This window comes from Paenibacillus sp. MAHUQ-45 (assembly GCF_058133325.1).
Genome location: NZ_JBYUPV010000009.1, coordinates 115,344 through 173,014, shown reverse-complemented (window position 1 = coordinate 173,014; position 57,671 = coordinate 115,344). Strand labels below are relative to the sequence as shown.

Here is a 57,671-nt window from a genome sequence, read left to right as displayed (position 1 = left end):
ATATTAATTTGCTGTGCTGGCAGTGTGTACGTCGCTTGCCCAGTTTTAAGCTCCAGCACCGCCTGTTTTTGTTCCATGTCCTTGATCATTTGACCTGTCAATTGACCAATGGCCACATCCGTATTTGTGACCACAGGGATCGTAATCACAACCCCTTGTCGCTCACCAGCCAATTTCTCTTCCAGCTTGGGCTGATCAACTGAAATTGTGGTAACCGTCTGGTTGTTCACTTGCGTGGTTTCAGCCGTACCAATCTTCTCAACCTTACCGTTAACAATAATATCCACACCTGTGCTGCCCGGATTAGGGGTGCTCGGAGTGCTTGGTGTGCCCGGGGTTGGTGTTGGTGTTGGCGTTGGTGTAGGAGTTGGATTGTCTCCCCCGCCAGTCGCAGGTGCGCTTGGCGTTACGGTGTTAGAGCTTGCCGAAGCTACGCTGCTACCCTCGCTGTTGACCGCTTTTACTGTGAAGCTGTACGTTGTTCCGTTGCTCAGACCTGTAATTGTGATCGGGCTGGCAGTTCCAGTGCCAACGATTTTACCCGCTGCATCCAGAACGTCATACCTCGTAATCTCACTTCCCCCATTGTCGACTGGAGAATTAAAGAACACTGTTACTTGACCGTCCCCTGCGCTTGCAGTTACATTCGTTGGTGCTCCCGGTGCACCTTTCGGCGTTGCACTAAGTTCATTGGATAATGAGCCTTCTCCATCCAGAAGACTGGACCGTACTGCAAAATAATAAGTTGCGCCATTAATCAGACCTTTTACATCATAGCTGTATACGGAGCTGCTGACAGTCGCCGCCTCAGTTCCGAAATTGCCTGAAACGAGACTATAGTAGATTTTATAACCGTTAGCGCCTTTTACAGGCGTCCATATGAGGTTAACCTCCGCATTGCCTGCAATCGCGGATTGCAGCACCGGTGGACCCTCTACGATTGGCGTGGAATCAGTAATTGTAACCGCCAATACTTGTGGCGAGCCTGCGCTGAATTGGAATGCCAAGTTGGTTGTACCGACTGGCTGAATGGCCAGGTACTCTTTTTTAATCGAAACTGTGCTGCCACTCAAAGTGTAATCCGTACCTTCAGTCAGTACGTTGTCACCGTTCTTAATGCCTGTGAACGTGTTGCCGTTCAGCGTCAAGGTGACCGTTATATCGCCTTGCGCTGAAGTCTTCTTATCAAAGTTCGCGCTTGTCGGGCCGATGCCACTATTGTTTGGTGTGCTGTCGGTGACGGTAATCGTTAGTGTCTGCGTTGCACCTGCACTAAACTCAAAGGTTAACGTTGTCGTGCCTACCGCTTGCCCAGCTAAGTACGATTTCTTAATCGCTACTGTGTTGCCTGTAACTGTGTAATCCGTTCCAGCCACTAGTGTTGCTGTTCCGTTCTTAATACTGGACAACGTGTTGCCATCCAACGTCAGAATGGTTGTTACATCCGCTTGCGCTGAAACTTTTTTATCAAAGTTCCCGGTCGTCGGTGTGATCACGCTGTTCTTCGGCGTGCTGTCGCTCACTGTAATGGCCAGCGTCTGCGGGTTTCCTCCGCTGAACGTGAACTCCAGACTCGTTACTCCCACTGGCTGAAGCGCCAGGTATGATTTCTTGATCGCTACTGTCGCTCCTGTAACTGTATAATCCGTTCCAGCTACCAGTGTTGCTGTTCCGTTCTTAATGCTGGACAACGTGTTGCCATCCAACGTCAGAACTGTTGTTACATCTCCTTGCGCTGAAACTTTTTTATCAAAGCTTCCGGTTGTCGGTGTAATTACGCTGTTCTTCGGCGTGCTGTCGCTCACGGTGATGACCAGTGTTTGCGGGTTTCCTGCGCTAAACTCGAAGGTTAGCGTTGTCGTACCTACCGCTTGCCCAGCTAAGTACGATTTCTTAATCGCTACCGTGGTGCCTGTAACCGTGTAATCCGTTCCAGCCACCAGTGTTACTGCACCGTCCTTAATGCTAGACAACGTGTTACCGTCCAACGTCAGTACGGTTGTTACATCCGCTTGCGCTGAAGTCTTCTTATCGAAGCTTCCGGTTGTCGGTGTAATTACGCTGTTCTTCGGCGTGCTGTCGCTCACGGTGATGACCAGTGTTTGCGGGTTTCCTGCGCTGAACGTGAACTCCAGGCTCGTTACTCCTACTGGCTGAAGCGCCAGGTACGATTTCTTGATCGTCACTATGGTTCCATTCACATCGTAATCCGTTCCAGCCACCAATGTTGCCGCGCCGTTCTTAATGCTGGACAGCGTGTTGCCATCCAACGTCAGAACTGTTGTTACGTCCGCTTGCGCTGAAGTCTTCTTATCGAAGCTTCCGGTTGTCGGCGTAATCACGCTGTTCTTCGGCGTGCTGTCGCTCACTGTAATTGTCAGGGTCTGTGGGTTACCTCCGCTAAACGTAAATTCCAGGTTAGTTACTCCCACTGGCTGAAGCGCCAAGTACGATTTCTTAATCGCTACTGTGGTACCTGTAACCGTGTAATCCGTTCCAGCTACCAGCGTTGCTGTTCCGTTCTTGATGCTGGACAACGTGTTTCCATCCAACGCCAGAACAGTTGTTACATCCGCTTGCGCTGAAGTCTTCTTATCGAAGCTTCCGGTTGTCGGCGTAATTACGCTGTTCTTCGGTGTGCTGTCGCTCACTGTGATAGTCAGCGTCTGCGGGTTTCCTGCGCTGAACTCAAAGGTTAGCGTTGTCGTGCCTACCGCTTGCCCAGCTAAGTACGATTTCTGAATTGCTACCGTGTTGCCTGTAACTGTGTAATCCGTTCCAGCCACCAATGTTGCTGCGCCGTTCTTAATACTGGACAACGTGTTGCCATCCAACGTCAGAACAGTTGTTACATCTGCTTGTGCTGATGCTTTCTTATCGAAGCTTCCGGTTGTCGGCGTAATCACGCTGTTCTTCGGCGTGCTGTCGTTCACTGTGATTGCCAGTGTCTGCGGGTTTCCTGCGCTAAACGTGAACTCCAGGTTCGTTACCCCTACCGCTTGCGCCGCCAGATACGATTTCTTGATCGCTACTGTGGTTCCATTCACATCGTAATCTGTTCCAGCCACCAATGTTGCCGCGCCATTCTTAATGCTGGACAGCGTGTTGCCATCCAACGTCAGAACTGTCGTTACATCCGCTTGCGCTGAAGTCTTCTTATCGAAGCTTCCAGTTGTCGGTGTAATCACGCTGTTCTTCGGCGTGCTGTCGCTCACTGTGATAGTCAGCGTCTGTGGGTTTCCTGCGCTAAACTCGAAGGTTAGCGTTGTCGTGCCTACCGCTTGTCCAGCTAAGTACAATTTCTTAATCGCTACCGTGGTGCCTGTTACCGTGTAATCCGTGCCTGCCACCAGTGTTGCTGCACCGTTCTTAATACTGGATAACGTGTTGCCATCCAACGTCAGAACTGTCGTCACATCCGCTTGCGCGGAAACTTTCTTATCAAAGCTTCCGGTTGTCGGCGTAATCACGCTGTTCTTCGGCGTGCTATCGCTCACCGTGATTGCCAGTGTCTGCGGGTTCCCTGCGCTGAATGTAAACTCCAAGCTGGTTATCCCTACTGGCTGATTTGCCAAATATGATTTTTTAATCGTCACAGTGTTGCCTGTAACCGTATAGTCCGTTCCATCCACTAATGCTGCTGCGCCGTTCTTGATGCTAGTCAACGTGTTACCATTCAACGTCAGCGCAGTTGTTACATCCGCTTGTACCGCAACGTTCTTATCAAAGCTGGCAGTGTCCGGGCTGATTGTTGATGATACAGGTGAGGTCGTGGTCATCACGAGCTGTGAATTACCTGAGATGATCACCTGACCATTCACAGACATCAAAGAATACGCTTGTGCATCTGTTAAATCAACGTTGGCATTCTGCCAAGTCGTACCCTGATCATTGGAATAATAGACTACCGGTGTATAGGTACCGGAAACTGCACCAAGTGCATAGATATTATTCCCTTTTGCCCCCAATACCGGTGTCAAACCGAATAATGAATCATTCCCTATTACCGTTGGCGCAGACCAGGTGGCCAGATCCGTGCTGGTACGAGAGAACATTTTATATGAGGGATCATAGCCTAACAGAATATATTTAGTGCCATCATAGAGAATATCACTGATTGCATCCGTCTGGTTCGGATAGCCACTGGAGCGATTGGCCCAGTTGATGCCGTCCGGGGATGTCCAAATGCTCAATCCATTCACATTAGCGGAGTTATCGTAGGAGTAACCCAGCGCAATAAATTGTTGATTGGTAAAGGTCACAGAGAACAACGCCTGAATGTTCTGATTTGGCAGAACAGGATCACTCCATGTGACACCGTCTGCTGACGTTTTAAGAGAAGGACTAGAATACCCCTTCGTGCCTACCGCTACGAACTTGCCATTTCCAAAAGCGATATCTGAAAAAAGAGTAGAGTCCGTAACACTCGTCTGTACTGTCCAGGCGGAACCGTTCGCAGAAGTTGCAACAGTGGTTTTATCCTGGTTCCAGTCGCCTACAGCAACGTATTTACCATTACCGTAAGCTACGGCATTAAAACTGTTAGCTCTTGCCGACACGCTTGCCGGGTTCCAGGAAGTCAGATCATTAGAGGTCCATATGCCCCCGTCGCTTCCTTGTTTACCCACTGCGATATACTTCGAGCCGTCATGAATGATTTCATTATAGGTTCCGCCCCACTTGTAGCTCCAATCGGAGCCATTGGAAGAAACCATAAGTCCTTCGTTACCAAGACGGAAATACTTCCCGTTAAGGAAGGCTGAGCTTTGTGTCACGAAAAAATTGCTATAGGGCTGCATAGTCCAAGAGGTACCGTTTGTAGACGTGTAAACCGCCCCATATCCATAAGGGGCCTGAAAGCCAAACAAATAGTATTTACTGCCATCGTAGAATCCATTGAACATTTGATTATTTACTTGTGAGGAGTTTTGTTTAAACGGAGCACCCGCCAGTGTAAATGTAGACAAATCTGTAGACGTCCACACATAGGCCCAAGGGTCAGAGATGTAATACCGGTCTTTCATCCAAACCAGCATATTGGTACCGATAGAGGGGTTGCCCTCTGGATTCAGCGGACGTGCTGACGTCCATGTCGTACCATTCGTTGTAGAATAAATGAATCCTGAAGTATCACCAACTGCAAGGCGTGTACCATTATTGCCCACGGTGATTTGTGTTAGCGCTGTCGTAGCATTCAAACCAGTTGGCACAACTGCGGTCCATGTGATCCCATCAGCGGACTTCAGCAGCTTGCCTTCCGTTAGTGCATAAAATGCAGAGACTCCATTATGATCCAGATACTTCACATTCGTGATTGTTTTGGTCACACCTGAAGTCTGTTGTGTCCAGTTCGTACCATCCGTTGAGGTCAGTATCACACCATCATTTCCGGTAACAACGAATTTACCACTTCCGTAAGCTGCTCCATAAAAGACAAAAGAGCTGGGATTGCCCACGCCGGTGTAATTAACATCCGCCTGCGTTTTTACGTTACTCCAATTTTCGGCGTCCGTCGATTTGATAATTGCACCATAGTAGCCAACTGCAATATACAGATTATTGCCGTAAGCAATATTGGTCATCGCGGAACTAGGTAAATCTGATTTGCTCTTGGTAATAAAGGTGTCTGGCGCAGCACCTGCTGCGAATGAACCGGAGGGATGAATGCTGAAAAGAATGAATATGCTGAATAACAACAGGCCTATTTTCGCCAACCTTGATGCCGTGAAGCCTTCTCCCATAAGGTAACCCCCAATATTTTTTTCAATAAAATATAATTAGTAAAGAAGCCGTTTACTCCTTCCTCTCTTGAATGAAAATCAAAACAAACTAGACTTTGTTAAATCAATCCTATATTTCGACAAAAAAACTGGAATTCCTTCACGAATTCGACCTATAAACGCGAATATTTATGATTATTTTCATAGCAAAAGCAAGTTGACCTAATCAAAAGCAAATAACCCGTAAGAAGGTCACTTTTGTTCAAAGCGATCACTCCTTACAGGTTACTGTTCCAAATAGGCTTATCCCGTTCGATTCTTGACTCCCTCTAGTGTGTATGGGTACCATAGGATTAATATTGCTTATATATGGATTAAGCTTTTTAGATAACAGCAGCTGGAGCAAAAAACAATGGAATCCTATAAGATTTTGCGAATTCATAACCAGCTTAGACATAGGAGAGTGAGAATTTGAGTAGTTTGCAGCATTCATTCCAAGAGGTCTTTACCATTATGGAGGCTTCATTTCCCATCTCAGAATTCAGAACGCGTGAAGCACAGGAGGCGCTACTGAATCATCCACGTTACCGCCTCATTACAGACAAGAACGACGAGGGGAACGTTATAGCCTTTATGGCTGTGTGGGAATTTCCCGAATTCCGCTTTGTGGAGCATATTGCCGTCGATCCGGCTGCTCGGGGCAAAGGTGCAGGGGACAAGCTCATGCGCGCCTACATCGCAGAGTCGGAAACACCAGTTCTGCTGGAGGTAGAACCACCTGCAGATGAATGGTCCCGTAGAAGAATCGGTTTTTATGAACGTTTGGGCTTTTGTCTAAATACGTATGACTATATGCAGCCACCACTCCGAGAGGGTCAGGATGACCTACCTTTGAAGATTATGAGTCATGGCCGTCCTATAGATGAAGATGAATTTAATCACTTCAAGGACACCGTGTATAAACATGTATATAAGGTCCTGCCAATTGTGTAATATGCGTCAAAGAAGCCAAAAAAAGCCGGCAAGTCCTCGTGTAAACGAAGGCTCCCGGCTTTTTGTTTTATAAAACGTATGGTCAGTACTTTACAGGCTCAAATGGAGAATCGGGAACGGTTTACCGGAAGGATCCAGCTCTGAACGTCCCTGCTGCACAAATCCGAATTTAATGTAAAAGGCACAGGCACCGGGATTCTGCTCATTAACGTCTACCTCAAGCTTGTCACCCTTCAGGCTGATCGCCTGATTTAACAATCCCTTGCCAATCCCCTGACCATGAACCTTAGGGTCCACGAACAGCATCTCCACCTTGGCTCCATCCAGACCGATAAAGCCTGTCGGTTGCCCCGCCTCGTCTACTGCCATCCACACTTCCACGCTAGTTAACGCTTCATCACGCACCATCCCATGGAAGAACTGAATGTCCTCCTCTGTCAAAAAATGGTGTGTGGCGCGGACGGCCTGCAGCCAAATTTCCACCAGTTGTTCATGTGCTTGTGCTTCATAAGGAATAATCTTCATCGTCAATTGATCCTGCTTTCAAAGTAGTAAATTTATAATAAAAAATGAGTTCGTTATTATTTCAATAGCGTTACCGACTGCTGTTGCGGGTTCCATTTCACATCTATCCCAAACAGTGCAGGCACGCTACTTAATGGAATCAACAGACGGTCATTCACATTCCGGGAGGGAAGTATGGTAACAGTCGTACCATTAACTACAGCCCTATCAGACAATGGTTTATGAGTTACCGAGCGGTTCCCGATCGCTATAGTCAGCTCACCCGTTCCGGCGTTACGATTCATAGTCCCTCCGCTCAGAGTCACCAATTCTTTTAACGGAACGTAGACCCGGGATTGTTCAACAACAAACGGTTCTTGCAATTTCGTGGAAACCCCGCCCACGATGAATGTTCCGGGAACAATGCTTTTCCCCACAGCGTATCCATGATTGACCGCAATGCTCTCCATATCGGCAGAAGTTGAAATAATAACAACCGTCGTATTCTTGGAGATCCGTGGATACAACCAGCGAATATCTTCATTATGCATGCGGATGCATCCGGCGCTTACGTATTTTCCGATAGATGATTCGTTATTATTGCCATGAATCGCATAAGTAGTGCCTTTCGTCCCGTTCACTTCCAGCCCTAGCCAGCGATCACCCAGCGGATTTGAAGGATCTCCTCCAGGAATCTTATCTTTATAATAGGGTCTGTTCTGGATTTTGACAACAATCTTGAAGCTGCCTTCCGGGGTTAAAGCTTTGGTCTTGCCTGTAGCTACCGGGAAAGTCTTCTCCAGCTTCCCACCGCTGAAATACGCCAGCTTGTTGGTTTTCTTGTTCACAATCAGCAGATCCGAGCTGGCAGATGCTTCCGCCACGCCCCCTATGCAGGCTGTGAACAGCAGCCCGAGCACAAGCATAAGCCCAAGGGTCCGCTGCAAGGAAAGCCGCAACCGGCCTTCCGTCAAACAAAAATTCATGTACGCACCTCCGACAAGTCTTTGAGTGTTCCCTGGTGAAACACTTTTATTTACATACGAAAATCAGCCGCAATTGTTGCACCCCTACCTGTACCTATTTCGTTATCCCTGTCCACGACTTGGATCTACTGTTTCTTTCTCGAACCAAATACGATAACATGACCACCCAGCACTCCATCACCATGCCACTGGTAAATAATAGGACTACAGAATAATCCAAATTCCTGCAAGTCATAATAAAAGCGCATTATAAACCGAAACCGCCAAGGAGGCTACCCATTTGAATTCAAATCTTTCCAGCCAAATCAACCAATGTGAGCAAATTATTCAGCAACTTGTGAACCAAACGCAACAAGCGAGCCAAAACTATCAGCAGTTGCTTCAGCAGGAGCAACAAAATGCAGTGAGACTCGAAGAAATTGCCCAGCGTGAACATAAAGCTGCACAAATGATTCAAAGTACACTGCAAGGCCATCAAACAGCCATCCAGCAAATGCAACAGATCTCCCAGATCTGTAGACAGCTCGAGAACAGTGCACAGACTAGCAATTACAACACTTCAATGCCAAACTTCAATCCAGCCTTCAACCCGTCCTACAATCCGTCGTTTAACCAGCAGCAACCTATGCATTCAGCACAGCATTCCCCGATGCATTCAAGCAGCAGCATGGGGAACAACTCAGGTTATTCGAGTCTTCCCGGGTACAACGCAGGTTCCGGCATGAACCATTCCATGCAGAGTAATTCCATGCAGAACCATTCCATGCAGAACAACAACAGAAGCTATCAATAAACAGCATACGTTGTAAAAAAGGGCGAACGGGTCTCCGTCCGCCTTTTTTCAGCTGCTGACCAAACGATCTTTATCTCGCCTTCTACTATACAACCAGTCGACCTCTCTTCTCGGCCAGACTAATCGTTGCCTCCACGCCCGAGTTGAACTCCAGAAAGTCACTCTCTACACCGTCACTGAAGATTACTCCGTTCTCTGGCATCTGCGAAGTAATGCGTAGCGACTCCTCCTCGGCAATTTGTCCAAAGACCAGCTCAGCAGAAGTAGCTCTGCTGGGAAAAGGCTCTCTTACTGTGAAGTACAGCTTGGCATGATCCCAGGGCAGCCGGACCTCCGGCAGCTTCTGAGTTCCTGAGGCTGAAGTTACTCTACTGCTATCCGTTTCTTCCGACCAAGGCATTCCCTTCAGCTGTGCGGCCTTCTTCGTTATACCGGCAGCTCCGGCCAGTACGCTTTTGAGCCAGCCAGTCGAGCCAAGTCCAGTCGAAACGATGATTCCGCTGGAAGATTGCTGCTCTGTTCTTCCGTTAACCTGCAATTGGTAACGGGCGGACACGTGTGTATTCCGGCCAATGAACAGATCGTTGACGCCATAGAGACTTTGCCCATCGTTAAGCTGCACCTTGGCTAGGGTTATCTCTGTCAGTTGGCGCTTACCACGAAATACGTCGGGAATGATCAATCTCAGATCTTTGACCGTAAAAGGCAGGAGCACCCCGTCCCAGCGGCCCGGGTCGGGATTGACCCCGATCAGTGGCTGGCCGTTCAAATATTTAAGAATATTGGCGACTAGTCCATCCTGCCCGACGGCCACCACTGTATCCGCTTCGCCAAAGATAAAATTCGGGACATGCTGGCGATCCAGCACCTGCACCCGCCCCAGTGCACCAAGCTCCATTACAGCTTGTTCTACGGCTGCCCGATAATTGAAATCTTCTGACACATAGTCGCTGAAGTCTGCCCCCAGCCGCTCGATATAGAACTGGGCTTGCTGAATCGTATTATAGCGGACGACCAATTCCTCCAGTCGGGTCTTGCGCTTAACCAGAACAATCTTGTTCTCCGCTCTGGCTCCACTCATCGGCCGCCCGCCCCTCTGCCCGCCGCCGCAGCGACGCGATCAGGCTTCGCGATCAGTCCTTGCAGCAAATCAGGCGTAATATTAAGCTGCCCGATCTTGGCAGCGTTGCCGGCCAGATCCTGGAACGCGACGGCGATCAGCTTCTCCGGATTCATGCCGACCTGGGTCAAGGCCTGCAGCACATTCGGCGCCACATTTTGCAGCGAGTTCATGATGGCCGACAGTTCGTAGGCACGAGCGTCTGCTTCTGCTTTTTTATTCGCGATGGCCAGTTCAATCAGTTCCTGCTTCTTCTCTTCCAGTGCTGTATCAAAGCTAAGTTGTTCTTCCTTCATCTGATTTTGTTTCTGCTTCACCGCACGTTCAGCATCCAGCTGCGTCTCCCGGATCTGCTTCTTCTTCGTTTCTACAGCGATCTCGGTGCTTAGCTCATTCTCCTTAACCCGTCGCTCCTGGTCAATCGAGGCATTGCGCCGCTCGTATAGCGCATTGTCGGCGTCACGCAGAATTTCTTCTCTGGCCTGCGCTTCCAGCGCCCGCAGTGTCTCCTTGTTCGGTACGATGGCCAGAATCGACAACCCCATCAGCTCAATACCTAACTTCTCAATCTCTTCATTTCTGGCGATTTCCTGTGTAATGCTGCGGGCCATAAGTTCACTCGACTGGATCGCTTCCTTAAGCGGAAGCTGCTCCATCTGCTTCTTCGTCAAGACCTTGGCGATGTTGATGACCCGCTGGGCTAGTTTGCCGGGGTCGTCAGAGAGGTACGTATTTTTTTTCAGATTATAGGTGTAGTTGAGTATCTGTGTAGTCTTGCTGTAGTCCACGATCCGGTAGGTTAGCTGTCCCTGAACCGTTACGGTCTGGTAATCATGCGTAATTTCCTCGAACATGAATGGAACATCTATCGACGATACCGGCACTACAATAACTGAGGTAGTTGGAGCGTAATAGTGAAAAGAAAGGCCGATTCCTTCTCGGACGACTTTGCCGTTCTTCACCTTCAACACATATTCACTGGGTTGGAATTTCACAAATTTGAATCCGAACATAGACAAAACCTCCTGTTATAAATATTTTGTTATTAATTATTTGTTATTAACATTATATTATCACGCGCTTTTGTTATTATCAATATGTTATTAACATTTTTACGTTGTTCATGTTCACTGTTTTTGCACAAAATCAATTGTCCGCTTTAGGTTTGTCCATTGAGTCATGAAGCACATTCCTTTATGATGATTTTTATCGAGAATGATTATCATTATTGGTGATGGTCTTATATCTATATGGGGGGAAAAAATATAATGAAGTCAGTTAGGCAATCCATAGCCGTATTATGCATGATCGTACTAATGGGCACGCTGCTGTTGGCCTGCAGCAGTAAGAACGAACCACAAGCCAGCAATAATAAAGGAAACAGCACCAACACTACTGCAACAACACCAGCTTCATCACCGGAGGCTGCTACTGATACTGACACTAAAGCTAGCGGTACCCATTCGTATACAGATTACAGAGGGCATACGGTAGAAATTCCAGATCACCCGCAGAAAATTGTCTTCTTCGGGGAGACTTACGGCGACCTGCTGACTCTGGGTGTACAAGCCATTGGCGCGGCCAAAGTATTGTATGAGAACCAAATTTATGAGGATAAGGTTCAAGGCGTAGAGGATGTTGGCTTACCCATCAGCTTGGAGAAGACACTTGATCTGCAGCCCGACTTGATCATTTACTCCGTTACGGATGAAGCAGATTTTGAAGCGTTGTCCAAAATCGCCCCTACCGTCATCTTCGATACCTTTGCACCGCTGAAGGAACGGATGCTGGAGCTCGGAACAATCCTGGGCAAAACGAAGGAAGCCGAAGCCTGGGTCGCCCAGTACAAGGTTAAGGAAGCTGCGATGTGGGAACAGCTTAAGGCTTCCGGGATGAAGCCAGGTGAGACCGCATCGGTCTTCACATATTATCCCGGCGACCGTCTGTTCGTTATGGCTACTACAGGACTTTCACAAGTGTTGTATGAAGAGAATGGCTTTAAGCCGACTCCATTAATCCAGAAGGTGCTGGATGAGAAGAAAGGCTTCGAGGAAATATCCATGGAGCTGCTTAAGGAATACGCTGGTGATCGTATCTTCATCCTGAATCCGGTAGCGGACGAAGCCAAAAAATCCACGGAACAACTGATTAACAGCCAGCTGTGGAAGAACCTTCCTGCTGTCCAAAACGGACATGTATACTTCCAGGATATCGAGCAAACATCTGCTGACGCTTCCACCAGAGAATGGCTCCTCCAGCAGATTCCGAACCTGATTTCCGAAAAGTAAAACGGAGTTGCCGCTGCAGCAAATGATTCGAAGCCGATCAACATCTGTTGATCGGCTTCTTTGTTTTATATACAATAGTTATAATTGATAATGATTATCACTGAACCAAGGAGGATACTACCTATGCTTCACCCCACACCCCCTACCGTCCCGCTGCATTCCTTGCTGTTTCAACTGTCGGATGTTGAGCTAAGAATGCAAAATGCCGGTACATCCTCCCAGCCACCACCTGCTAAGCAGTATACTCTGCTCGTCTTTACCAGCGGTACAGGAGAGCTGCATGCAGGCGGCGAGACTGTGATGCTAAGAACAGAAGCATGCGTACTACTCTCCCCTGGGGAGTCTCTTCATATCTGCGACAACGAGACTACGCTCTATTACTACGAGGTTAGCTTCACATCCATCTATACCAGTGAAAGCAAGCCACCTATGGCCTATTCCCGCCGGATACTGACAGGTCGACGGGAACTGGTCGCCTATCCATTCTCCAAGCTGATCCGGCTTGTGGAGGAATTATACTCAGAACGTACGTATACCGATGAGATCAGTCGTATGAAGCAGAATCTTAAACTTCAGGGACTGCTACTGTTCTTGTTCGAGTACAATTTCCGTTCTGAAGACATTGAAAGCCCTACCCAATCTGTTGAACGTACGATACGTTACTTGCAGGATCGCTATATGGAGAACATTACAGTGAAGCAGCTGTCCGAGATTGCCGGCATGTCCATCTGGCAGTACACCCCTATCTTCCAGAATCTCACTGGCAGTAAGCCATTAGAATATCTCACGGATCTGCGGATTCACCATTCCAAGCACTTGCTGCTCCATTCAGGTGAACCGCTGCGAGAAATTGCCCGCCAGGTCGGCTACGCCGATGAGTATTATTTCAATCGCCGCTTCCGGCAAAGAACAGGAATCGCACCAGGTCAGTACGCTCATTCCCATCGCCCAACCCGCCGGGTAACGGACTGGACTGGACATGAAGTAGAAATTCCCGACAAACCGAGACGCATCATTTATCACGGCGAGACGATCGGCGATCTACTGGCGCTGGGCATTAAGCCTATCGGCGGAGAAGAGGCCTTCTCCTGGAACCGGGTCTACAAGCACCGGCTGAAAAAGCTGGTCAATGTTGGCTTTCCAATGGATGCCGAAGCCGCCGACTCCCTTAGTCCCGATCTGATCATTCTAGCTAATGCCAATGATCAAGAGTACAGCCGCATCTCCGCCATTGCGCCGACGCTGGCCTTCGATACATTCGCCCCATTGGAGGAGCGGCTTCATCTGCTGGGGAGCTGGCTAGGTAAAGAAAGCGAAGCCGCAGCCTGGTTGGATAGCTTCAGCACAAAAAACGCTGCCTTATGGCAGCGCCTGCATGCTGAAGAACTAGTAATGCCGGGTGAAACGGCGTCTGTTCTGATTCACGCCCATGGAAACCGCCTGTTTGCCATGGGACGCTCCGGTTTAGCCCCGGCGCTCTATGCGCTAGGGGGCTTTATGCCTGTGGATAGAATCAGAGAAGAGATTCTGGACCAGGATCTCGGCTTCGGCGAGATTGAAGCCGTCGACCTTGCTGCCTACACAGGCGACCGCATCTTCATGCTCATCCCCGAACACGAGGATTCCCGAGTGGCCATGGAGGAGCTACTGCGCAGTTCCGAGTGGGCAAGCCTGCCGGCTGTGCAAAACGGTCTCGTCTACTTGCTGGACGGGGCTAAGTGGAACGCCGGCGATGCCCTGACCCGGGAGAGGCTGCTGACATGGCTCCCCAAGCTGTTGCAAGAACCAACTCCTGCTCCAGTAGGACGATTACTTCAATGACCCGAGAATCCTGCGGATCTCAGTGACCCGCGCCGCTTCCACAGGGCGCAGCGGGTCACCGTTCTTCCGAACGGCGGAGCCAAAATGCAAGCGACGCACGCCCGTGTCGCGCACAAAATCGCTTAGGCCACTTGCAGTCAAGCCGCTGCCAGCCAGAATACGCAGTGGCTTCCCGGCGGTCAGCCGCTCCAGAACGGCCAACCGCTCTGCCCCTTCCGGGGCCGTCCGGCGGCCGCCAGATGTCAGAATATCCGTAATCTGCGGATATCTGAGCAGCACCTCCAGGGCCTCCAACTGGTCAGCCACTTCATCAAACGCCCGGTGGAAGGTAACTGGCACGCCAGGAGCTTCCTCCAGAAGCGAAACCAGCGCCCGCTCATCAATAGTACCATCCGGACATAACACCCCCAACACCAGAGACAGCCCTCCAAGCGATGATATATGACGGATATCCCTGCGCATTACTCTTAGCTCGGATTCATCATATACAAAAGAGCGGGCATGCGGACGAATCATCACCCGGACCGGGATATTCACAGCCGCCCGCACCTGCTCAATTAGGCCAAGACTTGGCGTTAATCCGCCTTCAGCGATGCCTGCAATCAATTCAATGCGGTCAGCACCATGACGCTCGGCTGTCACAGCATCCCCTAAAGTTGTCGCAATCACTTCCAATAGCATAGTCACTCTTCCCCCTAACCATGTCTTCTTGATGAAAACCTCTTATATGGCTTTATTCATTTCTCTATAAGTGACGTTAATCTACATTCATTGTACTGCGTTCCACAGGAAATTTACAATTCCCCTACAAATAAGGACTTAATTAGGTGAACAACCTTCTTAAAAGTTTATATATTACATAAATATAACATCATAAACTCTACTTTTGATTTTCATTTGTAAATATAGTTAACATAAGTATAATAACAATAGGTATACTTCATCATCGTAATATTGAAAGGATGGTCGCACATGAGCACCGAACCTGTAATTACACTAGTGGATTCATTAACTCCGGAAATGGAACTTGGGTTAAGTGAAATGCTAATCCGTGTTGTGGATGACGGAGCCTCCATCGGCTTCCTCCCGCCATTAGACAAAGCCGAAGCCTTGGACTACTGGAGGAGCGTTCCGGGTCCTGGTGTCTTGCTCTGGATTGCTTGGGAAGGAGACGCCATTACGGGCACGATTCAGTTGCAGCTAGCCAGAAAAGCCAATGCGCTCCACCGGGCGGAGATCGCTAAACTAATGGTGCATCCGGATCATCGCAGAAAAGGCATCGCCGGGCGGCTCATGGATACGGCCGAGGCTGCAGCTGCTGCAGAAGGCCGCGAGCTATTGACACTGGATACCCGTGAGGGGGATCCTTCCAATCTGCTCTATCAGTCGCGCGGTTTTATCGAGGCGGGCCGAATCCCGTATTTTGCCCGCTCCGGGGATGGACAACTGCACACCACTGTGTTGTACTACAAAAAGCAATAACGAAGCATTACTTTTTGAATAAGCGGCAAGCTCCGGGAATTGGGGCTTGCCGCTTATTCATGAAGATAAAACGGATGATCCGCAGGCCGCATAGCTGGGTCTTTGGTCATTTGACTCCCCTTTCACCAAATGATAGGGTAGTTTCGAAGTAAAACTTTTTCCGGGAGGGAACATCATGACTGAAGTGAAGCTTACGATTGGCTACGACGAATTCGAAGAGGGTAAGCGGATTGGTGAAGAGATTGAAAAGCTCAGTCAGAGCGCTGAAAGTGCAGCACTGAGCAGCCTAATTATTGGCGACTGGGGACAGACCTATGAGAACAGCTCGGAAGAGGTGGTAGAAGCCCTGGTCCAGCACAGTGCAAGCTTCCCGCTGCTTCGTAAGCTGTTCATCGGCGAGATGGACTCTGAGGAATGCGAGATTTCGTGGATTACCCAAAGTGATCTGTCTCCGCTGCTCACTGCCTTTCCGGAGCTGCAATCCTTCACTATTCAAGGCTCGAATGATCTCAGCCTGAGCCATCTGAAGCATGACAAGCTGGAGGAACTGAGAATCATCTGTGGCGGCCTAGGCAAAGATGTTCTTGCGCAAATTGCCGGCAGCAGTCTGCCGAATCTACGCAAGCTGGAGCTGTACCTCGGTGTAGATGAATACGGATTTGACGGCAGTCTGGAGGATATTCTCCCACTGATTGAACCCGGCAAATTTCCCAAACTCAACTATCTAGGGCTGAAAAATAGCGAGATTCAGGACGAGATCGCAGCAGCGATCGCAGATGCTCCAATTCTGGATCAGCTCGACACACTCGATCTCTCCCTTGGCACTTTAAGCGATACCGGTGCTGAAGCACTGCTCGCCAGTGAAGAAATCAAGAAATTAAAAGCGCTGAATCTTAGCTATCATTATATGTCTAATGAAATGGTAGCCCGCTGGCAGCAGAGCGGACTGCCTGTCGATGTCAGCGACCAGCAGCAAAGCGATGATGACGAGGACTGGCGTTATCCGTCCATCACGGAGTAACGCAGAGATGCAGCCGCTGATCGTCATCGGCCATCCTGGCGACCGGCGGACAGATGGCATCCGGCAGGCCAGGGAGAGGATTGGCCTCCCGCCTGCCATCATTCTGCCCTATGCCGGACTGCTTCAGGGCCGGCATATAGCTGAGCTGCTGGCAGAGCAGCAGCCAGGAATGGCTGACGCTGCTGCCAGGGGCAGCGTTTCCCCGCTGCTGCGGCTGGACTCGCCGGGCGGCAGCTTCGAGAGCGAGCGCGCCCTGATTGCCCTGGGCGCGCCGGACGCCCCGGATACCAGCGATGTGCTGTATCCGGGCACGGAGCGGCAGCAGCACGGCTCGCTGCCACAGAACACTGAGCAGCGACAACTCGGCTCGCTGCCGCAGAGCGATGAGCGGCGGCCGCTTGGCCCGCTGCCACAGAGCACTGAGCGGCGACTGCTTGGCCCGCTGCCGCTCAGCGTCAAAGCAGCACTCCGGCTACAGGATATGCCAGGCGTGCTGCACCATCCTTCCCAGTGGTTCCGCGGCTACTGCCGGCTGCTGGGAAGGTTGAAGCGCGAGGCGGCGGAGGCCTGGACCGGCGCGGAATGGCTTAATGATCCAGCGGAGATCGTCGCCATGACCGACAAGCGGGAGACACAGCGAATTCTCGCGGCAGCGGGAGTTCCTGTGCCGCGCCCGCTCGGTGGCGCCCAGCCCCCTGTGGACTATGCCACACTCCGTGAGAAGATGAGCGCAGAGCGAATGCACCGTGTGTTCATCAAGCTGGCCTGCGGCTCTGCGGCTTCCGGCGTAATCGCCTATCAGGTGAACCCTTCCACAGGGGCCGAGCTGGCGATAACAACCGTTGGGGTAGAGTCTTTCATCACTCGTCCTCCGATTTATTATAATTCCGGGAAGCTGCGTCGCTATACCGACCGGAAGACCATCGAAGCCATTATCAATTGGCTCTATCGGCACGGTGCCTATGCCGAACAGTGGGTGCCCAAGGCTAATCACGGCGGACGATCCTTCGATATCCGCCAGCTTGTCGTCTTCGGAGAGGCCTGCCATGCCGTGGCCCGCTGCAGCACAACGCCGATCACGAATCTGCATCTGCGCAGCCAGCGGATGACGCCAGCAGAAGCCGGACTATCTGGAGAGATGCTGGAGCAAGTACGAGAGACTGCTAGGCAGGCACTTGCTGCTTTTCCTAACTCCGGGATCGCAGGGATGGATGTGCTCGTATCAGGCAGCCCGCAGCGCACGTATATTGCAGACGTTAATCCGTTTGGCGATCTGTTGTATGATGTGGAGTACCAAGGCTACGGCACCTATGAATGGGAAATGAAGAGGCTGGCTGACAAAGGCCAGTTTCCCCTTTTCCAAACACCGCTTATAAAGGACGGATCATCATGATAGATATGAACACCATTGTTGGCACCCATGACATCCTAATGATTACACTCGACACCCTTCGTTATGATGTTGCCGTTCTGGAGGAAGAGAATTGTCCCAACCTGTGCGGAACCGGGTCATGGGAGAAGCGACATACGCCGGGAAGCTTTACTTATGCGGCTCATCACGCATTTTTCGGCGGCTTCCTGCCAACACCTGCAACAACGGACAAATCGGAACATATCCGTATGTTCCATTCCAAGAACACCGGGATGAAGACCCATCCCCACACCTGGCTGTTCGATACACCGGATATCGTCTCCGGACTGGCCGCTGAGGGGTACCGCACGGTTTGCATCGGGGGCGTTATTTTTTTCACCAAGAAGAACCCGCTCGCCCGGGTGCTTCCCGGCTATTTTCAACAAAGCTACTGGCGCATGAACTTCGGTGTGACCAACCCACGCTCCACGGAGCATCAGGTGAATCATGCCCTTAAAATTATGGACACAGTAGATCGGTCACAGCGGTTATTTCTCTTCATGAACGTATCCGCGATCCACGGGCCGAACCATTATTTCCTGCCTGGAGCCAAAAAAGACTCTGTCGACAGCCAGCGCGCTGCACTCCGCTACGTCGATGGAGAACTCGGCCGTTTGTTCCAGGGCTTCCGCGAACGCGGTAATCCGGTATTCTGCCTGGCCTTCTCCGATCATGGTACAGCCTATGGCGAAGACGGCTACCAGGGCCACCGGCTCGCGCATGAGACGGTATGGAATGTTCCATACCGCGAATTTATTTTATAATACTAAACAGATTCCGAAAGGATGGAGAACAGTCTATGGCGTCATCGTATCATCCCCGGTTGCTCCATGGCGACGTTAACTCGTCCCCCTCTTCGGAGGAGCTTCTGCAATGGAAAAGCGGCATTGCCGCAAATCCTTATCGTTCGTATCTATATTCCTATCCGCATAAAACGGCTTACCGCGATCTGGAGCCGCCACTGCCATTGAATGAATTATGGCGTGACGAACCTGCGGAATCATTCTTTCTGTACATGCATATCCCGTTCTGCGGTGCCCGCTGCGGGTTCTGCAATCTGTTCACATTACCCGACAAGCGGGCCGATGTGCACGCCCGCTATGTGGATGCTCTGGAGCGACAAGCCCGGCAGTGGGCAACGTTCACCGCCCATAAACCGTATGCCCGGTTTGCGATTGGCGGCGGCACCCCAACCTTGCTGGCCCCGGATCAGCTCCGTCGCCTGTTCGGCATTGCTACGGACGTCATGGGGCTCGCAACAGACAAGGTCTCGATCTCGGTAGAAACTTCGCCAGAGACCCTTACCGTAGAAAAACTGGAGATTCTGAAAGAAGCAACCGTAGACCGGGTCAGCATGGGCATTCAAAGCTTCGTCGCGTCAGAGTCAGCAGCGATTTACCGGCCGCAGGACCCTGATGTGGTCTATCGGGCGTTGGAACTACTGGGACAATATGATTTTCCAATTCTGAATCTCGATCTGATCTATGGACTTCCAGGTCAGACGGTAGAGACTTGGCTGTATTCGCTGAACCAAGCCCTGTCTTATAATCCAGGTGAGATCTTCATCTACCCCCTCTACACCCGCGAGCATACGATTGTGAAGCCCGGCGATCTGGAGCGGCAGGAGGATATCCGACTTCAGTGCTATAACGCCGCCCGGGAATTGCTTGAGCGTCATGGGTACCGCCAGTATTCCATGCGCCGCTTCGCCAAGGAGACAGCCGGAAGCCACAAGCCGCTCATTGACTACAGCTGCCAGGAGGAAGGGATGGTGGGACTGGGCTGCGGAGCGCGCTCCTATACCCGGGGCGTACACTATGCCTCCCGTTACGGGGTCAGCCGCAAGGCTACGGAGAGCATCATTGCCGATTATGTGGCGGCAGAGCGTTATGATACCGCCGATTACGGGATTGTGCTGGAGCCGGAGGAACAGAAGCGCCGCTTTATCCTGAAAGCCATCCTGCATAGCGAGGGATTGAAGCTGTCCCATTATGCAGAACGTTTCGGCACCCTGTTGTGGAGTGACTTTCCTGAGCTAGCCCTGCTTACCGACTCCGGCTTCGGCCTCGTAGAGAACGATGTGCTGCGCCTGACCGGTGAAGCCCTTGGCTACTCCGACTCTATCGGCGACTGGTTTATTTCATCCAGTATTCGGGAGCGTATGGAAAGGTTCGTCCTCCCATGAAGGCAGTGCTCTATTACCGCGGGACCCTCACCTCCTGTAACTATGACTGCCCTTACTGCCCCTTCGGCAAAACACGAGATAGCGCCGCTACACTCGCCAAAGACCGCGAGGGCGTCGAACGGTTCGTACAATGGGTGGGCGATCAGGGAGCGGCCGGTCACCGGCTTTCCATCTTCTTCAACCCGTACGGAGAAGGCCTGACTCACCGCTGGTATAAGGACGCCATCACAACCCTTGCGGGCATGGAACATGTCGATAAAGTGGCGATTCAGACCAACCTGTCAGCCAGACTGGATTTCACCGCCGCGCTGGATCCGGCCAAAGTTGCGTTCTGGGCGACCTACCATCCCGGACAGGTAGAGGAGGAGCGCTTTCTTGCGCAGTGCATGACCTTGTACCGAAGCGGGATTCCGTTCAGTGTGGGAAGCGTGGGCGTCCGCAGCGCCTTTGCCGCTATAGCTTCGCTTCGCACCTCACTGCCTGAGGATGTATACCTGTGGATCAATGCCTACAAAGATCGCCCGAATTATTACACGGTGGAAGACCTAGCCTATTTGCGATCGCTAGATCCACACTTCGAAATTAATGCAACAGATTATGAAAGCCTCGGTAAATTCTGCAGCGCTGGCAGCACCGTCTTCTACGTTCAGGGAGCCGGGCTGGTGAAACGCTGCTACAAAGACCGGGGTGTAATCGGCAACCTGTACCGGGACGGACTGGAAGGTCTCTCGGCCAAGCGGGCTTGCCGAATGAACGTTTGCGACTGCTATATCGGCTATATCCATATGCCCCATCTGGAGCTGCAGGAAATCTATGGCTCCGGGCTATTGGAGCGAATCCCTTACGGAGATATGAGACTATGAATGAGAATAAGAATACCGGATTTACGGTGTGGCTGACTGGCTTGTCCGGCGCTGGCAAATCAACGATTGCCTCCGGACTGACAGCAGCTTTAGCAGAACTGGGTCGACCTGTAGAATGGCTGGATGGCGATGACCTCCGGCAGCATGTCTGCAAGGGTCTGGGCTTCAGCCGCGAAGATCGATTCGAGAATATCCGCCGCGCCGCCTATCTTGCAGGACTGCTTAACCGTCATGGCGTAATCACAATCGTATCTGTGATCAGCCCTTACCGCGAGATGCGGGAATACGCCCGGCAGACCCTGTCAGGCTTCGCCGAGATCTATGTAGACTGTCCTTTACAGGTATGCGAGGAACGGGATGTCAAGGGACTATACGCCAAGGCGCGCCGTGGCGATATCCCCTTGTTCACAGGCATCACTGATCCCTATGAGGTCCCGGAACATCCGGAGCTAACCTTGCACACGGCAGAGCAATCCCCCGAAGAAAGTGTGGCTACTCTGCTGAAATGGCTGAAAAACAACAAGGGAATGTAATGCCTGCGTTAAATTTGCGATATTGGAACCCTGCCGAATTTTTCGGACAGGGTTTCTTTGCTGCATGTGGAAATAGAATGAGGATAGCCTGACTGATCAGGCACATTAAATAAACCATTGGAGGGACAGCATACCGATGACTTCAATTATCAACTTTGCCCACCGCGGCGCATCCGCCGTCTGCCCGGAGAACACCATGGCGGCCTTCCGCAAGAGTCTGGAGCTCGGAGCGACCGGAATCGAAACAGACGTTCAAATGTCCAAGGATGGCGCACTGATTCTGATTCATGATGAAACGCTGGATCGTACCACGAACGGCACCGGTGCCGTGAAGGATCATACACTGCGCGAGTTGCTCAGCCTCGATGCTGGCTCCTGGTTCGGCACAGACTTTGCAGGGGAGCCTCTGCCGCTGCTGGAAGACCTTCTGGAACTGCTCCACGAGACCGATATCATTCTCAATATTGAGCTTAAGAACGGAGAGTGCCTGTACCCTGGCTTAGAGGAGAAAGTTATAGCCGCTGTCCGTGAATGGGGCATGAGCGATCAGGTTGTCATTTCCAGCTTTAATCATTACTCTCTTGCTTATTTCCATTCCTTGGCACCGGAGATCCGCACGGGCATTCTATACATGGAGGGCCTGTACCGTCCGTGGGATTATGCCGCCAGCCTTGGTGCTACTGCTCTGCACGCCTACCACTACGCGTTACTTCCAGAATTCGTATCGGAAGCTGCGGCACGTGGTGTCGTCTACCATCCATTCACCGTTAATGATCCCGAGCGGATGAAGTACCTGATCGATGCAGGTGTAGCAGGCATTATTACAGACCATCCTGACATTCTGGCCGAGCTGCTGGCTGCCAAAGGAGTGTGACACGGTGAAAAAGGTCTGGCTGCTCGGCTTCGGCTTTTTCAGCATCAGCATTACATGGAGCTTGTATAATGCGTTTGTTCCATTTTTCCTGGAAAAGTATGTGCACAGTGTTGCCCTGATCAGCTTTATGATGACCATTGATAATTACTTTGCACTGTTCCTGCAGCCGTGGATCGGCAATCGCAGCGACCGGACAGTGACCCGTTATGGGCGCAGAATGCCTTATCTTCTGATCGGTATGCCCCTGGCCGCTGTACTGACGATGCTGATTCCGTTCCACACCGGACTATTCACCTTGCTACTCTTCATGATGCTCATGAATCTGGCGATGAGCCTGTTCCGTTCGCCCACTGTGGCGCTGATGCCCGATATTACGCCTGATAGCCAGCGGACAAGGGCGAACGGACTAATCAACTTCATGGGCGGAATCGGCTCCATCCTGGCTTTTGGCGTGGGCTCTGTTCTTTATGACTCCAGCCCTGTACTTCCCTTCATCGCTGCCGGACTTATCACACTGTTATGTCTGCTAATCGTGTCACGCTTTATTAATGAGCAACGGGACCGGGTGAATGAGCCAGCACCACTATCCGCTGAAGCTACGCCCTCCTTGCCCAACTCTGCAGCGCTCCCCTCCAAGCTCTCCAGGATCTCGTTCAAAAGTCAATTGGACCGGACCACCCTATTTCTGCTGGCTGCCATTTTCTTCTGGTTTGTCGCTTATCAGGGGGTTGAAACGTTATTTACGCTGTATGGCAAACATCATCTTGGCCTTAGTGAAAAGGCAGCGTCCTTCTCGCTCACCTTCTTCTCGCTGGCTTTTGTGCTCTTCGCCATTCCCAGCGGCTGGCTGGGCAGTGTCTTCGGCAAGAAAAAAGTCATCATAACCGGCGTATGCGGTCTGATGACTGTGTTTGCGCTTGTAGGTTTGGCAGAGAATCTGCTTATATTGCGGGGACTGCTACTGCTGGGGGGCATCTTCTGGGCCTGCATCAACATCAACTCTTATCCTTATCTCGTTGCTACAGGAACAGAGGAAAGCATCGGCACACGGACGGGAATGTATTATCTGGTATCTTCCCTTGCCGCCGTCGGATCTCCACCAATTCTCGGTCTATTAATTGATCTGCTAGGATATTCCGTTCTGTTCTACTGTGCAGCCTTGAGTATGGCGGTGGCTCTGCTCTGTCTGATGCTGATCAAAGAACGCAGGGATACATCCAGTTCCTACCAAACCCCCGGTGTCTGACCAGCTTGTAACGAGGTATCACAATAAATGATCTAATAAGATATTATCCTACTTAGCATGAGATATGTCGCTTGTCGGTTTATATACGGAGTAACGTCCGGTCCCAAGTTGCTTCGCATTATACATGGCGATGTCAGCCTCTCTAAGAAGGCGGTAGTGGTTAACCTTGCCGTGACTCATGGCAATACCTATACTGGCTGATACGAACAAATTATGCTGCTCCAGGCTATATTTTTTGGCGATCTTCTCCAGAATACGGACAGCGAGTTGCTCCGCTTCCTTCTGGCTGTAACGTTTGGCAATGATGACGAACTCATCTCCACCGATCCGAAAAATATGCCTCCGCCCCTTGCTAGAGAACTGGGCTAGCTTGCTGCCGACAGCTTCCAGCAATAAATCACCTACATGGTGACCGAGCTTATCATTAATCGACTTGAAACGGTTCAGATCCATATACAACACCGCAATCTGTTCATTTTCCTTGCAGTGGTCCCAAAAATGGTCCATACCATTCTTGTTCAGTAGTCCTGTCAACGCATCTTTATAGGCCAGCTCCTTGAGCTGGTCTCTTTCTACCATAACAAGCATAATTCTGGAGCCCAGGAACATTAGAAAAGCAATAGTTAGGACATAAACTGCTAAGGAGATGATAAGATCCTGTCCAGTCTCGTTAATATTTGGATTGCGCACCCGTCCCAGGATATGCATCCCCCATATTCCGCAGCCGTTGATAATAATGAATATGCCGGTATACATAGCCCGAACTCTCTGGGACTTGCCCGCATAACCTTGAAACAATCGCAGTGACGCATAGGCGGCCGACACAGCAATGAGGATAGAGCACACAACCAGTACAAATTGTCGGGTTTCTTCCATGTTGCCTCCACACAACCTTTTTTGCATATTGATTCTGCATGTTAAATTTCGAATAATAATATTTAAGTATAACATAATCTATCTCAACATTTTCTGAACAAGCCTTTCAAAGAGGCTACACAGGTGAACCTGAGCCATGAGAATACCACGGATAACCTTATGCAACAGTATCTGTATAAGACAAACTTAAGGATCGGTCGTCACTACGACGAATGTTGTTTGGACTCTGGTCGCTGTTGTCCTATTAAAAAATGGCAGTCCGCGATTGATATACGGACCGCCATTTTTATGATTTTACAAAGGAATTCCCCTTAATGTGTGAACAGCTACTCTAGTCACTCAGATGCTCGATACAGTTGTACAGCTCGCAACTCCAGATGCCATCGTTCTTGACCACCCGGGTAATGGAAGTGTTCTTAAGTAGTTCATGAACATCCAGACTGGGAACCAGCCCTCTGAGCGTGTTGCGCAGCAAGGCGCCGTGGCTGACTATCAGCACATTCTTGCCTGGGTGTCTCTCCGCCAGTTCTTCGATCGCCTGCCGGCCTCTTTGCTCAGCCAAATCGGGGCTTTCCAGTCCGAGATCAAGCGCTTTCCAGTCTTTGCCCCAGCGCTCCACCCGCTCCTGTTCATTCGTGCCTTCGATAAGTCCCCCGTCCATCTCGCGCATGCCCGGTACCAGACCGGCAATTTCCATGCCCAATCTTCGGCTGATGGTCTCTGCCGTCTGTCGTGCCCGAAGCAGATCGCTAGAGTAGAGATAATCCCAAGTCTCTCCACTGAGTCGTTCAGCAATCGCTTCTGCTTGCTCCAGCCCCTCCGCATCGAGTGGGTTATCTGTAATGCCCTGGACCCGGCCTTCCTTATTCCAGAACGTGCTCCCGTGCCGTATCAAGCCAATTGTGGTCGTCATTGCATTACCTGCCTTTATGCTTTATATATTCCATGATTACTTAAAGTATAAACTATGATGGCTGCGGTTGCACATGGCGGTCCCTCTAAGCGGTTCTTCAATATAAGCCTAACAAAAGAAAGTAACGAAAAGCGAAGAGGAACGAAGGGGGAAGTTTGGAACTGTAGGAGCGAAGCGCTCGTCTTTGTCGCCAGATTTCAACCGCAAGGAGCGGTTATAAAGAAGAAATCTGGGGACAACAACGACCGGAAGTCCAAACATTCCACCGTAGTGACGATAGAGCCTTACGTTCGGATCTTAGTTTCGTCTTATATAAGCTGAAAATACAGGCGTTTGCACCTGCGTTCGGGGCGGTATGAATTGACGGCTGCGAGGACCAGTTATATGATAAGAGCGCCCAAGATTATGCAAATTGGGCCATATTATCCTAATTGACGGCATGAGATGCTGCAACTGACAAAAGGAGATTCATACTGATTATGAACATGAGAAAAACATGCAGTTCACTGATTTTAACCGCCGCCCTTCTTCTTCCAGCTCTTACCTCGGTGCCTTATTCCGCCGGTGCGACCCCCGCACCCAAGACCCTGGTATATGTTGACAAGGGCAACCATTCTTACATTCCCCTCCGCTTCCTGAATGGCTTTGATGGAATTAAGGCTGGATGGAGCGCTGCCGGGGACAAAATTGAAATTACAAAGGACGACAATGTCCTCACATTAGTACCTGGACAAGTCGGAGCCTCCTTAAATGGCAATCCTACAACGACTACGGAACGCGCTTTTACAGATAACGGAACATTGTATGTCCCTCTATCTGTGGTTAGCAAATCATTGGGACTGGGGCTGAAATGGGATGCTCCATCCTCTTCCATTACAGTGACTAGCGGGGATGCAGCTTCCACCCTGCCTGTACTTAGCGGTGCGCTGATTCCTGCGGGGAGCCAGGGGGTAGTCGCGGCTGCCAAAAGCGTTAAGGTCGGAAGCCGCAGCTTCCAAATCCAGACGGTTACCGTTTCTCTACTGCATCCCAAGGTCAGATTAGATATGGTCCTGGCTGGAAATACAATCGGGAAAGTAGAAGATCTGAACAGTATTGCCAAGCGCAGTGGCGCCATTGCTGCTGTCAACGGAACTTTCTTTGATGCTTATACCAAAGGAGCATACAAGGCTCCTTATGGCTATATCGTGAGCAATGGCAAGCTACTTAAAAACAGCCCGGCCGACCGCAGAGTCGTCTTCACTTACGATAAGAACCACTTGGCCGGACTTGTGGCAGGTCTGGATTTCAAACCTCTCTTCGACACCGGACAAGTTGAGGGTGCTGTTCAGGCTGGCCCGCGTCTGCTCGTTGACGGCAAGGTATCCCTGAATGTGGCGGCTGAGGGCTTCCGCGATCCCAAGATTCTGACTGGCGGCGGGGCGCGCAGCGCACTGGGCCTGACACGCGATCATAAGCTGATTCTTGTGACCACAGGCGGCGCTACCATTCCGCAAATGGCAGAGATTATGAAGCAGGCTGGCGCCTACCAGGCCATGAATCTGGATGGCGGGGCCTCCAGCGGACTATTCTACAACGGAAAGTATTTAACCTCGCCAGGACGCCAGATCAGCAATGCCCTGATCGTCAAATATCAATAATTTGCACTGCTGCCTATACTCTGAACCAAAGGAGACTTGAATGTGGAGACAATTTTCATTGTTGAGGATGACGCCAAGCTAGCGAGCCTGCTGAGTGCCTATCTTACCAAATATGAATTCCGGACCGTTATCGTAGACGATTTCAATAGTGTTCTGGAGGATTTTAAGCAAAGCGCTGCTGATCTCGTGCTCCTGGACGTCAATCTGCCGCGATATGACGGGTTCTACTGGTGCCGCCAAATCCGCAAGTCCTCTCTCTGCCCCATTCTCTTCATCTCCGCCCGAGACAGTGGAATGGATCAGGTCATGGCGCTGGAGAACGGCGGTGACGATTATATTACGAAGCCCTTTCACTACGAGGTGGTCCTGGCCAAAATCCGCAGCCACCTGCGCAGGGCCTATGGCTCCTATGCGCAGATCCAGGAGGAGCGTACACTGCGGTCGGGAGGACTGATCCTTTATCCAGAGCGTTATGTCGTGCAGTATGCCGGGGGAACCGCCGAACTGACTCAGAAGGAAGCTGTGCTTCTAGAAGCACTCATGCTTAAGGAAGGACGTGTCGTCAGTCGGGAACGCCTGCTGGATCTCATGTGGGAGGACCAGCATTTCATTGATGACAACACCCTGAACGTATATATTACCCGGGTCCGGAAAAAGCTCAAGGAGCTGGGGCTGGAGACAATCGTGGAAACTGTGCGGGGCGCGGGCTACCGCCTCAGTCTTGTGGGCGGCAGCCTATGAAGCTGTTCTGGAAGAATCAACTCCCCTTGCTGCTGTTCTATCTGCTCCAAATGCTGCTAGTCCCTGTGCTGTACTGGATATCCGGGGAGAACAGGCCGTTCTCGATTGTGCTGTACGGGATACTGATTAGCAGTGTCATCCTCCTGCTCTATCTGTGCTACCGTTATGTCCAGCACCGCCGGCTATATGCCATACTGAGTCTGCAGCAGGAGCCTTCACCTAAGGATTATCTTGAACCGCTTGGCGACTCTCCGCTGCCGGAGGCGGTGCATGAACTGATGCAGGGAATCGATCGCCAATATCAGGAGCAGTTGAACAGTCATGTCACGCGAATGGATCAGCATATCGTATTCATGAACCGCTGGGTTCACCAGATGAAGACGCCCCTATCCGTGATCCAGCTCACGCTCCAGGACCTGGAGGACGATGCCGCTGCCAGTATCCAGGAAGAGGTGGAACGGCTCCGCAAAGGGCTGGAGATGGTCATCTACAGTTCTAGGCTGGACCGTTTCGAAGAAGATTTTCAGGTCGAAGCTCTGCTTCTGCGCCAGACGGTGAGCGCGGCGGTATCCGAGAACCGCCGGCTCTTCATTCGGCGGGGCATTCATGCCGAGATTCGGGTAGACCCGGATCTCTCGGTGTACAGCGATGCCAAATGGTTGATGTTCATGCTGAGTCAGTTACTGACCAATGCCGTTAATTACACCGCCGGCTCCGGTAAAACGGTGACGATCACGGCGGAGCGTCAGGGCCTGAATACGGTCCTGAAGATCTCGGACCAGGGTATCGGCATATCCCCGGAAGACCTGAAACGGGTATTCAATCCTTACTTCACGGGTGAACGGGGACGCCAATACCATGAATCCACTGGTATGGGTCTGTATCTCGTCCGCGAGATCTGCGCCCGGCTGGGACACCAGGTGAAGCTGGAGTCCAGACCCCAAGAAGGAACCACCGTACAGATCATTTTCAGTGGCACTGCCCAAAGACAGTAAGCCCCTAAGGGTCATTCGTAAAAGCCATTTGCGGTTTTTACGAATGACCTCTTTTTTATAACACTCGATACAAAGTTCAAGTGCCCCATATACAGACCCAAATCCAGAATAAGGAATCTGGAGCAGGGAATAATACAGCAGCACATCGAGCTCGCCCACCATAGAAGGCCCTGTTAGCGACACGAACATAACCTTAAAGGATCTGTAAGGTTATGTTAAGGTAATTCCATAGCGCACGCTCGCCCCATCCTGTACATTGATAGCAGGAAGTCATACCTTTTGCCCCTTTAAACGGCAAGGGCGACAATAACGCTTCAGACAGGAAAGGAATGAAACGTCATGAACGTATTGGAAGTTAAAGCTCTTAATAAAGTATATCCCGGCAAAGTGCTCACCCAGGCGCTGACCGATATCCATCTCAGCATCGAAAGCGGTGAATTTGTTGGTATCATGGGCCCGTCCGGCAGTGGTAAAACCACCTTGCTGAATATGGTCTCCACCATTGACCAGCCCACTTCGGGCGAAGTGAACATCAATGGCAGCAATCCTTATCGGATGAATAAGAAGGAGCTCGCCCATTTTCGCCGTAGACAGCTCGGCTTCGTCTTTCAGGACTTTAATCTGCTGGAAACGTTGACCGTAGCGGAGAATATCGTGCTGCCGCTAACCCTGGATAACCGTAAGCTCAGTGAAATGGAATCCTTGCTGCGCAAGGTGGCTGGACAGCTTAATATTACGGGTATTCTGAACAAGCGCACCTATGAAATCTCAGGCGGACAGCGACAACGGACTGCCATCGCCCGCGCCATCATCACCTCACCCGCGATTATCCTGGCCGACGAGCCAACCGGGGCGCTGGATTCCAATTCCTCCCGCATTGTGATGGAATCCCTGGAAGAGATCAACCGCAAGGACGGTGCCACCCTGATGCTCGTGACCCATGATCCGCTGGCAGCAAGCTATTGCAACCGGATCGTCTTCATTAAGGACGGGAAGCTTGCAGCCGAGATTCACCGGGGAGACAACCGGCAGGCGTTCTTCCAGAAGATCATTGACACACTTTCATTCTGGGGAGGGAATAGCCATGAACTTTCCTCAATTCGCGTTTAATAATGTCCGGCGCAACTCCAGGGCATACATCGCTTATTTTCTAAGCAGCGCCTTTATGGTCATGGTCTTTTTTGCATATACCGTCTTCATTTATCATCCCGATGTAGCCAATAATTCCATGGGACCGAGTGCAGCAATCAGTATGAAGGTGGCCGCGTCTATTGTATATGTGTTCGCCTTTTTCTTCGTCATGTACTCCATTGGAACATTCCTTAAATCGCGGAATATGGAATTCGGGCTTTTAAGTATTCTCGGTGCACGTCCGGGGCAGATCAACAAGCTGGTTTTTCTGGAAAATATGCTGATTGGCCTGCTCGCGATTGTCACGGGAATTGGAGGCGGCATGCTGCTCTCCAAGTTCTTTCTGCTGCTCAGCACCAAGATCATCGGCATTGATGGGCTTCCGTTCTACCTGCCTCTCAAGCCTATGCTGATCACAGCGGCTTCCTTTATCACTTTGTTCTTGGTGATCTCGATCTTCACTCTGCTGTTTATCCGCAAAAACAGAGTGTTGGAGCTGTTGCAAGGCAACGCGAAACCTAAGAAACCGCCTAAAGCCTCTATTCTATTGTCTCTGTTTGGCGCCGCACTGCTCACGACCGGATTTTTCGCGCTGCGCATAGAACTGAACCCTGTGACCATTATTCTTGCCGCCGTGACGGGAATCGCTGGAACGTATTTTTTCTACTCACAGCTGTCCGTACTGTTCATGCGCCTGCTCCAGCGCAGCCGGAAGTCAACCTGGCGCGGCACGCGGCTACTCTGGGTTTCAGAGATGAGCTACAAACTGCGCGATAATTCGCGGATGCTCTTCCTGATTACTGTGGTTACTGCACTCGCCAGCATGGGTGCAGGCGTCGTTCTGTCGATCAACCAGGCTGGAAGAGATATGTATTTCGGCAATCCTTTTGCCGTGACCAAGACCTTCTACGAGACTTCTTCCGCCGAACCTGACCGGAGTGAGATTCATCGTGAGCTAAAGGCCGCAGGCGTAGCTTATACAGAGACGAGAATCGATACACTATATGCCACGTTGGCCAATTCTCGCGGGGATGGAGGTAGGCCCAAAACACTTTATTTGCTGGGTTTGTCGCAATATAAGGAGCTTGTGAAGGTACTTGGATTCCCCGCAATAGATAACCTGGGGCCCAATGAGGCTGCTCTGATCGCCAGTAAGGATAACATCGCCTCAAATTATATCCGCGAGGGCGGAATCACTATGGAAGAACATCCGACAGAGACGCTTGCCGTTAAAAAGATCATTATTTCAGACCAAGCGGATTTCCTTAATAAAGGTATTCCTATCATTATTATCCCAGAATCTAGGCTAGAAACGATTCAGGCCGCAAAATCAGCCAAGACTGGAAAGACAATCAAACCCTATATAGAGTATCTCTACAAGGTACCAGCTTGGGATAAGGAGTCTCTGCCTACAGCAAACAGTCAGGATGCTATAATTGGGGCGAAGCTTTACCAGATTGAAGCCGCAAATCGGGACAATAACAGTGGAAGGTTGACTTCCTACCTAAACTCTCGTGCAGAAAGTTACTTATTACTGAAGCAAAGCACAGCTATGATCAGCTTCGTCAGCATCTTTGTCGCGCTGATCTTCTCGGTTGCATCCGCCAGTTTCCTGTACTTCAAACTGCACAGCGAGTTAGCTGCGGATATCCGCATGTACCGTGCGCTATCTAAAATTGGACTAAGTACTGGAGAGATGGCTGCAGTTGCAACCAAGCAGATCGCTATCTTGTTCTATATTCCTATCTTCATCTCAGCCATTCAAAGCCTGGTCGTGATCAGTCCCATTCTCGGGCAAATGGGGATCGTAAATGTCGTTGAGCCTGTCCTGGTCACTTTCGCCGCCTATCTCGTGCTGCAAAGTGTATTCTTCCTCATCGTGAAATCACGCTATATTCACAGTCTTAAGAAAATGATGGTTTAATCGTAAACTGGAAAACCTCCCGCTAATGCTACCTACACAGCCCCATATAGGGCCGTAAGCGCATTTTAGCAGGAGGTTTTCCTTCTATTTCTACAACTGATCGTGATATCGCTAAAATAGCAGGAGTTATTCTAGCAAAGCGCAAAAGTGCGGTTACCGCTCATTATAATTTTCGCGCCAAGGCCGTCAGCTTCTGTATGCCCTCACGCAGCAGAGGTTCACTTAAAAAGGAGTAGCAGAGCCGCAGCCATGATTTCATCTCGCCAAGCGGATCGCAAATCGATCCGGGTACAAAAGATATGGAATGCTCCAGACTTTGGCGAAGAAGAACATCTATCGGCGTCCCATCTGGCAGCTGCACCCACAGGGTCAGCCCGCCTCGGGGAGTCTTCCACTTCCAGCCGCTTTGGGACAACTCCTCCTCCATAATTTCCTTTTGCACCTGAAGCGCGATCCGCAGCTTGCCGAGATGCTGCTGCAGCCGGAGAGAGGTATAGTAGTGCAGGAATATTTTCTGGTTCAACAGCGGTGCGCCATTGTCTTCAAGCGATTTGAACATGATCAGCCGCTCCATCATCGGATATCGACAAGCGACAGCGCAGATCCTGAGTCCAGGCGCCACATATTTGCTGAAGCTACCGATATAGACGACCCACCCCTCCGTATCGTAGGCAAAAATAGGTGGTGGCGGCTCTTCCTCAAAATACATATCCCGAAATGCATCATCCTCTACCAGCAGGCAGCGGTAACGTTCCGCGAGCTCCACCAGCAGCTTGCGCTGCCGTACAGGCACTGTATAACCTGTGGGATTGTGATGCGTCGGATTCATGTAAAACATGCGAGGCTTATGCTTGGCCATCAAGGCCTCGAGCTCGTCCAGATCATACCCGTCCGGAGTAATCTCCACAGGGACCTGTCGTGCACCTGCCCGTCGAAAAATATCCATGGCTACGCTATACGTAGGTCGTTCTATCAGCACAGTATCCATTGGTCCCAGCATCATCCGGGCAATCAGGTTGAGCGCTTGCTGGGCACCGGAGGTTATCAGCAGTTCGCTCGAAGACAGCTGCAAACGTCGCTGCTTCCGAAAATGCCCGCTGAGCGTCTCCCGCAATTCCTCGTCGCCCTGTACACTGGCATAAGTCCCCATCACCTTGGGATACATGTCGAATACTCTTTTCACATAGTCAGATAAGAAAAGATTGGGCAGCAGCGCCGGATCAATGAGGGCCACGGAGAACTGGTATTTCGCCGGCACACGCTGGATGTCATACAAGGGATTGGCGCTCAGATAAGAAGAACCCCCGCTTCCTTCGCCAAAATTAAAATCGGGAACTATAATTTGACTGCTGCCCTGCGAGACATAATAACCCGACTTATCCTTGACATACACCTTGCCGTCCTCGGTCAATTGGCGGTAAGCCTTGAACACGGTCAGTCGGTGTACACCCAATTCCTCGGCCAACAATCGGATGGAAGGCAGCTTGTCATGACTTTTCCATTCCCCCCGCTCCATACGATTCAGGGCGTACTCATAGACTTGACGGAACAAGGGATGTGCCTGCTCGCTTACCTTCCCTTTTTTCATTAGGCACAAGCCTCCTTTCCATTCTTTCCTTACTCTCTATTCTTTCCGCACTTAGCATACTTCCTTATATCTTATTGTACATTATCTCGCCACCATCTGTTCTGTAATAATCAATCTGTTCTGTTCTCTTCCTTATATGATTAACGAATACTTCAAGTATGACTCTACAACATTTCCAAAGGGGAACTGAACATGATTCTTTTGGCTTATGCACTTGTTTGTCTAATCTTCGGCACGACCTTCCTGGCAATCAAAATCGGCGTGGATGCCGGAGCACCGCCGTTCTTCTCCGCAGGACTGCGTTTTTTCCTGGCCGGTGTTATTCTGTTCCTGTGGATGGTCTGGAAACGCAAAGCCAGCTTCTCCCTGCTATTACGCAAGGAAATGCTGATAACCGGAGCCGCACTGACCTTCGGAACCTTCGCTGCCCTCTACTGGGCTGAACAATATGTATCTTCAGGATTGGCTGCGGTGTTGTCAGCAACCGGCCCGATTATGATGCTACTCTTGCAAACCGTCGTTCTGCGGCAAAAGACCCCGACACTTTCCCTGTTCGGCTCTCTCATCGGATTCACCGGTGTTCTGTTGCTCGTTCTACCTAAACTTACTGTAGATGTCTCTCCCTTATGGATCATAAGCTGTGTTGCCATTCTGATCGGAGAGCTCTGCTATGCAGCAGGAGCGCTTTATTCCAAAAAAGTGACCACCAGCATGGCGGAAGTCTCGCCCATTGCCCAGAATGCCGTCCAGATGATGTATGGCGGAGCATTCATCTTTATTCTCTCGTTCTTTACAGAGGATGTACAGACGGATTGGCTGTTCTCCTTCCCTGTAGCCGGATCAGTACTGTATCTTATTGTGATTGGGTCCATGGTCGGTCAGACGCTGTTCTACTGGCTCGTCGCCAAGACCAATCCGGTTTTCCCATCGACCTGGCTGTACGTTTCACCACCTATTGCTGTAGGCGTGGGGGTCCTCTTTTACAATGAAACGATCAACTGGGTGACTCTTCTCGGCATAATAACCATTATCGTGGGAATCATTCTTATTAATGGAAAAACCCTGAAGCAGATGATTTTCAAATCCAAGGTTCTACCAGCGGTGCCAAAAAAAATATAGCTTACATTTTCAGAAAAATGACTTTTTTTTCACAGAATTTTAAGCGAGATATGATAAATTGGGGATGGTCCAGATGCCGGGAACGGCAGAGGCCATCCTTTTTTTCGCTGAATACGGTCAGAACGTTTGGACGGAATCAGAAATTTTCTACTATTTGTTTGTTGCCAAGGAGGATTCATCTATGAAATTGAGTAAAATGAAGCTTGTGACACTCACCGTAATCAGCGCCGTCCTGCTTGTCTTCTTGTACCGCATGTTTTTTCCGATACAGTACAGTGTTGAAGTAGAGGGTAAGGAAACACCGTCACCCAAATTCCAGCTTAGCCACGGCGAGTTATTCGTTCCCGCTTCCTTTCTGGAGAGTAGTTTGGGTTTGAAAATCTCATGGGACCCATTGCCGCAAGAATCAACTCCAACCGGTAAAGGGATCTATTACCGCGATAAGGTGCTTACGCTAATGTACCATGCCATTTCTCCAGAGGTGCAGCAGGGGGCCTCATCCATATCGACAGCCGAATTCAGAACCCAGCTTGAATTGTTAAAGAAAAATAATTTTCACATCATTACTATGGATCAGTATGCTGATTTCATACTCAAGGGCGACAAGGTACCGGATAACGCGGTACTGTTGACGTTTGACGACGGATACGAATCCTTTTACACATATGCCTATCCGATTCTGAAAGAATTTGGGGATACGGCGACCAACTTTGTCATCGTCGGCGCGGTTGACGGCCATGTACCAGGCATGCCAAAACTAACGTGGGATCAAATGCGGGAGATGAAAAAGTCTGGCATGAGCTTTTACAACCATACCTACGATGCGCATCATATGATTACTGTTGACAGTGAAGGCGATCAGAAGCCTGCGCTGCCGCATTTGCAATATCTGCCCAAAGAAAATCGGGTAGAAACAGTGCAGGAATACCGAAACAGAATCGATGCTGATTTACGGCACGCGGATAACCGCCTGCAGACCGAGCTCGGCAACACTCGCAACATTCTGTGCTTCCCTTACGGAAAATACAGCCTAACCGCCCTCGAAGTGGCAAAGGCACAGGGCATCAACCTGTTCTTCACGATCGGTAAAGGCATCAATACTAAATTCGACCAAATTGGCTACCGCTTGGACGCTTCCAGAGCAGGAGACACACCGGAGCGTTTGATTGCCAGAATGAAACGTGGAGGCAAAGAGTCGGAGAATGCTGAGACGAAGGGGCTACTCATGGTCAACGATATTCCGCTGCCTTTTTCCGGTTCTGTACCTAGAATGAAAGGCAACGAGTTGATGATTCCCTTACGGGAATTCAGCGCCGCAACAAAGATCAATATGACACTCAGCAACAGAGACCGCAAAGTGTCATTGAGCTTATTCTAGTTCTTAATTCAAGCAAGATATTGTGAGAGCAAACGAAGGCGATCTGTCGCGGATCAAATACCTGCATGCAGGATATTGGATCTGGTTACAGGTCGCCTTTTTATTGTTGATGCTTGAGTTAGATTGCTGTAGGGGTGAGGGCCCATGGACTACAGTCAGCCTTCGTTTTTACCGAAGTCCTCTGCCTCCCGCCGGCGCTCCTCACGGATCTGTTCGCCTACAGTGCCTTTACCTCCGTGTTCGCTCGGGAGCGTATCCATAGCATCCATCGTACCTGTTGAAAAGGCCAAGGATCTGGCGTCCTTCTGGTCGGCCGCTGCAAGTGCATCCGATTCTTCTACGGAACCAGTCATTCCTGCCCGCTTTATGTCTTGCGCTGCCCGGTCCTGTGGGAGCTTATCTGAGGAAGAACCGTTTCTAGTGTCCAACCCTGTATCATGCTTATCCTCCAGACCAGAACCATTGAAAGCGGCGTCGACAGTATGTTGTACGGAATCATCCGCAGCTTCCCGGATATCCAACGCCCGGGCTTCAGGCAATGCCTCCGCGACCTCTCTATCCGAGTAATTGGCATTCACTGCGCGATGCCGTCCGAAAATACGGTGGACTTCCTGCTCCTGCTCGCCTTCCGCATCCACCATCACCAGGATATGTCCCGAACCTACATACCGGTCATAACTCTCGGCTTCATCCTCCGGAACACCAAGTCCGATCAGCCCTCCAACCAGACCGCCAGTTCCGGCACCCACAGCTGCTCCTGCTAAAGTTGCCGCGATGGGTCCAGCTGCAATAATCGGCCCAATGCCGGGAATAGCCAGCGCCCCGATACCAACCAGTAGTCCCGTCACTCCTCCAAGCACACCTCCGGTCGCAGCACCTGAAGCCATACCTACTGACGCCCTGGTTCCTGTCCCTTCAAAAATCGTATGGGCATCCTCTGGATTACGGGCAATGACGGAGATATCATCTGTCCGAAAACCATGCTGTTTTAATTCCTCAATCGCTCCGGAAGCCTCATGTTCGACTGTAAAGACACCCACAATTCTTTTATCCATAACGATACCCTCCTGTTGTTAGTCCTCGTTAGTTTACCCTGCTTCATAGCTTAATTAACCAAACTTTCAGCAGATAAACGAATGCTGGTCCATTTCACCACGGGTATATACAGACCATCTACTCAGGAATTGGGGTATAATGAGGGTGCTGTTCTATATATTGAACTTAAGATACTAACATAAGGATCGGCGTCACTCCGGTGAAGCTTGGACTTACGGTCGCTGTTGTCTCCAGATTTCCTCTATTTAACCGCTTGTAGCGGTTGAAATCTGGAGACAAAGGCGATCGCTTTCGCTCCTTCAGTTCCAATCTTCCCCTCCACTCCTTCTCCCCTATTCGTTTTTCTTTAGTTCAACTTATATAGAATCAGAACTATTTTTTCGGAGAAACGAGGCTAAAGCAGCCATGGCTATCTATAACTATAATCCGGAGCGTCCCTTTCGGAGTAATCCCGATCTGCACCTGCACTATTGGGGGCGGGAACAATGCGTTCCCGGGCATACGGTCGGCCCCGGTGTGCGCGATCATTACAAAATTCATTTTATCCATGGAGGCACCGGTGTAGTTGAGGTTGGCGGATGTAGTCACACCCTTGGCGCCGGACAGGCCTTCCTTACGTATCCTCATATTGTTACTTACTATGCTGCTGATCAAAATGATCCCTGGTCCTATTCCTGGATCGGTTTTACCGGTGAACAGATGGATTCTATTTTGTCCAAAACTTCTTTGTCGCCAGGCTGCCCTGTATTTCCGATGGATGATCAGTTGATGCCGAATCTGTATGCGAGATTGACCTCAACAGCGGAAGCAGCAGATTGCCTGGATCTATCCTTAAAAGCGATTATGTATGAGTTCTTTTCTCTGCTGCTGCGAACCGTCCCGGCGTCTCCGATCAGCTTGCCCGTACCACGGCAGAAAAGCGCCTATGTGGAGCAATGTCTGCATTTTCTTCATTCGCATTACTGTGAGACGATTACAGTGGAGATGATGTCCTCCTCCTTGAAGCTGGATCGCAAATATTTATCGGCGCTGTTCAAGCGCACCGTTGGGCTGCCGCCGCAACAATATCTGCTTCATTTTCGCATCGCCAAAGCCTGTGAGCTGTTAACAGAAACACCCTGCAGCATAGGTGAAATCTCAAGGTCGGTCGGCTACCAGGATCCGCTGCTCTTCTCTCGCATGTTCAAGAAGGTGAAGGGCTGCTCCCCGAAGGATTTCCGGCTCAGTCATGCCAAAACGGACATTGTACTATAATTCCCTTCCTTTCTGACATACGTTTAGGCGTCTTCTTTCGCTACAATAAGAACGTAACACACACCCGAAAAGAGTGCAGATTCCCTGTGAAATCCTGCGTCTAATCGCACGATAACCAATGCTTTTCGGAGTCAGTTTTATTTTGAAGGATCTCAAGTGATTGAGCTTCACTAAAACATTTAGGAGGAACATTCATGTACAATGCCAGCCCTACCCGATACGACAGCATGACATATAACCGGACAGGCAATAGCGGTCTCCGCCTTCCAGCCATCTCACTCGGCCTTTGGCATAATTTTGGTGGAATTGATACCTTTGAGAACGGTAGAGCCATGGTTAGACGCGCTTTCGATCTCGGTATCACCCATTTCGATCTCGCTAACAACTACGGACCGCCTGCAGGTTCTGCGGAAGAGAGCTTCGGCCAGATACTGGCCAAAGATTTTGGTGCTTACCGTGATGAGCTGATTATTTCCACAAAAGCAGGCTATTATATGTGGCCAGGTCCTTATGGCGAATGGGGTTCCAAGAAATATCTCGTCTCCAGTCTCGATCAAAGCCTCAAACGGATGGGCCTGGATTATGTAGATATTTTCTATCATCACCGTCCAGACCCTAACACCCCGCTGGAAGAAACAATGGCCGCACTGGATCTGCTTGTCCGTCAGGGCAAGGCGCTCTACGTGGGAATCAGTAACTACGATGCGGAAGATACCCGCAAAGCTTCGCAAATTTTGCGTCAGCTGGGGACTCCATGTCTGATTCATCAGCCGAACTACTCCATGTTGTCGCGCTGGATTGAAGATGGACTGCAGGATGTGCTGTCCGAAGAAGGCATCGGCACCATCGCGTTCTCGCCACTGCAAAAGGGCATTCTGACCGATCGCTATCTGAACGGAATTGCCGCTGATTCCCGGGCAGCCGGACCAAGCGTGTTCCTCTCCGAGAATGAACTTACGGAAGAAGTCCTTGGCAAAGTACGGGAGCTGAACGAGCTGGCTGCAGCACGTGGTCAGAAGATGTCACAGCTCGCCCTGTCTTGGGTTCTTCGCGGCGGAAGAGTAACCTCTGCCCTGATTGGTGCCAGCAAGGTGAGCCAAATCGAGGATGCCGTAGCTTCCTTGAACGCACCTGAGCTTAGTGCGGAAGAGCTGGAGCAAATCGAGTCCATTTTACGCGGATAATTCCATACAAGTATCTCAAAAACGGCAACTGGAGCCGGACAGCTATACGCTGCACCGACTTTAGGTTGCCGTTTTTACTTTGAGACTTGCGTAACAAAGGGGCTGGCTGATAAGGGGCTATTATATTGCTTTGGGGACATTCTGCCTTGTTCTCTCGCTCTCTCGCTCCCTTGCTCTCTTGTTCCCTTGCTCTCATTGATCAATTGCCCCAGGTCTGGAAAGTCGGAGGTTTTGAGAAATAGAGGCAAATCTGCACCTTAATTTGTATTTATACACGATAAAAAGGGAATTAAGAGCAAAAGTGTATACTAATTCTTCGGCTTAGCCCGAAAAGAGGCTTCTCCTGTGAAAATAGAGTGCATTATTGCATCTATTTGCCAAATTCAATGGTTTTATCTTTAAATAAGGTGCAGAATTGCCACTATTTCGGAGCGACCAAACTTCGGTGCCACGAGCGGGCAGCAACAGAGCTATGGAGCACAGAGGGTATGGCGTTCGGGAGGGTAGCGGACGAGCAATTAGCGACCGAGCGTCAGCGGCTGAGCGGCCAGCGGACCAGCGGCCAGCGTTCGAGCGGCCAGCGTTCGAACCCACAAGCCACCAACCGCCATCACCCATCTTATTGGGTCAAGTCATACCAAAGAGGATGTCCTTAAAGCTATAGCTTTGGGGACATCCTCTTGAGTTATAGCATAATTCAATTCATTCTCGCCTCAGCATGAGCCATAAGCTATAGCTTAGAGATCACCATAACGGCTTCAGCGCGAGTAGCTTTCTTATTAGGATCAAGCTTATTATCACTGCTGCCTTGAACCAATTCAAGCTTATGGGCAGCGGCTGCGTATGGCTTGGCCCAGGCCGATATTTGCGCCTGATCGGCGAACGGTATTCCTTCATCGCCTACATTAAAAGGCAACATATACTTATAGGCATACGCCTTCATCACCATAACGACCATCTCCTGACGTGAGATCGGGCGCTCCGGCGCAAACACCGTTTCGGACTGTCCGCTGGCAATCCCCGTCTCCACTACCGCGGCTACGGACTCGCTATACCATTTGCTAGAAGGTACATCCGTAAAGTCAGATGTACCGTAAGCCTTTAAGTTCAACTTACGGGCAATAAAGGTAGCAAATTCCGCGCGTGTCACCTGCTGATTGGGCGAGAAGCGGGTATCACTTGTTCCTGTCGCGACATGCTGAGCTACCATCGATTTGATCGCAGGCAAAGCCCAATGTCCGGCAGACACGTCCGTGAACGACTTGTCATATTGCAGCACCGCATATTTACTGAAATGACTGACATCTACCGACAAATATCCGTCACTTAACCTTCCTCCCAAATATTGCATCCCACCCAATTCGTTCAGATTATAAATCCCCGTGAGATTAGGTTGGCTGCTTTCTACAACTTTGAGTTTTAACGTTACTGGGTAGCTGAACGAGCTTAGCTTGCTTTCCTTACCATCTTCCTTGATAAGTGACAGCGTAATATTGAAGGCTGCACCACCTGGCGTGATGACTGTATTAGCAGATTGCGAAGCTGCTCTGGCTGTATCTTCGGCAAGCTCGGTAATGCCGATCGGGGTGAACCCTACGGAAATTCTTGAATTGACCAGCTGTGCTACAGGAACCAAGCTTTTTAGCTGCTCAAGCACCTGTCCAGGGATAGCCAGCGATAGATCATCTTTTTCAATCACCAGCGTGTTGTCCTTATTTAGCAATTCTCCGGCTGCTGGCAGCAGAAGCTGCTTGATATCCTCGGCAACCGACACTTTGACCTTGCCGTTGTCGCTTCTTAACGCAACACCCAGGGTCTTGGAGGTTCCATCCTTGTCCACTAGAGTTGCTAATAGAGCTGGGCCTGCAGGAGCCAGTCCCACAGTTGCAGGACCCGTGGCAGTTACGCCGCCACCGCTACCACCACTTCCATTTCCTAGGCCTGAACCACCTGGTCCTTCCGTATTACCACTTCCATCCGGTACCTTAGGTATAGGGAAAATGAAGGCTTGCAGCGAACGGCCACCGTCCTTGTTCACAGCAGCTACGTTGACATGATACGTCTTTCCGTTGGTCAATCCATCAATGAAGAAGCTGGTCTTCTGAATCGGAGATTGCGTCAGCAGCTTGCCGTCCAGCCATACCAGATATCCATCCAGATCCGCCTCCGTATTACTGTTCCAGGTCAAGCTCAGTGTCCCGTCTCCTGAAGTAGCTTTCAGACCTGTAGGGGGATCTGGAAATGTACCGATAAACGCATCTACAAATGCTTCGAACCTATAGCTAACGGCATGTTCAGGCAGGGTTTGCAGATAAAGATCAATACCAGCGCTTCTTGTGTTCACCTTGGGTAGGGCAATCTCATCACCAGAAGCCTGTTTGGATAGTCGGAGCGTATAAGTTGCTTTGCTATCTAATGCCTGCTGGAAAGAAAGGCTAATAGTCTTATTCTTGGGCGTTAATCCTCTCACGGGGATCACCGTCCCGTCCGATTTTACCAGCTCGAAATCACTTGCCTGAATAGCATTATAGTTGAGTGTATATGGCGCGGCATTGTAGTCGTAATCAAGCGCATCCGTGAATTTCAAATCCAGATAGAATGCATCTGTAAAAGTATCTGTAAGCTGCTCCCAGCTTGGCGTGAAGGATACAATGCTATCAAGTGGCTGGAGTTTCGTTCCTGGTTTGGCCCCCGCATATTCTGCTTTTGCCTCCTTCATCAAACCTGGGGCTCTCATCATATACGGTGCCGACCTTCCCGTCTCATGGCCCAGCCAGTCCACTGCGCTTACCTGAAATTGGTGAAAGGAATGATATGAAAATACAGGAAGCCGGTCATATCGTTCTGTAATCGGAAACATAGAGTTGTCACGGGTTGAGAAAATCAGCTCGTTATTGTCATACACGTTGTAGTGGGAAAAGCCAAATATTCCTCCACGGTCTACAGGTGACCAATTTAGAAAAAGATGAGTGCCGTCATTATAGTAATCATATTGAAAATTTCGATAGATGTCGGGAGCACCAAACAGTGGGGAGAAATTGAATTCATAGGTGCTTCCCGTTACGCTGGCCGGTATCAGATTCTCATCTCCCGCTCTGACCTTAATGTTCCAGGGAGCCAGTCCCGTTCCGATCTGCCCGTTCACATTTGCCCAGAAAATATTGGATGAAGAGGAATGATACACTGCTCCCACCACGTCCGAAGAGACGGGAACCTCTTGTCCTCCGAGATCAAGACTCAGGGAAATATCCCTCTGATCGGAATAGATAATCCCCGAGATTTCTCCGGTGGACGCATCATACTTTAATTTGAGAATGCTAGCCGCATATGTCAATACCGGAGCGCTCAGGACCAGCAGCATGACAACTGCCAGGGAAACGCTGATTTTTCGTATGATCTTGTGCAGAATAATTCCTCCTAAAAATAGATATGTATGTATTGGAAATCTTTCCCCATAATAAGATGAATTCCAACAAATAACAATATATATTTGCTATAGATATATTCCTATTTCTTACTTTTCTGCACCTTTTTCAACATCTCCTGATACTTCTTGTTAGCGGGAACCTTCGAAGCAGCGATCCTAATCTCGTTAACGGCCTTTTTCATCGTATTCTCATCCCCTTGCGCTTGGGCCAAACCGGAATAAGCAGCAGCCATTTGGTAGTGTACTTCATCCGACCAAGGCAGCATTTTCTCCGCCGATTGCAGGCTTTGCAGCGCGTTGCTCCACTCTCTCGTGGCATTTGCCGCTTCTCCCTTAGAGATCAACATATACCCTGCCGTCATCCAGGCAAAAGCGCAAATAGCGATAAGACAAGGCAGTACGACGCCAGTAGGCCGTAGGCCAGTGAGCATGATCTCTTTTCCCTTGTATCCCGCTAGCTCCATTTCAGAGAGAAGCATTACAAACAAACCGAAGACCAGCGGATAAGCCAGGTCGATGTCAAAAGCAAGGTGGGCACAGAAAAATAGCACGGCCAGCATGCTGCTTAAGCCTTCCCGCCCCCGGCGCCAGCTGGCCCGAAGTGCAGCCAGGATCATGGCGATAAACGCCAAGGCCCCGACAATGCCTGTATCCAGCGCCATTTGCAAATACTGCTGATGCACATATTTTACAAAGACAGAGGGATACAACACCGCCCAGCCTCCCCCGCCGGTACCAATCAGCCAATGCGCCTTCCACAGCCGCAAGCCATCACTCCAATAGATACGACGCAGAGAGAACTCCGAGGCGTCCCAGCCAATGCTTCGAATGCTTCCAGCGCCGCCATGGAGCGCACCAACACCAACCGCGGTTAGAAGAAGCGTAAGGATGATAATTGCTCCCCATACAGCCCCCTTGCTTCTTCTATTCAAAAGCAAATAAAAGACCGTTCCGACAGCGCTAAGAATTAATACTGCTCTTGAACCTGACATCAATAGCCCGCACAGCTGAATGGCCATTAACAGCCAATATCTCTGCTGACTGGACCGCCTGTAGGCGTGCCAGCCTGCGGCCAAGCCAGCTGCCATCACGACAGCGTACACATTGGCATAGCCCAACGTGGATTCCAGTCTGCCCTCGCGGAAGAGGCCGAAGAAGAACCCCCAAAGTGTGAGTCCTGCACCACTCCAGGCCCATGCCGCCCAAAGTTGATCACGCTGATGACCGGATAAGCCAGTAAAGAGCAGCGCGACCGGTAGCAGCAGCGATACTTTGGCCGCCTCCAGCACGGCTTGTTCAGGATTAGCGGCATGTCCTACTGCCAGCCAATATAAAGTCATTATTATCAGTAGAAAGATATGCACCGGTAGCAGCGTAAACCTTTTAACCCTTACCAGATCTATCGCGGTTACAGCATAAAGGACCACAGCTAACGTCAAAAAGGAACGAGGCTCAAAAAAACCCGCTCCAAGCATTCCGACAATTATAAATAACAGCAACGTGTAAAAGGGCAACCTTTTCGTTTCATATGTGGTCATCATAATTGTTCTTGTTCGACAGACTTTACCAAAAATCCTTTATCCATCCTATTGAAAAATCTGTGTGATATACACCATGATTAGAAGCCCGATAATGAACGAATAGGTCGATGAACGCTCATAACCATGGCCGTGACTCTCCGGAATCAGTTCCTTGTAGACGATAAAGAGCATCGCCCCTGCAGCAAAAGCAAGACCATAGCCGACTACATTCTGCATCGAACTGGCTGTAAAATAACCGATCACTGCTGATACCATCTCCATGAGTCCGGTCAATGCGGCGATCCCTAATGCCTTCCACCGGCTTGTCCGGGAGTTCATCATAAATACAGCCAGAATCAGCCCTTCCGGGATGTTTTGTGCACCGATAGCCAGCGCAACCGTGGGTCCAAGGCTGGCCTGCTGGCTGGCATAGCTGAACCCGGTGCTGAGTCCTTCAGGGATGTTATGGATAAAGAGCGCAATGATGACGAGCAATGCCTTGGAATCCATATTGGTGTATCCAGGCTTGTTCTCTACATCTATATGGGGAATATGACTCTCAATCAAATCCAGTAGCAGAACCCCAGTGATCAGTCCAAGGGTCAAAGATATGATCCCCGACTCCTGGATTGCCTGCGGCATTAACCCAAAGGTGGCAGCAGATACCATGATTCCGGCGGCGAATGCAACCAGCACATCCTTCCATTTCTCCGATAGTCTCTTCACGAACAGTATAGGAATTACGCCGAGCACAGTCGCCATTGCTGATAAAAAACTGCCTAGAAGCGCATTAGCCAAGTCTTCAACTCCTTTGGGACAAGTCGGATAGACCAGCATATGCTCTAGACAGGGATATTATTACTATTATTGATATCTCATCGAATTCAAACCGTTCTCCGTTCATTTAAATCCAGGCTCATATGTTCATCGTCGTAGTAAGTATCACCGATCTTAACAGCTTTTTTCTCCTTGCCATAGCTAGTGAAACCCAGCGACTCATACAGCTTTACCGCCGCTTCATTACCAGACATCACAGCCAGGTTCAGAATCTCTACACCCTCAAGCTGCGCCGCTCTGGCGATCAGTTCCTGCATTAAAGCAAAGCCGAGACGAAGCTTGCGGGCTTCCGGGCTCACATAGACCGCTACTACGAGCCCTTTGTGCTTGACCTTCTCCCGGTTCTCCCGGATAAAAGTCACCATACCTACAAGCTCACCATTATCATTAAAAGCTCCGAGAGTGAATTTGTCCTGATCCGGCTGCAGTCTTGTTTCAACCATCCCCAGCGGCATATCCTTTTCATCTTCATAACTGCTTAGAAAGGCTTCAGGATGATCTTTCAATGCTCTTAGCCGAAGCTTCTGATAAACTTCAGCATCGTTAGCGTTTAAAATACGAATAACCAAATCTACCACTTCTCCTTCTTAAACTTACATTCTCCCCTTACCCTATTATAGTACCGCAAATACGATAATTATTGCTTCAATATAAACAAAACCCACACAGAGCTAACTTGTGTGAGTTATGTTTTGTAGCTATTTGTGTTTACACCAAACGCTTCCGAATCGTCCCTGAAATGATATCTATCACCGTAATCATCACAATAATCCCGAGCAGAATGATTCCTACACGGTCCCAATTTCGCGCTCCAAGCGCGAAGATTAGCGGCGTACCAATCCCTCCGGCACCAATGACACCAAGTATCGTAGCCGAACGGACATTGATCTCGAACCGGTAAAGTGTATAGGAGAGGAACCCGGGCAGCACCTGAGGCAACACCGCGAACCACAACACCTGCATGCGGGTAGCCCCAGAGGAAATCAGTGCTTCCAGCGGCCCACGGTCGATATTCTCGATTTCGTCTGCGAACAGTTTTCCCAGCATCCCTATCGAATGCAATCCCAGCGCCAGCACACCAGCAAAAGAACCCGGGCCTACAGCCTTGATGAACAGCAAGGCCATAACAATCTCAGGAAAGGTGCGCACAAAGCTCAAGACCAGCTTACCAGAACCCGAGATTACTTTTCCCCGGCTCATATTCACCGCTGCCCAGAAAGCAAACGGGATACAAACAAATGTAGAAATAAACGTACCTAACACTGAAATTGCCAGTGTCTCCAACAATCCGTGTAGCAAATCCTCGCCGTCCGGCAAATAGACGAATCCCCAGTCTGGGGAGAAGATTCCGCTAAAGATTGCCTTCGTAATCACCCCGGCCGTCTCTTTGAAACCGTTAAACGGAACACCTGAAAACGCCCAAATATAAATGGCGGCCAGCGCCACATAAATCAGCCAGCGGAAACGGTTCTTCCGTGGTTTGGGAACAAGCTCACTCCATGGTTTACTCATAATAATTTCTCCCGCAGCTTTGTACTTGCATAATCAATAATCAGCACCACTGCCAGCGTGAACAGAATGATGGTGCAGGTCTTGTCGTACTCCAGAAAGCCCAGCGTAACCTCATAGTAGTGACCGATACCCCCTGCTCCTACTAGACCAAGCACGGCCGCTGCACGGACATTGATCTCAAAGGCATACAGCACATACGACATGAAATGCGCTTGTACCTGTGGAATTACACCAAATACAATGCGCTGAATTTTGTTCGCCCCCACGGAAGTCATGGCTTCCAGCGGTCCCTGATCAATGGTCTCTAACGCCTCATAGGTAAGCTTGGCAATCAGCCCTAGCGAGAAGACCGTCAAGGCGAATATCCCCGGCAGTGGCCCTAACCCGAAAATCGCTACAAAGATGGACGCCAGCAGCAAATCCGGGATCGTACGAATCAAGTTTAATAAAAAGCGGACTGGATGATGCAACCAGCGGCTAACGGTGATATTGCTTGCACTAAGCAGCGCCACCGGTACAGCCAGAATAGCGCCCAGCGTAGTGCCGACCAGCGCCATCCGGATCGTCTCCAGCATTGCATCCACGATTTTGTTAAAGTAGGACCACTTCGGCGGGAACATCTCCTTCAGCAGGTCCAGCATGTTCGGCAGACCGGATATCAGTTCCCCCAAGCTGGAATTTGTCACAACAGCGCTTCTCCACAGCAGAACAATCAAGATCGCCGCCGTAAAATAATGCTTTAGCCTTCTCGGTGCTTTCGGCCGAAGTTTCTCCGTATTGGTACTCATGACACGGGCACCTCAAGCGCAGACTCACCAAGCAGTTCGTCCTTCTGGATGGGACGTCCATAGATTTCTGCGAACTTCTCATCTGTTGCTTCAGACACCGGCCCGTCAAATACGACCTCTCCGGCACGTAGCCCGATGATTCGGGTGGCATATTGTCTCGCCAAATCAATAAAATGCAGGTTCACAATCGTCGTTATGCCTAACTCTACATTGATTTTCTTCAGATCATCCATAACCTGCTTCGTGGTGAGCGGGTCCAGTGAAGCCACAGGCTCATCGGCGAGAATTACCCGTGCCTCCTGTGCCAGCACCCGGGCTATCGCCACCCGCTGCTGTTGTCCGCCCGAAAGCTGGTCTGCACGCGAATAGGCCTTCTCAGCAATATTCACCCGATCCAACGCCTGAAATGCCAGCTCGATGTCGCTTTTCGGGAAACGGCCAAGGATCGTGCGCAATGTAGAGTGATAACCGACTCTTCCGGCCAACACGTTACGCAGCACGGTGGTTCGTTTCACCAGGTTAAAGCTTTGAAAGATCATCCCGATGTCCCTGCGGATCATCCGCAGTCGGCTGCCCTTGGCCTTCGTAATGGATTGACCGCCGATGCGGATGTCACCCTCTGTAATATCATGAAGCCGGTTGATCGAACGCAGCAGCGTCGACTTCCCCGCACCGGATAGCCCCACAATCACAACAAATTCTCCATTAGCAATGGTCAGATTAATCCCGTTCAGGCCCTTGGTGCCGTTCGGGTAGGTTTTAGATACATTCTGAAGCTCTATCAATGGAATCATTCCTTTGTGTTATATCGAATAAAAGAGATAGCCAGACCGGGGCAAGCGCCCGGACCGGCTATCCTCATGTCTTATCGGTAAGATTGTTGTGAAAGACCCGACCTACTCTGTTTTAACCTTTTGGTTGTATTCGCGAACGATATCGAATTTGCTATCATCGGATTTTACATAACCTTCGTGGGAATAAATATCCTTGATGATCTCGTGACCTTCTTTGTCAGCCACAATATCGATGAAGGCGTTCTGGATTTTCTCCACCCACTCTTTGTTCATGTCAGAGCGAACCGAAATGGTGTCGTTAGGAATCTTATCCGTAAAGGCCAATACCCGTGTGTCTTCAAAGACTTTCGGATAGTCTTTCAAGACAATGTTGCGGGCATCTTGGAAAATTGCAGCAGCATCAACGTCACCGTTCAGCACGGCCAGCACGCCTTGGTCATGCCCTTTAACTGTGATCGCCTGAACATCCTTCAGTGGATCAAGGCCTGCGTCCATCAGTGTAGCAGCCGGCCATACAAAGCCTGCAGAAGAAGTTACGTTCTGGTAAGCAATCTTCTTCCCTTTCAGATCAGCAACAGTTTGGATCGGAGAATCTTTTTTAACAATGATCATCGATTTATAGAAATCCACCAGTTGGTCGGTAGGTGCGCCAGTATCATCATTCACACCGAAGCGTTGTGCTTGCAGGATAACTTCAGCAGCGCCTTTTTCCTTAGCCAATACATAAGCGGTTGGCGGCAAGAAGCCTACGTCTACTTTTTTGGAAGCCATCGCTTCGATAACGGTGTTGTAGTCAGTGGAGATGCTAACTTGGACAGGAATTCCAAGTCTGTCGCTCAGCAATTTCTCAAGCGGCTTGGCTTTGGCTTCGAGCGTATCCGCATTCTGGGACGGTACAAATTGTACAGTCAGCTTCTCGGGAACATAGCCTTCCGCTACTGGAGCCGTCGTTTCCTGTGGTGCGTTGGTAGCAGCCGATCCTTGGTCTGCGGAGTTGGCCTGGTTCGTGTTGTTAGTACCACAACCACTAAGAAATGCAAAGGACATCATTAGCGGCAAAACGAATTTACTGATTTTTTTCAACCTTAAGACCTCCAGATTTGTCTATTTTTTGTACTTCTAAACTATAAAGGGATTCTGTTAAAAGTAAGGAGGCTGATTGTCAATTCTCCGTAAAATCTTCACCCAACCTCTTAAATCCACTTTTATTTCTGTTAGAATGATAGCGAAATGATCTTGGGGAGGCCTATTACTAATGAAAAAAAACGATACTATCACCTGTGAAATTCTCGTCACGAGTGATCTGCACGGCCATATCCAGCCTGTCGATTACCGAACCCGCGAGATGAGTCATCAGGGCTTGGCCCGAATCGCCACCCTCATTCACAAGGAACGACTTCATACACCTGAACTGCTGCTGATCGACAACGGTGATCTTATTCAAGGCACACCGCTGGCATATTATTCAGCCACCCAAGGCAAAGAAGATCAACATCCGGCAATTTCTGCCCTGAATGAGCTGCGCTATGATGCAGCCGTTTTTGGTAATCATGAATTCAATTTCGGAATGGATGTGCTTGATAAAGCTGTGCAGGACTCTAGCTTTCCATGGCTCTCAGCGGGAATTACCGATAAGGATACCGGCGAACCGGCCTTCGGCAAGCCTTATATTGTCAAATGGATTGACCAGAAGATCAAAGTTGTGGTTCTTGGCGTAACTACACACTATATCCCCAATTGGGAGAACTCTCTTCATCTTCAGGGATTGGAATTCCATGACGCCCTTGAATCCGTAAAAAGATGGTGTGCGGACATTCGAACTGACGAACAGCCCGACCTCCTGGTCGTTGCGTATCATGGAGGATTCGAGCGGGATCTGCAGACCGGGGAACCTACGGAAAGACAGACCGGGGAGAACCAAGGCTATGCGATGTGTATGGAGATTGAGGGACTGGATGTGCTGATTACCGGTCACCAGCACCGTTCCATCACCAGTGAAATCAATGGAGTAACTGTGATTCAGCCTAGCTTCAATGGGCAGGCACTTGGCAAGATTACCGCTACCTTCACCGAAGAAAACGGGAAATGGAGACTTCAGGACAAGCAGGCCGAATTACTCTCTGTAGACTCCAGTATTGCTGTGGATGAGCGTATTATTGAGCTGACAAGTGCTGTTGAAGCTAAAACACAGGTCTGGCTCGATTATACCGTGGGGCAGGTTCAGGGGGACCTCTCCATCACTAGCGCTGCCGAATGCCGCTTGGCCGATCATCCGTTCATTGAATTTATGAACAAGGTGCAGATGGAAGCGGCCGGTGTGGACATTTCTACAGCACCACTGCTTCGCAACGAGTGTAGAGGTTTCGATCAGACCATAACACGCAGGGATATTCTCGCAAACTTCATCTATCCGAACACATTGACCGTACTGCGGCTGAAAGGAAGAGATATTCGACAAGCCCTGGAGCAGACCGCCAATTACTTTCAGATCGGTGAAGACGGCCAGCTTGAGATCAACCCAGCCTATATCGAGCCTAAGCCGCAGCATTACAATTACGATATGTGGGAAGGGATTGAATACATTCTCGATATCGCGCGGCCTGTCGGCGAGCGGGTGACCCTGCTGAACTATCATGGCAAACCGCTAGACAATGACGGGGATTATGATGTCGTTATGAACAACTACCGCGCAGTCGGCGGGGGCGACTATGAGATGTATCCAGGAAAACCAATCATCAAAGAGATTCTCATCGATATATCGGAGATTGTGACCCATTATATTGAGCAAAAGGGGCATATTGAGGCAACTTGTGACGGGAACTGGCGAGTAATTGTGGGAACTGATGAATAACTGTGCAAATCTATAAACACACAACATCATTCCGAAAATGAACTCGATGTCTCAATAATGAACTTCCTGTAGCCTAAAGTACAAATGACCCCTTCGTTCGCAAGAACTTCCCTCGGACAAATGACACAGCTCAAATCCACTCGATAGGGCGTGGAAAATAACAGGAATAACTCCTGTTATTTTAATCATATCTACTCTTTTTACGAAAATAGCTGGAAAAAATCCCGTTAATCACCTCGTGTCTGCCGCATTTACGGAGAAAAGAGGTTTTTAACGGGAGAAATTCCCGTTATTTTGATTAAATAAGGGGAACGGAGCGAATTAACGGTATATTTTCCTGATATCAAAATCCTGCTCAAGCTCAAACGTGGGCTAAAGCGAGCGAGTGCAGACATTTGTTCATACGTACAGCATATAATCAGAGGCTAATATAGATGAAGGTACCAATAGTAAAAAGCGCACTAATGAACGCTTCGCTTATTCAAATTAAGATCTGCGGATGAACGCTGCGATATCTTCCTCGATCAGCCCCAACGCCCCTCTCCAGAACTCTACAGAGTGAACATTGATGCCCATTTGGGCGGCCACATCAACGATGTTATGCTTGCTTGTGGCGCTTAGAAACAGACGATACTGAGCTGCAAAATCTTCTCCTCTTTTTAAATACTCCGCATAAAGCCCCTTGGAGAACAGCAAGCCGAATGAATATGGAAAGTTCAAAAATTCATTCCCGGCCATAAAATATCCCGCCTTGCTCAGCCACATATACGAATGAATCGTGTCCGGGTCAATGCTCTCCCCATAAGCTTCCGACATACATGTAAGCATTAACTCATTAAGCTCCACAACAGATAACGTTCCCGATGCCCTACGCTCATACAAGCGTGTCTCAAATAAATAGCGGGCATAAAAATCCACAAGATAATAGCCAGCGTCGGAAATACTTCTCTCCAGGATCGACACAATCTCTTTCTCTGCTGCGCCAGCGATCAATGTCTGGTTGACCAAAGTCTCACAAAAAATCGAAGCCGTCTCCGCAATTGGGATCGGATAATCTGTATTCAGCATCGTCTCTCCCACCAAACATGAGCTATGATAGGCATGACCGATCTCATGAGCAAGCACAGCAACATCCATAGAATTACCTGTAAACTGCGTCATGATTCTGCTTTCCCCAATCGGAAAAATATCAATACACATCCCATAGCCGCCTTTTCCAGCTCTCGGCTGCGCATCAATCCAACACTTCTCAAATACCTTCCGGGCAAAATCCGCCAGCTCCCCACTAAAGGTTCCGAAACTGGATACTATGGTGTTCTGTGCAACTTCATAGGAAATTTCACTCTTTTCATCACTTATTGGCGCAAAAAGATCATAGAACGGTAGCTTAGATGAATGTCCGAGCAATACCGCCTTTTTCTCATAAAAATTGTGGAAGCTTGGCAAGCTTTCTTGAAGTGCCGAGAGCATGGCGTTCAATGTCTCACGGTCCATTCTTGAAGCTGTCAGCACCTTGTCCAAAGGTGAAGCGTAGCCCCGCATTCCGTATACTGTTAGCGCCTCACCGCTAATTCCATTGATGCAGGCCGCACAAATTTGGGCAATCGATTTACAAGCTTGGGCTTCTGCCTCATAAGCTTCTTTTCTTACCATCGGACTATGATCATAGGCCATGCTTCTCAGCTCTGCCAGAGTTACTTTACGCACCTCTTCTTGACTCTCAAGTTCCGCAAGCACACTCGAAGCTGTCTCCATGTAGAGTCTCTCCCAAGCCTTGGACCCGGTGCTCTGCATTTTGGTAATAGTAGCCTCCACTTCTTCATTTAAAACAAACCTGGATTGAGACAACACTTCACTTAAATAGAAACGATGCTCCAACAGATAGGCCGAGCTTCCAACAAGCTCATCCAGATTCTCGCAATCAGCACACCAGCGTTTAAAACCAGCGATTATGCCGACAATTTCTGCATTCGCATGTTCAATATCATCCAGCAGGCTTATTGCCTCCTGACTACTGCCGTCGGCGCTGAGTACCAGCTCTGCGTAAGCCATCAGACAAACATACACACTTTTATATTGATTATGCTTTCTTAAAAAAGCCTCGGTTGCAGCAGGGGTTGGTCCCGCAGTATGCAAATTTGCCGCAGCCCATTCTTTTAAACCCTCTATATATTGATCCAGACGATTGCGATCTTCCTTCAGCTTCTCGGACTCAAAAGAAGGATACAGGCTATCCAGATCCCATGTCATATTCATTGATGAACCCCTCTCCTTAGTACAGTCATATATCTTAAGTTCAATTCCCCAATAATACCAGTAGTCTATATCATTTTTCATTATTATTTTTCACATTTTCCTATAAACTCTTTATTAGGAATTTTAAAGTATAATATGGATTAATATTAATTTTATTAGTAATTATTACTAAATGATTATTGGAGAATAATATGAGAAATTTTACGAACAGCACCGCCAAGAAAATATTGGCCAATGAAATCAGCATGGAAGTATTGTTACAGCAATATCCAGAGTATCAAGAAGAGGTCCTCCACGAAATTAGTGTACTAAGAAACGGCAGAGAGTCTAAGCTTATTACTGCCATCCTTGATAAATATACTGTAAGCGCAAAGATTGCTCATACTAAAATTCAAAAAAGCAGGTTCAATGAAACAACAATAAATGCATTTTTGCCCGATGTAATCAAGGCCCGATTTGCTATTTATCTGCTAGAGCAGCTTAACATCGCCGTTTCATCCAAAACCCCGGAGAATAATGTAAAGTTCAATTTTTGGGATGGCATTATATTGCAGAAGCTTTTATTCAGAAAGGGTCTTGAGAGGAAACCCGTCTCACTGGGACTGTTCAAGTTTTGGTGGAGGTTTGTCATTCAAAAGAAGATATTAATGCCTCTAGTCAATAAAAAAGGAATCTATTGTTTCTATTCGCGAGCGTTCATTAAAGAGCTTTCAACTCTGATCGGAAACCAATCCTGTCTTGAAATCGCTGCCGGTGATGGCACCTTGGCTAAATTTTTGCAGAATGAGCATGTAAACTGCCAAGCTACCGATGACTATAGTTGGAGCCATTACATAACCTACCCCTCCTTTGTGGAAAAAGCGGACGCCAAAACGGCCCTGCTTAAATACACTCCCCAGGTAGTGCTATGTTCTTGGCCTGTACCTAAAAACTCATATGAAAAACATGTATTCAAGGCACCCTCAGTTGACCTATATATCGTTATCGGAACAAAGAATCCCGCATTTACCGGAGATTTTGACGCCTATTATAACGCTGATAAGTTTACTATGGAGTTGGACGAGCGACTTTCTTCTCTCATTCTGCCCCCGTCGGATGAAAATGCTGTTTATCTTTTTAGGCGGAAAAAGAATCCCTCTGCATAGCCTTCCAGCCGTCCCCCTCAAGGCGGAGCTTGAGTGAATGCTTTACTTATTGCGAACTAAAAAGGGATCATGAGGGTCCCTTTTTCCTTGTAATAAATCCAATATTTTAACCTACCCAGGAAGCCTCTTCTTCCCCAATTGATCACACCTCAAAAGACAAGTAGAACAAAGCTACTCCTAAAACAATAACTCCGCCAATTATCATTTCCATACCTTTTCTGTTTCGCAGATAGCGATATCCCCCGATAGATATTAGTGCTCCAGACATCAGTACGATCATCAAGGATAGCTGTTCCCTATTCCTATCATCATGATCTTTGATTAATAACGAAAACACTATAAGAATAGTTGCCACACAGAAGTGGACACCAAGATCTTTAAAAACTTTTCTCACAACAACACTCCTTATGCAAAATGCCCCACCATTACTGGCAGGGCACATTGCTTCCGTTGCATTTATTTTACTGGACACTGGTATGATCTGTAAACTAAATCCACTAGTACATTTTTTACGGGCTTAGTAAACAAGGAAAACTCAATACACCTAAAACCGCAACATCAGTTCGTGACATAGAGGTTGATCATCAGATAATTGCGGGATTCGAAGATCTCTTAGCACTCACACATCACTGCTCGCCGAAGCAGGAGTGTCACTTGAACAACTCTTGCAGAGACTCGGACATGCAAACGACGAGATTACGCGTAAGATATACCTTCATATAACTAAAAAGAAAAGAGGCTTCTCAAAAGTTCAGCGAACTAATGAGAGCCTCTAAAAAAAACGGTTAGCTGTTAACAAATGAACCTATTAATCACCTAGACCCTTGTTCCAGCAAGGGGCTTTGGCTTTATTACATCATGCCACCCATTCCACCCATGCCGCCCATGTCAGGAACGCCAGCAGCGCCTGCTGGTTCTGGCTTGTCAGCAATAACAGCTTCGGTTGTCAGGAACATGGACGCTACGGAAGCAGCGTTTTGCAGTGCGGAACGAGTTACTTTCGCAGGGTCAACAATACCTGCGTCGAACATGTTCACCCACTCGCCAGTTGCAGCGTTGTAGCCGATGCCGATAGCTTCTTTTTTCAAGCGGTCCACGATAACGGAACCTTCTTGACCAGCGTTCGCTGCGATTGTGCGAACTGGCTCTTCCAACGCGCGAAGCACGATGTTTACACCCGTTTGCTCATCGCCGGATACAGTTACTGCGGCAACAGCGTTATATACGTTCACAAGAGCTGTACCCCCACCGGATACGATACCTTCTTCAACCGCAGCGCGGGTTGCGTTCAGGGCGTCTTCGATACGCAGTTTACGCTCTTTCAATTCAGTTTCAGTTGCAGCGCCAACTTTGACAACGGCTACGCCGCCAGCCAATTTAGCCAGACGCTCTTGCAATTTCTCTTTGTCGAACTCGGAAGTGGTTTCTTCCAGTTGAGCACGGATTTGGTTTACGCGAGCAGTGATGTCCGCTTTGTCGCCGCTTCCGTCAACGATTGTAGTGTTTTCTTTGGTTACGCGCACTTGACGTGCGTTACCCAATTGCTCGATGGAAGTGCTCTTCAGGTCCAGACCGAGCTTCTCAGTGATCACTTGGCCGCCAGTCAGGGCAGCGATATCTTGCAGCATAGCTTCACGGCGGTCGCCAAAGCCAGGAGCTTTAACAGCAACAGCGTTGAAAGTTCCGCGCAGTTTGTTCACGATCAACATAGCTTGTGCTTCGCCTTCGATATCTTCAGCGATGATGACAAGCGGTCTAGCTTGTTGAACGATTTTTTCAAGCAATGGCAAGATTTCTTGCGTGCTGCTGATTTTCTTATCTGTGATCAGGATGTACGGGTTGTCCAGAACGGCTTCCATTTTGTCCGTGTCAGTGATCATGTACGGAGAAATGTAACCACGGTCGAACTGCATACCTTCAACCACTTCAAGCTCAGTCAGGAATCCGCGGGATTCTTCAACGGTGATAACGCCGTCTTTGCCCACTTTTTCCATAGCTTCAGCAATCAGTTGGCCTACTTCGTCGTCAGCAGCAGAGATTGCCGCTACTTGAGCGATGGATTGTTGACCTTCGATTGGCTTAGCGATCTTTTGCAATTCTTCTACTGCTGCACGAACTGCTTTGTCGATCCCTTTGCGGATAACCATAGGGTTAGCGCCTGCAGTTACGTTCTTCAGACCTTCACGGATCATAGCTTGAGCCAGAACAGTTGCAGTTGTAGTACCGTCACCAGCAACATCGTTAGTTTTGGTAGCTACTTCTTTAACCAGTTGAGCACCCATGTTCTCGAATGCATCTTCGAGTTCGATTTCTTTGGCGATGGTTACACCGTCGTTAGTGATCAGCGGGCTGCCGAATTTCTTCTCCAGTACCACGTTGCGGCCTTTCGGTCCAAGTGTTACTTTTACCGCGTTTGCCAAAGCATCAACACCGCGCAGCATAGCGCGACGAGCATCTTCACTGAACTTGATTTCTTTTGCCATTGTGTAATATACCTCCTAAAAGTTTTGTTAGCATACACTACTTAGATATTCTCCGTCAAAACTGGCTTCGAAAGCATCGACTTAGTTTTGTGAATATACTTCTTCGATCTTCATCGTCAAAACTGGCTTCGAAAGCATCAACCTAGTTTTGTGAATATAATTCTTCGTGCACTATTCATAAGTAATTGAGTTCAAGCTTATAGACGACTCTTAGTCAAGAATCGCGTGAATGTCGCTTTCTTTCATAATCAAATATTCTTTGCCTTCGTATTTGATTTCAGTTCCGGCATATTTTGAGAAGATTACACGGTCGCCTTCTTTAACTTCTAGTGCCACACGCACGCCATCTTTCAATGCGCCGCTGCCTACTGCGATAACCTTGCCTTCTTGTGGCTTTTCCTTAGAAGAGTCCGGAAGCA

The 57,671-nt window shown here is 49.5% G+C and carries 47 protein-coding genes and 1 pseudogene (2 of these 48 cut by a window edge); 26 read left to right on the top strand and 22 right to left on the bottom strand.

Translation table 11 applies throughout. From position 1 onward, the window contains the following. Nucleotides 1-5,741 carry the 5' portion of a X2-like carbohydrate binding domain-containing protein gene (locus tag AC3Y23_RS19880; RefSeq protein WP_379202174.1) on the bottom strand. 958 nt of this gene lie to the left of the window's left edge, so the window shows 5,741 of its 6,699 coding nt (coding positions 1-5,741); its start codon is at nt 5,739-5,741; its stop codon lies beyond the left edge, outside the window. A gap of 492 nt (nt 5,742-6,233) precedes the next feature. Between AC3Y23_RS19880 and AC3Y23_RS19875 the strand changes: the two genes are divergently transcribed. After that, nucleotides 6,234-6,713 (top strand): GNAT family N-acetyltransferase, encoded by a 480-nt coding sequence (locus AC3Y23_RS19875; protein WP_379202427.1) that lies wholly within the window; start codon nt 6,234-6,236, stop codon nt 6,711-6,713. 90 nt (nt 6,714-6,803) lie between these two features. Here the strand turns inward: AC3Y23_RS19875 and AC3Y23_RS19870 are convergent, their stop codons facing one another. Continuing rightward, a complete protein-coding gene (locus AC3Y23_RS19870; protein WP_379202172.1) occupies nt 6,804-7,244 on the bottom strand; it encodes an acetyltransferase in 441 nt (146 codons plus the stop codon). A 50-nt stretch (nt 7,245-7,294) separates the two neighbouring features. Beyond that, complete coding sequence (locus AC3Y23_RS19865) at nt 7,295-8,203, bottom strand: L,D-transpeptidase family protein (protein WP_379202170.1); 909 nt, start codon at nt 8,201-8,203, stop codon at nt 7,295-7,297. 280 nt (nt 8,204-8,483) lie between these two features. Here AC3Y23_RS19865 and AC3Y23_RS19860 point away from each other — a divergent pair, with 280 nt between their 5' ends. Beyond that, nucleotides 8,484-8,996: a hypothetical protein gene (locus AC3Y23_RS19860; protein ID WP_379202168.1), complete on the top strand. Its 513-nt coding sequence runs from the start codon at nt 8,484-8,486 to the stop codon at nt 8,994-8,996. Between the two features lie 85 nt (nt 8,997-9,081). Here AC3Y23_RS19860 and AC3Y23_RS19855 read toward each other — a convergent pair whose 3' ends face one another. Next, entirely contained in the window at nt 9,082-10,077 is a 996-nt protein-coding gene (locus tag AC3Y23_RS19855; RefSeq protein WP_379202166.1) for a diacylglycerol kinase catalytic domain-containing protein, read from the bottom strand. Further along, complete coding sequence (locus AC3Y23_RS19850; RefSeq protein ID WP_379202163.1) at nt 10,074-11,129, bottom strand: SPFH domain-containing protein; 1,056 nt, start codon at nt 11,127-11,129, stop codon at nt 10,074-10,076. Before AC3Y23_RS19850 ends, AC3Y23_RS19855 begins: the two co-directional genes overlap by 4 nt. Nucleotides 11,130-11,384: 255 nt before the next feature. Between AC3Y23_RS19850 and AC3Y23_RS19845 the strand changes: the two genes are divergently transcribed. Both AC3Y23_RS19845 and AC3Y23_RS19840 read left to right on the top strand, forming a co-directional pair. Beyond that, the gene (locus AC3Y23_RS19845) at nt 11,385-12,404 is read left to right on the top strand and encodes an ABC transporter substrate-binding protein (protein WP_379202161.1); all 1,020 of its coding nucleotides are present in this window, start codon (nt 11,385-11,387) and stop codon (nt 12,402-12,404) included. 123 nt (nt 12,405-12,527) lie between these two features. Next, complete coding sequence (locus AC3Y23_RS19840; RefSeq protein WP_379202159.1) at nt 12,528-14,225, top strand: helix-turn-helix domain-containing protein; 1,698 nt, start codon at nt 12,528-12,530, stop codon at nt 14,223-14,225. Here AC3Y23_RS19840 and AC3Y23_RS19835 read toward each other — a convergent pair. Further along, entirely contained in the window at nt 14,214-14,906 is a 693-nt protein-coding gene (locus AC3Y23_RS19835; RefSeq protein ID WP_379202425.1) for a copper homeostasis protein CutC, read from the bottom strand. The two genes, AC3Y23_RS19840 and AC3Y23_RS19835, sit on opposite strands and share 12 nt — an antisense overlap. Before the next feature lie 291 nt (nt 14,907-15,197). Between AC3Y23_RS19835 and AC3Y23_RS19830 the strand changes: the two genes are divergently transcribed. From AC3Y23_RS19830 to AC3Y23_RS19790, 9 genes are all read left to right on the top strand, one after another. Continuing rightward, complete coding sequence (locus AC3Y23_RS19830; protein ID WP_379202157.1) at nt 15,198-15,707, top strand: GNAT family N-acetyltransferase; 510 nt, start codon at nt 15,198-15,200, stop codon at nt 15,705-15,707. 175 nt (nt 15,708-15,882) lie between these two features. Further along, on the top strand, nt 15,883-16,728 hold the full coding sequence (locus AC3Y23_RS19825) for an STM4015 family protein (protein ID WP_379202155.1): 846 nt from the start codon (nt 15,883-15,885) through the stop codon (nt 16,726-16,728). After that, entirely contained in the window at nt 16,664-18,121 is a 1,458-nt protein-coding gene (locus tag AC3Y23_RS19820) for an STM4014 family protein (RefSeq protein ID WP_379202153.1), read from the top strand. Before AC3Y23_RS19825 ends, AC3Y23_RS19820 begins: the two co-directional genes overlap by 65 nt. Beyond that, nucleotides 18,118-18,903 (top strand): STM4013/SEN3800 family hydrolase, encoded by a 786-nt coding sequence (locus tag AC3Y23_RS19815; protein WP_379202151.1) that lies wholly within the window; start codon nt 18,118-18,120, stop codon nt 18,901-18,903. The genes AC3Y23_RS19820 and AC3Y23_RS19815 overlap by 4 nt, the downstream gene beginning before the upstream one ends. A gap of 35 nt (nt 18,904-18,938) precedes the next feature. Beyond that, entirely contained in the window at nt 18,939-20,324 is a 1,386-nt protein-coding gene (locus AC3Y23_RS19810; protein WP_379202149.1) for an STM4012 family radical SAM protein, read from the top strand. Next, nucleotides 20,321-21,187 (top strand): STM4011 family radical SAM protein, encoded by an 867-nt coding sequence (locus AC3Y23_RS19805; RefSeq protein ID WP_379202147.1) that lies wholly within the window; start codon nt 20,321-20,323, stop codon nt 21,185-21,187. Before AC3Y23_RS19810 ends, AC3Y23_RS19805 begins: the two co-directional genes overlap by 4 nt. Next, nucleotides 21,184-21,720, top strand: coding sequence for an adenylyl-sulfate kinase (gene cysC, locus AC3Y23_RS19800; protein WP_379202144.1), 537 nt, complete (start codon nt 21,184-21,186; stop codon nt 21,718-21,720). Before AC3Y23_RS19805 ends, cysC begins: the two co-directional genes overlap by 4 nt. Nucleotides 21,721-21,856: 136 nt before the next feature. Next, nucleotides 21,857-22,594: a glycerophosphodiester phosphodiesterase gene (locus AC3Y23_RS19795; RefSeq protein WP_379202142.1), complete on the top strand. Its 738-nt coding sequence runs from the start codon at nt 21,857-21,859 to the stop codon at nt 22,592-22,594. A gap of 4 nt (nt 22,595-22,598) precedes the next feature. Then, nucleotides 22,599-23,840, top strand: a complete 1,242-nt coding sequence (locus tag AC3Y23_RS19790) for an MFS transporter (protein ID WP_379202140.1) — start codon at nt 22,599-22,601, stop codon at nt 23,838-23,840. Between the two features lie 48 nt (nt 23,841-23,888). On the opposite strand, the gene AC3Y23_RS19785 is transcribed toward AC3Y23_RS19790, so the two are convergent. Together AC3Y23_RS19785 and AC3Y23_RS19780 are read right to left on the bottom strand one after the other, a co-directional pair. Next, entirely contained in the window at nt 23,889-24,716 is an 828-nt protein-coding gene (locus AC3Y23_RS19785; protein ID WP_379202138.1) for a diguanylate cyclase domain-containing protein, read from the bottom strand. 331 nt (nt 24,717-25,047) lie between these two features. After that, entirely contained in the window at nt 25,048-25,629 is a 582-nt protein-coding gene (locus AC3Y23_RS19780; RefSeq protein WP_379202136.1) for a histidine phosphatase family protein, read from the bottom strand. A 479-nt stretch (nt 25,630-26,108) separates the two neighbouring features. On the opposite strand from AC3Y23_RS19780, the gene AC3Y23_RS19775 reads away from it, so the two are divergent. From AC3Y23_RS19775 to AC3Y23_RS19755, 5 genes are all read left to right on the top strand, one after another. Further along, a complete protein-coding gene (locus AC3Y23_RS19775) occupies nt 26,109-27,269 on the top strand; it encodes a phosphodiester glycosidase family protein (RefSeq protein WP_379202134.1) in 1,161 nt (386 codons plus the stop codon). Nucleotides 27,270-27,311: 42 nt separating this feature from the next. Continuing rightward, on the top strand, nt 27,312-28,010 hold the full coding sequence (locus tag AC3Y23_RS19770; RefSeq protein ID WP_379202131.1) for a response regulator transcription factor: 699 nt from the start codon (nt 27,312-27,314) through the stop codon (nt 28,008-28,010). Further along, nucleotides 28,007-29,005 (top strand): sensor histidine kinase, encoded by a 999-nt coding sequence (locus tag AC3Y23_RS19765; RefSeq protein WP_379202129.1) that lies wholly within the window; start codon nt 28,007-28,009, stop codon nt 29,003-29,005. The genes AC3Y23_RS19770 and AC3Y23_RS19765 overlap by 4 nt, the downstream gene beginning before the upstream one ends. A 339-nt stretch (nt 29,006-29,344) precedes the next feature. After that, complete coding sequence (locus AC3Y23_RS19760) at nt 29,345-30,115, top strand: ABC transporter ATP-binding protein (RefSeq protein WP_379202127.1); 771 nt, start codon at nt 29,345-29,347, stop codon at nt 30,113-30,115. Next, complete coding sequence (locus AC3Y23_RS19755; RefSeq protein ID WP_379202125.1) at nt 30,090-32,060, top strand: FtsX-like permease family protein; 1,971 nt, start codon at nt 30,090-30,092, stop codon at nt 32,058-32,060. Before AC3Y23_RS19760 ends, AC3Y23_RS19755 begins: the two co-directional genes overlap by 26 nt. A gap of 163 nt (nt 32,061-32,223) precedes the next feature. Here AC3Y23_RS19755 and AC3Y23_RS19750 read toward each other — a convergent pair whose 3' ends face one another. Next, nucleotides 32,224-33,648: an aminotransferase-like domain-containing protein gene (locus tag AC3Y23_RS19750; protein ID WP_379202123.1), complete on the bottom strand. Its 1,425-nt coding sequence runs from the start codon at nt 33,646-33,648 to the stop codon at nt 32,224-32,226. Between the two features lie 192 nt (nt 33,649-33,840). On the opposite strand from AC3Y23_RS19750, the gene AC3Y23_RS19745 reads away from it, so the two are divergent. After that, a complete protein-coding gene (locus AC3Y23_RS19745; protein ID WP_379202121.1) occupies nt 33,841-34,767 on the top strand; it encodes a DMT family transporter in 927 nt (308 codons plus the stop codon). Nucleotides 34,768-34,948: 181 nt separating this feature from the next. Continuing rightward, nucleotides 34,949-36,145, top strand: a complete 1,197-nt coding sequence (locus AC3Y23_RS19740; protein ID WP_379202119.1) for a polysaccharide deacetylase family protein — start codon at nt 34,949-34,951, stop codon at nt 36,143-36,145. Between the two features lie 155 nt (nt 36,146-36,300). Here the strand turns inward: AC3Y23_RS19740 and AC3Y23_RS19735 are convergent, their stop codons facing one another. After that, entirely contained in the window at nt 36,301-37,200 is a 900-nt protein-coding gene (locus tag AC3Y23_RS19735) for a general stress protein (RefSeq protein WP_379202117.1), read from the bottom strand. 406 nt (nt 37,201-37,606) lie between these two features. Here AC3Y23_RS19735 and AC3Y23_RS19730 point away from each other — a divergent pair, with 406 nt between their 5' ends. The 3 genes from AC3Y23_RS19730 (at nt 37,607) to AC3Y23_RS19720 (ending at nt 40,295) form a co-directional block, all read left to right on the top strand. Continuing rightward, nucleotides 37,607-38,455 (top strand): AraC family transcriptional regulator, encoded by an 849-nt coding sequence (locus AC3Y23_RS19730; RefSeq protein WP_379202115.1) that lies wholly within the window; start codon nt 37,607-37,609, stop codon nt 38,453-38,455. 194 nt (nt 38,456-38,649) lie between these two features. Next, complete coding sequence (gene mgrA / locus AC3Y23_RS19725; protein WP_379202113.1) at nt 38,650-39,639, top strand: L-glyceraldehyde 3-phosphate reductase; 990 nt, start codon at nt 38,650-38,652, stop codon at nt 39,637-39,639. 407 nt (nt 39,640-40,046) lie between these two features. Further along, on the top strand, nt 40,047-40,295 hold the full coding sequence (locus tag AC3Y23_RS19720) for a hypothetical protein (RefSeq protein ID WP_379202111.1): 249 nt from the start codon (nt 40,047-40,049) through the stop codon (nt 40,293-40,295). 74 nt (nt 40,296-40,369) lie between these two features. Here the strand turns inward: AC3Y23_RS19720 and AC3Y23_RS19715 are convergent, their stop codons facing one another. The 8 genes from AC3Y23_RS19715 to AC3Y23_RS19680 all read right to left on the bottom strand — a co-directional run bounded on the left by AC3Y23_RS19715 (nt 40,370) and on the right by AC3Y23_RS19680 (nt 49,600). Then, nucleotides 40,370-43,000 carry an S-layer homology domain-containing protein gene (locus tag AC3Y23_RS19715; RefSeq protein WP_379202109.1) on the bottom strand — a complete coding sequence of 877 codons (2,631 nt, stop codon included), beginning with the start codon at nt 42,998-43,000 and terminating at the stop codon, nt 40,370-40,372. A 146-nt stretch (nt 43,001-43,146) separates the two neighbouring features. Further along, the gene (locus AC3Y23_RS19710; RefSeq protein ID WP_379202107.1) at nt 43,147-44,406 is read right to left on the bottom strand and encodes an O-antigen ligase family protein; all 1,260 of its coding nucleotides are present in this window, start codon (nt 44,404-44,406) and stop codon (nt 43,147-43,149) included. A 246-nt stretch (nt 44,407-44,652) separates the two neighbouring features. Then, nucleotides 44,653-45,384: a ZIP family metal transporter gene (locus AC3Y23_RS19705; RefSeq protein ID WP_379202105.1), complete on the bottom strand. Its 732-nt coding sequence runs from the start codon at nt 45,382-45,384 to the stop codon at nt 44,653-44,655. A gap of 86 nt (nt 45,385-45,470) precedes the next feature. Then, nucleotides 45,471-45,992, bottom strand: coding sequence for a GNAT family N-acetyltransferase (locus AC3Y23_RS19700; protein ID WP_379202102.1), 522 nt, complete (start codon nt 45,990-45,992; stop codon nt 45,471-45,473). A 139-nt stretch (nt 45,993-46,131) separates the two neighbouring features. Continuing rightward, nucleotides 46,132-46,935, bottom strand: a complete 804-nt coding sequence (gene phnE / locus AC3Y23_RS19695; protein ID WP_379202100.1) for a phosphonate ABC transporter, permease protein PhnE — start codon at nt 46,933-46,935, stop codon at nt 46,132-46,134. After that, the gene (gene phnE / locus AC3Y23_RS19690; protein WP_379202098.1) at nt 46,932-47,723 is read right to left on the bottom strand and encodes a phosphonate ABC transporter, permease protein PhnE; all 792 of its coding nucleotides are present in this window, start codon (nt 47,721-47,723) and stop codon (nt 46,932-46,934) included. Before phnE (AC3Y23_RS19690) ends, phnE (AC3Y23_RS19695) begins: the two co-directional genes overlap by 4 nt. Then, entirely contained in the window at nt 47,720-48,508 is a 789-nt protein-coding gene (gene phnC / locus AC3Y23_RS19685; protein WP_379202423.1) for a phosphonate ABC transporter ATP-binding protein, read from the bottom strand. The genes phnE (AC3Y23_RS19690) and phnC overlap by 4 nt, the downstream gene beginning before the upstream one ends. 111 nt (nt 48,509-48,619) lie before the next feature. After that, nucleotides 48,620-49,600 (bottom strand): phosphate/phosphite/phosphonate ABC transporter substrate-binding protein, encoded by a 981-nt coding sequence (locus tag AC3Y23_RS19680; protein WP_379202096.1) that lies wholly within the window; start codon nt 49,598-49,600, stop codon nt 48,620-48,622. 172 nt (nt 49,601-49,772) lie between these two features. Here AC3Y23_RS19680 and AC3Y23_RS19675 point away from each other — a divergent pair, with 172 nt between their 5' ends. Then, nucleotides 49,773-51,368 (top strand): bifunctional metallophosphatase/5'-nucleotidase, encoded by a 1,596-nt coding sequence (locus tag AC3Y23_RS19675; protein WP_379202094.1) that lies wholly within the window; start codon nt 49,773-49,775, stop codon nt 51,366-51,368. A gap of 486 nt (nt 51,369-51,854) precedes the next feature. Here AC3Y23_RS19675 and AC3Y23_RS19670 read toward each other — a convergent pair whose 3' ends face one another. Continuing rightward, a complete protein-coding gene (locus AC3Y23_RS19670; RefSeq protein ID WP_379202092.1) occupies nt 51,855-53,624 on the bottom strand; it encodes a M3 family oligoendopeptidase in 1,770 nt (589 codons plus the stop codon). Between the two features lie 191 nt (nt 53,625-53,815). On the opposite strand from AC3Y23_RS19670, the gene AC3Y23_RS19665 reads away from it, so the two are divergent. Further along, nucleotides 53,816-54,769 carry a hypothetical protein gene (locus tag AC3Y23_RS19665; protein ID WP_379202090.1) on the top strand — a complete coding sequence of 318 codons (954 nt, stop codon included), beginning with the start codon at nt 53,816-53,818 and terminating at the stop codon, nt 54,767-54,769. A 142-nt stretch (nt 54,770-54,911) separates the two neighbouring features. Here AC3Y23_RS19665 and AC3Y23_RS19660 read toward each other — a convergent pair whose 3' ends face one another. Beyond that, nucleotides 54,912-55,163: a hypothetical protein gene (locus tag AC3Y23_RS19660; protein ID WP_379202088.1), complete on the bottom strand. Its 252-nt coding sequence runs from the start codon at nt 55,161-55,163 to the stop codon at nt 54,912-54,914. A gap of 223 nt (nt 55,164-55,386) precedes the next feature. On the opposite strand from AC3Y23_RS19660, the pseudogene AC3Y23_RS19655 reads away from it, so the two are divergent. After that, a pseudogene (locus AC3Y23_RS19655) lies at nt 55,387-55,558 on the top strand (site-specific integrase); the annotation flags it as partial. Between the two features lie 62 nt (nt 55,559-55,620). On the opposite strand, the gene groL reads toward AC3Y23_RS19655, so the two are convergent. Both groL and groES read right to left on the bottom strand, forming a co-directional pair. Next, nucleotides 55,621-57,252 carry a chaperonin GroEL gene (gene groL, locus AC3Y23_RS19650; RefSeq protein WP_379202086.1) on the bottom strand — a complete coding sequence of 544 codons (1,632 nt, stop codon included), beginning with the start codon at nt 57,250-57,252 and terminating at the stop codon, nt 55,621-55,623. Nucleotides 57,253-57,462: 210 nt separating this feature from the next. Beyond that, nucleotides 57,463-57,671, bottom strand: the 3' portion of a protein-coding gene (gene groES / locus AC3Y23_RS19645) for a co-chaperone GroES (protein ID WP_175373947.1). The gene runs 73 nt beyond the window's last position; 209 of the gene's 282 nt are visible here — the last part of the coding sequence; its start codon lies beyond the right edge, outside the window; it ends in the stop codon at nt 57,463-57,465.

Coding starts and splice junctions, on each gene's coding strand:
- AC3Y23_RS19875 (WP_379202427.1), top strand. CDS start 6,234: ATGGAGGCTTCATTTCCCATCTCAGAATTCAGAACGCGTGAAGCACAG.
- AC3Y23_RS19865 (WP_379202170.1), bottom strand. CDS start 8,203: ATGAATTTTTGTTTGACGGAAGGCCGGTTGCGGCTTTCCTTGCAGCGG.
- AC3Y23_RS19855 (WP_379202166.1), bottom strand. CDS start 10,077: ATGAGTGGAGCCAGAGCGGAGAACAAGATTGTTCTGGTTAAGCGCAAG.
- AC3Y23_RS19850 (WP_379202163.1), bottom strand. CDS start 11,129: ATGTTCGGATTCAAATTTGTGAAATTCCAACCCAGTGAATATGTGTTG.
- AC3Y23_RS19845 (WP_379202161.1), top strand. CDS start 11,385: ATGAAGTCAGTTAGGCAATCCATAGCCGTATTATGCATGATCGTACTA.
- AC3Y23_RS19840 (WP_379202159.1), top strand. CDS start 12,528: ATGCTTCACCCCACACCCCCTACCGTCCCGCTGCATTCCTTGCTGTTT.
- AC3Y23_RS19835 (WP_379202425.1), bottom strand. CDS start 14,906: ATGCTATTGGAAGTGATTGCGACAACTTTAGGGGATGCTGTGACAGCC.
- AC3Y23_RS19830 (WP_379202157.1), top strand. CDS start 15,198: ATGAGCACCGAACCTGTAATTACACTAGTGGATTCATTAACTCCGGAA.
- AC3Y23_RS19825 (WP_379202155.1), top strand. CDS start 15,883: ATGACTGAAGTGAAGCTTACGATTGGCTACGACGAATTCGAAGAGGGT.
- AC3Y23_RS19820 (WP_379202153.1), top strand. CDS start 16,664: ATGTCAGCGACCAGCAGCAAAGCGATGATGACGAGGACTGGCGTTATC.
- AC3Y23_RS19815 (WP_379202151.1), top strand. CDS start 18,118: ATGATAGATATGAACACCATTGTTGGCACCCATGACATCCTAATGATT.
- AC3Y23_RS19810 (WP_379202149.1), top strand. CDS start 18,939: ATGGCGTCATCGTATCATCCCCGGTTGCTCCATGGCGACGTTAACTCG.
- AC3Y23_RS19805 (WP_379202147.1), top strand. CDS start 20,321: ATGAAGGCAGTGCTCTATTACCGCGGGACCCTCACCTCCTGTAACTAT.
- cysC (WP_379202144.1), top strand. CDS start 21,184: ATGAATGAGAATAAGAATACCGGATTTACGGTGTGGCTGACTGGCTTG.
- AC3Y23_RS19795 (WP_379202142.1), top strand. CDS start 21,857: ATGACTTCAATTATCAACTTTGCCCACCGCGGCGCATCCGCCGTCTGC.
- AC3Y23_RS19785 (WP_379202138.1), bottom strand. CDS start 24,716: ATGGAAGAAACCCGACAATTTGTACTGGTTGTGTGCTCTATCCTCATT.
- AC3Y23_RS19780 (WP_379202136.1), bottom strand. CDS start 25,629: ATGACGACCACAATTGGCTTGATACGGCACGGGAGCACGTTCTGGAAT.
- AC3Y23_RS19775 (WP_379202134.1), top strand. CDS start 26,109: ATGAACATGAGAAAAACATGCAGTTCACTGATTTTAACCGCCGCCCTT.
- AC3Y23_RS19765 (WP_379202129.1), top strand. CDS start 28,007: ATGAAGCTGTTCTGGAAGAATCAACTCCCCTTGCTGCTGTTCTATCTG.
- AC3Y23_RS19760 (WP_379202127.1), top strand. CDS start 29,345: ATGAACGTATTGGAAGTTAAAGCTCTTAATAAAGTATATCCCGGCAAA.
- AC3Y23_RS19755 (WP_379202125.1), top strand. CDS start 30,090: ATGAACTTTCCTCAATTCGCGTTTAATAATGTCCGGCGCAACTCCAGG.
- AC3Y23_RS19750 (WP_379202123.1), bottom strand. CDS start 33,648: ATGAAAAAAGGGAAGGTAAGCGAGCAGGCACATCCCTTGTTCCGTCAA.
- AC3Y23_RS19745 (WP_379202121.1), top strand. CDS start 33,841: ATGATTCTTTTGGCTTATGCACTTGTTTGTCTAATCTTCGGCACGACC.
- AC3Y23_RS19740 (WP_379202119.1), top strand. CDS start 34,949: ATGAAATTGAGTAAAATGAAGCTTGTGACACTCACCGTAATCAGCGCC.
- AC3Y23_RS19735 (WP_379202117.1), bottom strand. CDS start 37,200: ATGGATAAAAGAATTGTGGGTGTCTTTACAGTCGAACATGAGGCTTCC.
- AC3Y23_RS19730 (WP_379202115.1), top strand. CDS start 37,607: ATGGCTATCTATAACTATAATCCGGAGCGTCCCTTTCGGAGTAATCCC.
- mgrA (WP_379202113.1), top strand. CDS start 38,650: ATGTACAATGCCAGCCCTACCCGATACGACAGCATGACATATAACCGG.
- AC3Y23_RS19715 (WP_379202109.1), bottom strand. CDS start 43,000: ATGCTGCTGGTCCTGAGCGCTCCGGTATTGACATATGCGGCTAGCATT.
- AC3Y23_RS19710 (WP_379202107.1), bottom strand. CDS start 44,406: ATGACTTTATATTGGCTGGCAGTAGGACATGCCGCTAATCCTGAACAA.
- phnE (WP_379202100.1), bottom strand. CDS start 46,935: ATGAGTAAACCATGGAGTGAGCTTGTTCCCAAACCACGGAAGAACCGT.
- phnE (WP_379202098.1), bottom strand. CDS start 47,723: ATGAGTACCAATACGGAGAAACTTCGGCCGAAAGCACCGAGAAGGCTA.
- AC3Y23_RS19675 (WP_379202094.1), top strand. CDS start 49,773: ATGAAAAAAAACGATACTATCACCTGTGAAATTCTCGTCACGAGTGAT.
- AC3Y23_RS19670 (WP_379202092.1), bottom strand. CDS start 53,624: ATGAATATGACATGGGATCTGGATAGCCTGTATCCTTCTTTTGAGTCC.
- AC3Y23_RS19665 (WP_379202090.1), top strand. CDS start 53,816: ATGAGAAATTTTACGAACAGCACCGCCAAGAAAATATTGGCCAATGAA.
- groL (WP_379202086.1), bottom strand. CDS start 57,252: ATGGCAAAAGAAATCAAGTTCAGTGAAGATGCTCGTCGCGCTATGCTG.